The following is a 49535-nucleotide window of genomic DNA, read 5'->3' as shown; positions in this document are numbered from 1 at the left end:
CCGCCGCCGAGCTGAACGCGCTCAGCGGGCGGTTGCAGGCGCTGGTGCAACAGTTCCGCGTATGAGTCGCGGCGCCCCGCGCAACGCGGGGCGCCAGCAGCGCCGGGCGTGAAAGCGCCGCCGTTTACGCCGCTTCGCTTGCCTATCCCTGGGCGTTCCACCGTCGCCACGGCGCCTCTACCTCTCGTCGCCGAACGCTTGGAATTGAGCGTTTTTTGCACAGATATCGCATATAAGCGTGCTGTCACACGGGCGCGTCAGAATCTCCACGCCCGTTCTTTTCCGTTCACCGAGTGATCTTTATGCGAACTCAGCTGCGACAGTTCTTCCTGACGTCCTTTCTCTTCGTCACCGCCGTTTTCGGCCAGGCCCAGGCCGGGGAGCCGCTGCAGGTGCTCTTCGTCGGCAACAGCTACACCTTCTACAACCAGCTGCCGCTGATGGTCCGGCAGATGTCGGTGGAGGCCAGGCAGCCGCGCGCGCTGGAGGTCAAGGACGTCACCGTCGCCGGTTCCAGCCTGAAGCAGCACTGGGCCCGCGGCGAGGTGCAGAAGGTGCTCGCCAGCCAGCACTGGGATTACGTGGTGATCCAGGATTTCAGCCTGATGCCGCTGCAGGACGCCGAATCCACCCGCAAGTACGCCGGCCTGGTCGCCCAGGCCGCGCGCCAGGCCGGCGCCCAGCCGATCTTCTACCTGACTTGGGCGCGGCAGAACGACCCCTCGATGCAGTCCACGCTGGACGCCGTCTACACCCAGGTGGCGAAGGAGAACCACGGCCTGCTGGCGCCGGTCGGCGATGCCTGGAAAGTCGCCCTGGCCAGCCAGCCGCAGCCGACGCTGTTCATCGCCGACGGTAGCCATCCGACCTACACCGGCTCCTACCTCGCCGCTTCGGTGTTCTACTCGCTGATCTACGGCAACCCGCCGCCGGCGCCGCAGGCCGCGCAGAGCAGCCGTTTCGAGCACGCCACCGCCGCCGAGCTGCAGCAGGACGCCTGGACCGCGCTGCAATCGGTGGACATCGCCCTGCGCACCGTGCCCGCCGGGCTCGGCGGCGCGACGGTGCAGGCGACGCGCTGAGTCGCGCGCCCGGGATCGGCACGCCGGTCCCGTGTTCGTTGCGGGGTGCGGAAATCTGCGACAATCCGCCCTCTGCCGTAGATGCCAGCCAAGCGCCTGATGACCGATTCGAACGCCACCGCCGATGCCCTGCTGAAAAACCTCGACCAGACCCTGATCGCCGACCGTCACCGCCTGCGCCGGCAGTTGCACGAACTGCGCAAGGACGGCGGGGGCGACGACGCCAGGCTGGCGCAGTGGATCGAGCGTTTCCAGGCGTCGGTGGCCAAGGTCGAGGCGCGGCGCGCCAGCGTGCCGACCATGCGCTACGACGACCAGTTGCCGATCGCCGCCAAGCGCGACGAGATCAAGGCGGCGCTGGAGAAACACCAGGTTCTGGTGATCGCCGGCGAAACCGGCTCGGGCAAGACCACCCAGTTGCCGAAGATCTGCCTGGAGATCGGGCGGGGCGTGCACGGCCTGATCGGTCACACCCAGCCGCGCCGCCTGGCCGCGCGCAGCGTCGCTACGCGGGTCGCCGAGGAGATCGGCACGCCGCTCGGCGAACGGGTCGGCTACCAGGTGCGCTTCGAGGACCAGAGCACGGACGGCACGCTGATCAAGCTGATGACCGACGGCATCCTGCTCGCCGAGACCCAGCACGACCGCTATCTGGAGAAGTACGACACGATCATCGTCGACGAGGCCCACGAGCGTTCGCTGAACATCGACTTCCTCCTCGGCTACCTGAAGATCCTGCTGCCGCGGCGCCCCGACCTGAAGGTCATCATCACCTCGGCGACCATCGACCTGGAGCGCTTCAGTCAGCACTTCAATGGCGCGCCCATCGTCGAGGTGTCCGGGCGCACCTATCCGGTGGAGACCTGGTATCGGCCGCTCGCCGCCGAGAACGACGAGGATGGCAACCGCGTCGAGGAGGACCTCTCGGTAGACCAGGGCATCCTCGCCGCGCTGGACGAGATCGCCGCGCACGAGAAGAACGTCGGCAAGCGCCCCGGCGATGTGCTGGTGTTTCTCCCCGGCGAGCGGGAAATCCGCGATGCCGCCGAGATGCTGCGCAAGGCCAACCTGCGCTTCACCGAGGTGCTGCCGCTGTACGCGCGGCTGACCCCCGCCGAGCAGCAAAAGATCTTCAAGCCGGCGGCCGGGCGCAAGATCGTGCTCGCCACCAACGTCGCGGAAACCTCGCTCACCGTGCCTGGCATCCGCTACGTGATCGACTCCGGTACCGCGCGCATCAGCCGCTACAGCTACCGTGCCAAGGTCCAGCGCCTACCCATCGAGGCGGTCTCGCAGGCCAGCGCCAACCAGCGCAAGGGCCGCTGCGGACGGGTCGAGCCGGGCATCTGCGTGCGCCTGTACAGCGAGGAGGATTTCCTCGCCCGGCCGGCGTTCACCGATCCGGAGATCCTGCGCACCAACCTCGCCGCGGTGATCCTGCAGATGCTTCATCTGCGCCTCGGCCAGATCGAGGATTTCCCCTTCATCGAGCCGCCGGACGGCAAGGCCATCAGCGACGGTTTCAACCTGTTGCAGGAGCTTTCCGCGGTCAACCGCGAGAACCAGCTGACCCCGCTCGGCCGCCAGCTGGCGCGCCTGCCGGTGGACCCGCGGCTGGGCCGCATGCTGCTGGAGGCCGCGCAGCAGGGCAGCCTCGACGAGGTGCTGATCGTCGCCAGCGCGCTGTCCGTGCAGGACGTGCGCGAGCGTCCGGCCGACCGCCAGCAGGCCGCTGACCAGGCGCACGCGCAGTGGAAGGACGTGGATTCCGATTTCGCCGCGCTGATCAACCTCTGGCGTGGCTTCGAGGAAAAGCGCCAGGAGCTGGGCGCCAACCCGCTGCGCACCTGGTGCCGCAAGAACTTCCTCAACTACCTGCGCCTGCGCGAGTGGCGCGACGCCCATCGCCAGCTGACGCTGATCTGCCGCGAACTGCAGCTGTCACCCGATGGGCATCGCTCTGCTCAACGCCATCCTACGAAGAACGTACCGCATCCCGCCCCGCCCGCAGGACGGGTCGAGCGAGGCGACACCCATGCCGCCTCCGCCCTGTCCTCCGTCAATGCCGCGCCAACGCCGACCACCGACACCAGGGTCAACGTCGTCGCCCGCCAGCAGGCCGAAGCCAGCGACGCCGCGCAGCGCGCGCGCAGCTACGCCGCGGTGCACAAGGCGATCCTTTCCGGCCTGCTCAGCCAGATCGGCCAGAAGACCGAGGACGGCGACTATCTCGGCGCGCGCCAGCGACGTTTCTGGGTGCACCCTTCCAGCGTGATCGGGCGCAAGAAGCCGAACTGGATCATGGCTGCCGAACTGGTGGAAACCACCAAGCTGTTCGCCCGCATGGTGGCGAAGATCGAACCGGACTGGATCGAGCCGCTGGCCGCGCACCTGATCAAGACCAACCACTTCGAGCCGCACTGGGAGAAGAAGCGCGGCCAGGTGGTGGCCTACGAGCAGGTCACCCTCTACGGCATGATCGTGGTCGGCCGCCGGCCGGTGCATTACGGCCCCATCGACCCGCCGGTGGCGCGCGAGCTGTTCATCCGCGAAGGCCTGGTGCGCGGCGAGATCAACAGCCGCGCACGCTGCCTGTCGGCGAACCGCGAGTTGCTCGAACGCCTCGACGAACTCGAAGCCAAGGCGCGCCGCCGCGACATCCTCGCCGACGAGGAAACCCTGTTCGGCTACTACGACGCGCGCATCCCGCAGGACATCTACCAGGCCGCCAGTTTCGAGAACTGGTACAAGCGCGAGAGCGCGAAGAACGCCGGGTTGCTGATCATGCGCGAGGAAGACGTGCTGGCCCGCGAGGCCAGCGAGGTCACCGCCGCGCAGTACCCGGACAGCCTGCACATCGGCGAGCTGGAGCTGGCGCTGGAATACCACTTCGAGCCCAATCACCCGCGCGACGGCGTGACCCTGCGCGTGCCGGCGCCGCTGCTGCCGCAACTGCGCAGCGAGCGCCTCGACTGGCTGGTGCCCGGCCTGCTGGAAACCAAGGCGGTGGCGCTGGTGCGCAACCTGCCCAAGGCGATCCGCAAGAACTTCGTGCCGGTGCCGGACTTCGTCAAGGCGGCGCTGGCCAAGGTCGTCTTCGCCGAGGGCTCGCTGCCCGAATCCCTCGGCCGCGAGCTGCAACGCATGACCGGCGCACGGGTGAGCGAGGACGCCTGGGCGGAAGCCGCGGCGCAGCTCGACGGCCACCTGAAGATGAACATCGAGGTGGTCGATGCGCGCGGCAAGTTCCTCGGCGAAGGCCGCGACCTGGCCGAGCTCACCGCGCGTTTCGCCGAAGCCAGCCAGGCCGCCCTGGCGATCCCGCAGACGCAGAAGCAGCAGGGCCCGGTGGAAGCCAGGGCATTCGCCGAAGTCGCCGAGAAAACCCAGCAGAAGGTCGCCGGGCTGTCGATGACCGTCTACCCGGCGCTGGTGGAGGAGGGCGGCACGGTCAAGGAAGGCCGTTTCCCGACCCAGGCCGAAGCCGAGTACCAGCACCGTCGCGCGCTGCAACGGCTGCTGCTTCAGCAACTCGCCGAACCCGCCAAGTTCCTGCGCAACAAGCTGCCGGGGCTGACCGACCTCGGCCTGCTCTACCGCGAAATGGGCCGCGTCGATGCGCTGGTCGAGGACATCCTGCTCGCCAGCCTCGACAGCTGCGTGCTCGACGGCGAAGCCACGCTCCCGCGTGACGGCGCCGCCCTGGCCGCGCTGGCCGAGAAGAAGCGCGGCGCCTGGACCGAACATGCCGAGCGCCTGGCCAGGCTCGTGCTGGACATCCTCAAGCTCTGGCACGCCCTGCAGAAGCGCTTCAAAGGCAAGATCGACCTGGCCCAGGCGGTGGCGCTGAACGACATCAAGGCGCAGCTCGGCCGGCTGATCTACCCCGGCTTTGTTCGCGAAACCCCGGCCGAATGGCTGCGCGAGTACCCGCGCTACCTCAAGGCCGTGGAGCAGCGCTTCGAGAAGATCGGCGCGCAGCTGCAACGCGACCGCGTGTGGTCCGGCGAACTGGCCGGCTATTGGGACCAGTACCAGACGCGCCTGGCCAAGCACGCCCAGGAAGGCAAGCGCGACGCCAACCTGCAGCTCTACCGTTGGATGCTGGAGGAATACCGCGTATCCCTGTTCGCCCAGCAGCTGGGCACGCGGGTGGCGGTGTCGGACAAGCGGCTGAACAAGCAGTGGGCGGCGGTGGAAGGCTGAGGGCGTTGCTTTCGTAGGGTGGAAAACGCTCTGCTTGTCCACCGGCTTTTCCCGCTGGCGCTTTCGGGTATCGGTTCTTCCGATCACTTCGGACGTCGATCTTGTCGGTGGAAAACGCTTCGCGGTTTTCCATCCAACGTGTTTACCGAGTTCGGCAGATGGTGCCAGGCGCGACAGGGCGGACGGGTGAACGCGTCCGCCCTGTTCGCGGGTGCGCATCGTGAAAGGCAACCCGTCGGGCTACCTGAGGCGTTGCACAGTGGCGGTGCCAGCGGGATCACCCGACGGTCCTGCAACGCACCATCACCGGCGGGGCAGTTCGACCAGTTGCTCGGTCTCCGTCCAGAGCCTCGCGGCCACCGCTGTGTCGAGGGCCTGCGGCGGAAGGGCGGCCACAGCGGGATAGCCCCGGGTTTCTCCCAAACGGTTCGGGCCGTAGTACCCACCGCCGCGAGCCATTCGCGCGGTCGCGGCGTAGAGCGTGGGCAGCGCCGCTTGCGCGGCGGGCTGGAACAGGAACCACAGGTAGCGCCGCAACAACCCCGGAACGCTGTTGGCGCCCGCTCCATTTACCAGCAGTTCAGTACGGGCGATGCCGGGGTGAGCGGCAATGCTCTGGATGCCCCAGCTTGCCGCCTCGCTGCGCCGCTGCAACTCGAGGGCAAACATCAGGCAGGCCAGTTTCGACTGGCTGTAAGCCACCATCGGTCGATAGCGGCGGCTGGACTGGAGATCATCGAAGTCGATGGCACCACTTCTGGCAGCGACGCTGGAAAGGCTCACCACTCGAGCCTGCTCGCCGGCATGCAGCAGCGGCAACAGGTGCAGGGTCAGGGCGAAGTGCCCCAGGTAATTGGTGCCGAGCTGCAGCTCGAAGCCCTCTGCCGTCTGTAAGCGCTTTGGCGGCGTCATGACCGCAGCGTTGTTGATCAGCAGGTCCAGGCTGGTCTGTGAGCTACGCAGGCGCTGCGCGAACGCGTCGATCGAATCGAGGCTCGCCAGGTCCAGCACCTCGAAGTGAACGTCAGCGCCAGGGGCGGACTGACGAATCTGTTCGAGGGCCTCCGCCCCTTTGGCGGGGTTTCTTCCCGCGATGACCACGCGGGCACCGGCCTTGGCCAGCGCCAGCGAAACCTGCAGGCCGATGCCGCCGGTACCGGTTACAACGGCCGTTCGGCCGTGTTGAGAAGGAATATCGGACGCTGTCCAGTTAGCCATGATCTTTGCCCTGCGCAAGAGAGGAACGCTATGCTGAGTGCATGATTTTTAACACTCAGTGCTTTATTAAATGCACTGAGTGCAATTTCTTGCAAGGCGCGCAGTCATGTCAAAACGTTTTTTTACGCCGCCCTTCCCCGCCGCGGACGGTTTGCGGGCGCACAAGCGCGTGGAAACCCATCAGCGCATCGTCGATGCCGCGCTGCGCCTGTTCCTGGCCAACGGCTACGTGGCCACCACTCTGGACGCCATCGCCTCTGAAGCCGGAATTTCGCGGCGCACGTTCTTCTCCTACTTCAAATCCAAGGATGACATCGTTATTTCGGTGATGCGCGACGGCTGGGCCAGCCTGTTTGCCGAGCTGCTGAAGACCTCACCCGACGTGCCTCCGCTGGAGGCGGTATGCGATGTGATCGCGCGGCAACTGGCGCGCTATACCACCGATGAAACAGCGGCCCTGGACGAACTGATGCGTTCGAGCGAGTCGCTCCTGGCGCGCAAGCAGAGCTTTTATGCCGAACAGGAACAGGCGTTGTTCGATGTGCTCTGCGAGGTCTGGCGGCAACCCGAACGGCAGATGGGCCTTCGCATGGTCGCCATCCTCTGCATCGGCGCCCTGAAGCTGACGACCCAAACATGGGGCAACCAGCACGGCGGCAAGCAGCCCATGGCACAGATGTTTCGCGAAGCAGTCGCCAGCCTTAAAGCCGAGCTTTGAGCCTGCTGCCCGTCGGAGCGCTGTGCGCACCGGCGCGTCCGCAGGGCGCTGGCCTAGTGGGTTCGCTGCAGGTGAGGGCGCGTTCGCGAGCGGACGGGCTGCCGGTCAGGCCGGCTGATGAGCCGCCGTGGCGCGTGTCGCCCGTCCGCGCACGACCATCCCTGCGTTGAAATAACCCCCGGCCAGGCAGCTAGCTGTGTAACCCCAGTACGTTGTTCAGTAGAAGCAAAGCGCGACTGATCGGTGGTTTGTAGTCGAGGCTGGCATGCGGCCTGTGCCAGTTGTAGTGATGCGGCCAGCCTGGCAAGTCCGCGGCTCTCTGCTCGGAGCTGTCGTAGCTGCGGGCGTAGGCCCACTCACGCAACGTCGTCTGGATGAAGCGCTCGGCCTTGCCGTTGGTGCGGGGCGTATAGGGTCTGGTACGGATATGCCGTAGCCTAAGGCGAGCACATAGGAGGTGGAACGCCCGGGAACAGTGGCAGGCGCCGTTGTCTGTCATGACCCGCCGGAAACCGATGCCCAGACCACGGTAGTAACGCAGGGCTTGCAACAAGGCCTGACAGGCGCTGGTGCCGCGCTCGTCCGGGTGCAGGCTGGTGAAGGCCAGCCGGGACGCGTCGTCGATGGCCACATGCACGAACTCCCAGCCGGCACCATCGGGAGCACTGCTGGCGGTCGCCGGTGACCCGGTGTCCGGGCTTCCAGAAGCGGCCGAGCTTTGATGTCCAGGTGCAGAAGATCGCCGGGATTGGCGTATTCGTAGCGCAGCACGGGTGGCGCTGGCTCCAGCTCTGCCAGCCGATGCAAACCGAGCCTTCTCAGGCAACGCGCTACCGTGCTGACGGCCAAACCCAGGTCGTCAGCAATCTGTCGATAGGTCTTGCGTGCCCGGCGCTGCTCGACAAGGCGATCGAGTAGCCCGTCACGGGTGGCATGCGAGCAGGATCTGGGGCGCGATGAGCGATCGTGCAACAATGCCTCACCTTCCTCGCGGAAACGTCTGAGCCACTTGTAGGCGGTTCGAGCGCTCACGCCCGCAGCCTGAGCCGCCTCTTCGACACGCAAGCCCTGCTCTATGCGCTGGACAAGAAGGGCTCGACCCCGAGGGGTAAGACGGGCATGTTTATGCAGGTTCATCCGGGGCTCCTGGAGTGCTTGGTTGGTCGCACTTCCAGAATTCCGGGAATGCCCCGGATGAACAACCTACTGAGAGATCACAGCTAGCGGCACTAGAGACTGACTTGGTTACGCCCTTTTTGCTTCGCTCGATAGAGCGCGTCATCTGCTTTCTTTAGCAGTTCATCAGGGCTAATCGTGCCTGGAGGCTGACAGTGGGCCACGCCCAAGGAGATGCTAACCCAATCACTCACATCTGACTTGGCATGCGGGACTTTGAGACCCGCTACAGCTTCCCGCATACCTTCTGCGACCTGCCCAGCGCCCGCTAGCGATGTATTAGGCAAGATGCAGGAAAACTCCTCACCTCCGTAACGAGCAACGAAATCGAACGGCCTCCTACAGAATTCCTCAAGCGCATTGGCTACCAGCTTTAGACAGTGATCACCTTCTAAGTGACCATAGTGGTCGTTATAACGCTTGAAATAATCTATATCGAGCATAATTAACGAAACTGGGGTCTTATCTCGGTAGGACTGGGCTAGTGCCTGGGAAAGCATTGAGTCGAAGGCGCGACGATTATGTACTCCAGTCAGCCCGTCCAAGCTTGCTAGGCTACGCAGATGATCAGCCTGACGCTTTAGCGTTATCTGGGTTTTACTCTTGCGAGTGTTATGGCTGAATTAAATGGCTTGCGTATGTAATCGACCGCGCCGGCATCAAGCCCGATCCTTTCGTCTTCCTCTTCATTTTTAGCTGTAATAAATATTATCGGTATGTCTGCGGTTTTTTTATCTGCCTTTAGGTGTCTGCATACTTCATAGCCATTTATATCGCTTAATATAATATCAAGTAAAATTACGTCTGGATTAGTCTTGTTGGCCACTTCAATTGCGTCCACTCCGCTTGCAGCCATATAGACATCATACAACCCTTCAAGCATCTCATGGAGAACCATGACGTTTACAGGCTGGTCATCCACCACTAAAACCTTCGGTAGGCCGCCGTTGCTATGCTTGACTTTATTCATCAAATCCTCGGGTTATTACGCAGCGAGAAAAAAATTCAGCTCGAGTTAGAATTCATTTGCTCTGTATGTAGCAGCTTAAATACATCCTGATAAGTGTTTGGGCGAGAATAGAAATATCCCTGCATAATATGGCAGCCCAGATCTATTAGCTTCGCCGCTTGTTTTTCGTTTTCCACACCTTCGGCAACCAGTTCGAGATTAAGAGCCTGTCCAAGTCTGACTATCGCCTGAACAATATCAGCATCACTTGCGTCGCTGAGCATGTCACGAACAAATCCTTGATCAATCTTTAGTACATCAATTGGTAGTTTTTTGAGATAAGCCAAGCTGGAGTAACCCGTGCCAAAGTCATCAATCGCAACTCGAATACCGTTGTCACGTAATTCACCCAAGATTTTTCGAGTCCAAGACGTGTCTGTCGCCAAGACTCCTTCGGTGATTTCCAACTCAAGCATGTCCGATGGCAAACCCGATTCGGCCAGTATCCTTAGAACCATTTCTAGGAAGTCATCCTCACGAAACTGGACTGCAGAAATATTGACGCAGACGGGAATCCTTAAGCCGGCTTGCAGCAGCCTGCGGGAGTCAACGCAAGCTTGGTGCAACACGTACCTGCCAAGTGGATCGATCAAACCAGTTTCTTCGGCTACCGGAATGAAGTCAGCGGGTGAGACCAGTGAGCCGTCAGATTGACGCCAGCGCAGCAGAGCTTCCATGCGGCAGAATCTTTGCTGGCTGGCGCTGTACATCGGCTGATAAAAAACCTCAAAAACGCCCTGCTCCAGCGCAGCTCGCATATGGCGTTCAAGTAAATGCCGTGCCCTTGTTGCAGTCTCAAGAGATTCGGAGAAAAAGCGATACCTGCCACGCCCTTGCTTTTTAGCTTGGTACATCGCTGCTTCCGCATGGCCAAATAGTTCGGATTCGTTCTTGCTATCATCGGGGTAGACACTGATCCCGGCGCATGCGGACAAATCAAAACGAATGCCTTCCAGCTGCAGGGGGCGAGCCAAGTCTACGAGCATATCCTCTACAAAAGCGTTGATGGCATCGGTCCGCCTGAAGCCAGTAAGCAGAACTGCGAACTCATCACCTGAGGGTCTGGCTACGGTCTCAACATGCCTGCTAGTCAATGCCTCCAGACGGCGGGCAACCTCTTGTAGTGCTCTGTCACCCAACGCGTAACCGGCGTGATTATTGATGCTCTTGAAATCATCCAGATTGAGCAGTACCAGGGCGGTAGAGGTGTTGAGACGCTGCGCCTGCTGAGCAGCCTGCTGTAAGCGATCAATCAAAAGGATTCTATTCGGCAGACCCGTGATGGCGTCGAGGTAAGCCAGGCGCTTGGCTTGGCTGCGGAGGTTTAGGTGCGCGCGAACTCGAGCTTGGACAATGGGGACGTCAATCGGCTTCTGAACGAAGTCTACTCCACCACTCTCCAGTGCTTGGACTTGCATCGTTCGCTGCGAGTGGGCTGTCACAAAGATCACGGCTGCATCACAGAGCTTAGGATCGGCCTTCATCTCTCTGCAGATTGCCAAGCCGTCTTTGTCAGGCATCTGAATGTCCAACAGCACGACATCTGGGCGATATCGCCTGGCAAGGTCAAGGGCTTGAGCGCTTGTGACGGCCACATGGGTATGCCCAAATTTGATCAAGGCTTCACGTAGCACCTCAGCATCACTTTCCTGATCATCTACGACCAAGATGACGTTATCCTTCCTTAGAGAGTTTTGTGGCATGGAGTCGCCTCGGCAGGACCTTTTCTAGAACAACTATAATTCTCTGGCCTCCAGAGTAATGCGGTAGCGCGAAGTGCAGCAAGCCCAGCTACCCCAGCACGCTCGTCCAGCAATACTTCTGCCATAGTGGACGATACTCTCAGGCTAGACCGATCAGGGAGTGAGGAGGAGTAGTGAATCTGAAACGTGCTTTGAAAGGCATTCAAACTGGAGCCTGGTTGACGCTGGCTATCGGCATTTGCTGTTCGATAGGCGCTGCTTGGATGCTGAGCGATGCTAATGATCGTCAGATCAACCAGGAGCTTGAAATCGGGGCCAAGACCTTGGCTGAAGACATCAGCGCACGCTTTGAAAGATACCAATATGGACTTCGAGGCGCTCGCGCTGCGGTCTTGGCTATGGGCTCAGCCAACATCACCCGTAGCGACTTTCACCGGTATGCTCTGACCCGTGACTTGGAAAGAGAATTCCCCGGTTCGAGAGGGTTTGGGTTCATTCGGAGGGTACTCAAGTCTGAAGAGACCCCGTTTCTTCAGCGTGCCCGGGCTGATGGTTGGCCTGACTTTTCTTTGCGCCACCTTTCGCCGAATGACGGTGAGCGCTTTGTTATCCAGTATATCGAGCCGGTTCAGCAAAACCGTCAAGCTGTAGGCTTGGACATAGCATCTGAAAAAAATCGGCGCACGGCGGCCTGGGAGGCGGTACAGACGGGCGAGTGTCGGTTGACCGGGCCAATCACGTTGGTTCAAGCCACGGGAAAACCACTGCAATCCTTTTTAATTCTGTTACCTATCTACGGCGGTTGGCAGACGCCTAATTCCATAGAAGAGCGGGAGGCTAGCGCTATAGGTTGGAGCTACGCGCCGCTGATTACAGAGGAGGTTCTCCGCGGTTTAGTGGATGCTGCTGCCGTAAACTTCACCCTCGCCGATATCACTGACAGCAATAGTCAATCTATCTTCTTTGCTAGTGCTGCAGAAGCTAGCAGCAGCGAAGATAAGCATCACGTTTACGCCACGTTGGAGGTATTTGGCCGGACTTGGCGTCTCGACTACCGTGCAAACGGTCTGTTTGTTAAGCGGTTCAATCAGGTTTCGCCCCGATTTATACTCGTGGGAGGCAGCCTCTTAAGCCTGCTCCTGGCTTACCTAGTCAGCATTCTTCAAGTAAGCCGACAGCGCCGTCGAGACGTCGCCAATGCTCAGGCTTGGATGAGCGCAATCGTAGAAAACTCAGTCGACGCAATTATCGGCCAGAAGATTGACGGAACCATCACCAGCTGGAACCCCGGCGCAGAGCATCTATTTGGATATACCCAAGACGACGTATTGGGATTCAAAGTTGCTGACCTGATCGTTCCTTCTGACCGCGATCAGGGGGAAGCGGACATCTTGGAGCATATCGTCAGCGATCAGCGAGTAGAGAGTTTCGATACTCAGTGTCGGCGCAAGGACGGTAACCTGCGCGACATCTCTGTGACTGTATCGCCCATCCAAAACGGCAAAGGACAAATCATCGGTGTATCAAAAACCGTTCGGGACGTGACAGCGCGCAAGGCTTACGAAGCTCATTTGCAGAGCATTAATCTCCAACTGGAGACCGAAGTAGTTAAGCGAACTCGTGATCTTATGTCCAGCCTGGAGACGACGCGGGGTATCCTCGATACTGCAACCACCCCGATCATTACTGTCGATAGCTTTGGCATCATTCGATCTTGCAATCCCGCCACCGAGAAAACCTTCGGCTACGTGACGGAGGAGCTCATTGGACGTAATGTTTCCATCCTGATGCCCGAGCGGTTTGCGGCCAAACATGACCAGTATTTGGAGAGCTTTCGTCGCGTCGATGATCGTGCGATTGGGATCAATCGCGAAATCGAAGCGATGCGCCGCGATGGGAGTGTGTTTCCAGTACAAATCAGCCTTGGGGTAATGGTACTCGAGGGTGAGCGAATGGTCGTTGGCATTCTGTCGGACTTGACCGAGCAGCAACGACAACGCGATGTGTTGACCCAAATGCGCGACCACTTTGCATTGGCAACTGATGCTGCCGAGTTGGGTATCTGGAGCTTGGAGCTCCCGAGCCGCTCGCTTGAGTGGAATGACCGGATGTTTAAGATATATGGGCACCCATTGTCGCTCAGAGAGCAAGGTCTCAGTTATGAGCACTGGCGTATGCGGGTACACCCGGACGATCTGGCTGAGGTCGAAGCCAAATTTGAAGCGGTGATTGAGGGCGCTGGACTTTACGATCCAATCTTTCGGGTCGTTCACGCCAATGGCCAGATACGCTTCGTTCAGGCTGCTGCCCGGGTGTCATGCGACCCTCAGGGCAACCCTGTCCGTGTGACGGGCATCAATATCGATATCACTCACGAGCGTGAGTTGCAAGCGGACTTGTTGATTGCAAAGGAACTTGCTGATTCTGCAAGTGCCGCAAAGTCGTCCTTCCTGGCCAACATGAGCCATGAGATACGCACCCCGATGAATGCGGTATTGGGGATGCTTCTGCTTGCCCGTCAAACCGAACTCACTGAGCGCCAACGCGACTATCTGGACAAGGCTCAAGGGGCTGCAAAGGCCCTACTTGGGTTGCTCAACGACATACTGGATTATTCAAAAGTCGAGGCGGGCAAACTCGAGTTAGAGCAGCATGCGTTTGCGGTCGAATCGCTCATGCAGGATCTAGCTGCCGTGCTGGCCGGTAATTTGGGTGAGAAGGATGTCGAAGTGGTTTTCGACATCGATACATCCCTACCGGCAGCGCTAGTTGGTGACCGCCTTCGTCTACAGCAGATTCTAATTAACCTGGCAGGCAATGCTCTGAAATTCACTGAGCACGGGCAGGTCATGATTAGTTTGCGCATGCTCGAGCGCCGCGAGGCAAGCGTGAGGATTCGCGTAGAAGTGCGCGACAGCGGTATTGGTATTACTCCGGGGCAGTTGGCTCGCATTTTCGACAGTTTCACCCAAGCGGAAGCCTCGACTACTCGACGCTTTGGCGGTACCGGTCTCGGGTTGTTCATATGCCGCCATCTTGTTGAGCTTATGGGGGGCAAGCTCCACGTCGAAAGTGACCCTGGCCAGGGCAGTAATTTCTGGTTTGAGCTGGAGCTGCCGGTCGACGAAGACCAAACTCTTCGAGATAGTTTTCCTACCCTCCAGCCTCATCTGCGCGTGCTAATTGTAGACGACAATTCGATTTCAGGGCTGTCGCTCAAACAAACAATCGAATCGATAGGTTGGAACGCGGAGCTCGTGGATGGAGCGTTGCGTGCGGTCGGCAAGATTGTGGCGGCGGTGAACGAAGGGAAGCCTTTTGACCTTGTGCTGATGGATTGGCGAATGCCTGAAGTGGATGGGGTTGCCGCCGCAAAGCTGGTTCAGTCTTTGAGCGGAGACCAAAGTTCGCCAGTTATTATCATGATCACGGCCTATGGCCGGGGAACGCTGGCAACCCTAAAGGAAAATCATGCTGCACCGTTCGCCTCGTTTCTAACCAAGCCGCTCACGCCACAACAGCTGATCACGGCTATTGCTGAGGCGCTCAATGGCGAGTCTGGTAACAAGGGATCGGCCTTGGAACTCACATTAGGATCGCGTCTTGTTGGCCTTCGCATCCTGGTAGTTGAGGACAATCCGGTGAACCGTCAAGTGGCCGAGGAATTACTCTCGAAAGAAGGGGCGGCAGTGGAGCTAGCACGAGATGGGGCTGAGGGGGCGCAAGCCGTAGTAACGAAACCCGACCACTTTGACTTAGTCCTGATGGACATGCAGATGCCAGTTGTCGACGGCCCTGAAGCAACGAGGTGGATTCGTGCCACGTCTGGATTTGAAAACTTACCGATCATTGCGATGACTGCAAACGCTTCCGAAATGGATAAGCGTGCTTGCATCGAGGCCGGTATGAACGCTCATGTTCCCAAGCCTTTCGACATGGAAGTGCTGGTAAGCACCATCCTCCAACAACTCCACCATGAGACTGAACGCCGAAAACAGATCGTAAATGAACAAACTACAGACTCTCTTCTCGAAAACCGCAAAGCTATCCTTCGGCGCTTCAGTGGTAATGAGGGGCTGGTGCAGCGACTGCTGGATTCCTTTGGGTCCCAAATGGAGTCTTTGATTGCTCAGCTGCGTGAGCAAGCTAATGACCTCAATGCTACCGCCGAGTTGATGCACACAATAAAGGGAACTGCCGGAACTATGGGGTGCCTCGCCTTAGCGGGCCAGGCCTCACGATACGAGGCCTATTTTTTAGAAACAGAGTCCACTGAGTTTGGGGGAGCTTTGAAAGCTGTCGATCTAGATGCATTGGAACGTCTGGTGGGTGATAGCCTTCAAGGACTCCGGGTTATGTTTGGAAGTAATAACATTAAACCAGATACCACCGTGGGCAGCGTGTCTGATGGCTTTCTGCGGGAGCGATTGGGCGAGCTGGTTGAGTTGCTCGGGGCTCATAATATGAGAGCTATCGCAAAGTTGGAGGAAATCGAACGGTACCAATTGGATATCGATAGCGAACATCTAGATGCACTGCGAAAGGCTATTCAGCGGCTCGACTTTGATACTGCAAATAAGATCGGGCAGGAGCTGCTCAACGGTATGTAAGCCCACAATGCAGGCTGTGATTGTCTTATCGGGAGTGACTGCTAATCGCCGATCCTGGCCCGCCTTATTGGTTTGCCGTGGGTGATGTTAACGAATTGAAATTGGATAGTTGAGTATCAGGCGATTCTCGTCGAACTCGTTTCTGCTAAAATCGCGACGAATGCTTGAGTTGCGCCAGCGCACGTTTAGATTCTTCAGCGCGCCACTCTGAACTACATATACCAACTCAGTTTCCCGCCCCCATTCCTTCCCGTCGGTAGTGGACCCAGTGTGCACGTTGCTGCCACTGGTGTAGCGATTCATCAGAACTAGTCCGGTGATGCCCACACCGGCAAAGTTGTAGTCGTGGCGCACCTGCCAAGAGCGCTCACCAGCGTTGTCGTAGCTGGAATTGAAGTTAAAGTTTGCGAGGGTGCTGCCGCTGGTGCCGTTAACCCGCATCCAGCCTGTGTCGCCGCTAACCTTCTGCATACCGACATAGAAGGTATGGTTGCCGGTCTTGGCCGAGAACAGTCCAGAGTAGGTTTTGTTGTCCAGGTCGCCGGCCATGGCACGGCCGTCTTCGTCGCCGATGAAGTAACCGAGGTTTGCGCCCAGGGCCCAGTTGCCTAGCTGCTGGCTGTGCACCAGTTGTAGGTACTGCTGGCTATAGACGTCCTGCAGTTCGGCATTCCACAGGCCGATTTGGGTGCGATTCTGGTTGAACTTGTATTCTCCTCCGACGAAGTTGAAGCGATCGGACACGCCAGTACGGCCGCCCACGGTGTCTTTGTAGCTCATGTTCTTCATGCTGGCGTCGTCACGTGGACTGTTCTGGCGAAACTGGCCGCCGTATAGGGTCAGTCCGTTGATTTCATTGGAGGTTAACTGGGCCCCCTGAAAGGTCTGTGGCAACGCGCGACCGTCATCGGAGCGCAGAATTGGCAGCACCACCATCCACTCGCCAGCCTTTAACTCGGTTTTCGACAGTTTGGCCTTACCGGCCACGGCAAGGCGTCCGAAGACGTCGGCCGGGCTACCATCGTCATGTACCGGTAGCAGTTGAGTGCCGCTGGTGCCGCGACCGCCATCGAGCTTTACTGCAGTCAAACTCATGATGTCGATACCAAATCCAATAGGGCCTTCAGTAAATCCCGAGCGAACGTCGAGAATAAAACTCTGAGTCCATTCCTCGGCCTTGACCTGTGGGTAAGCTGGATTGACGAAGTTGCGGTTGAGGTAGAAGTTGCGCAGGCCAAGAGTGACCTTGGTGTCCTCAGCAAAGCCGGATGCCTGGCTGATCAGTGGCATGCAGAGAGCCAAGTTACCCACGCCGAGGAGGGTAAAAAAACTGGACGCATAAGGATTCATTGTTATTTTCTCAAATTTTTATTAAGCCGCCCCCCTTGCTGATCACCAGCGACCAGCACTGTATTAGAAGGGAGTTTACGTTCTAGCTTCGAGCCCAGAGAATTACGCTGTAGAGCCGTTAGAGTTCTGAATTTGCATGCTCACTAGAGCAGCCTGAGCCCTGTAATGAGTGCTCCAGCGACATGGACTAAGGGGTTAACCCAACACCGTTCCGATCAGGAAGTAACTGACAAGGGTGACAATCACCAAACCGGCAAGGTTGAGCATGAAACCCGCACAGACCATCGACTTGATGCGCATATGGCCGGCCCCAAAGACAATCGCGTTTGGTGGCGTGGCCACAGGCAACATAAATGCGCAGCTGGCGGCTATTGCGGCAGGCACCACAAGCAGTTCCACTTGAAAGCCCTGGGAAATGGCTAGAGCCCCCAGAAGTGGCAGGAAGGCTGCTGCGGTCGCGGTGTTGGAGGTGACCTCAGTGAGGAAGATGATCACTAGGACTACCACTCCGAGCATGAGCAGTACCGGTAATGTGCCAAAAGTACCCAGGCCTTGAGCTATCCACTCAGCCAAACCAGTGGTCCGAATAACCGCCGCAAGGGACAATCCGCCGCCGAACAGCAGTAGCACGCCCCAAGGAAGTTTAACGGTGTGCTCCCAGCTCATCAGGAAAACCCGTCTTTTCGCATCTACCGGAATAATAAATAGGGATATGGCTGCGGCGAGCGCAATGGTGGTGTCATTCACGCCTGGAAAGTAGTTCGCAATCAGTGGTTGGAATATCCATGAGAGCGCAGTCAAGACGAAGACCAATCCGATCAACTTCTCTCCTTTGGAGAGCGGACCAAGATCAGCGAGCTCTTGATTAAACAAGACTTCACTGCCATGTCCAGATAGATTGAAGCCTTTGCGAGTCAGCCACCACCAAGTAAATGCCAGTAGCAGAATGGACACCGGAAGTCCGATCAGCATCCACTGTCCAAAGCCGATATGAATGTTGTAGTTGTCTTGAAGAAAGGCTGCCAGCAAGGCGTTCGGAGGTGTGCCTATCAGAGTGGCTATGCCCCCGATGCTTGCTGCATAGGCAATACCCAAAAGCAGTGCTGTGGCAAAGCGCTCACGTTCTACGTTGCTCTCACTGTCGCCCCGGCTAAGCATGCCTATGACTGATAGGCCAATGGGCAACATCATAATTGTGGTAGCGGTATTGCTGACCCACATGCTGAGGAACGCAGTAGCGAGCATGAACCCTGCGACCTGATGGGTTGGGCGACTACCAACGGCCAACAACGTGTGCAACGCGATGCGTTTGTGCAGATTCCAGCGCTCCATAGCCAAGCCCAGGAGAAAACCACCGAGAAACAAGAAAATTATCGGATTGGCATATTGACTGGTGGCATTGCCCAGGGTGTCGATACCTAACGCAGGAACCAAAAGGATTGGTAGTAGCGAAGTGATGGGGATTGGAATGGCCTCGGTAGACCACCAGGTGGCCACCAAGAGTGCTAACCCCACGACAGCCCAGGCAGTGACCGACATACCGGAAGGTGGGTCACTCAGCAGGCATAGCAACAGCAATAGTGGGCCTAGGAAAAAGCCTATCTTAGCAGCGGTGTTATTGGAGGCTTCGGGCTCATGACCGGTAACTAACGAATTTGACATGGCGGTGGTCGGCGATAAACGTTCTTCTTTAAGTGGCTTGTTCATAGGCCACCTTCACTCTTGCGGATTACTTCATTAGGGCAGTCGGCTTGCGATGACCGCAGTTGACAAACTACTGGAGAGAGAATTGGACGGATTACAAATGCGCGGAGAATGTGCATAGCGTTATTCCTCTGTTTATTTTTGTGTGAGGACTCGTGGCGTTGCTGGCTTCGCTACAAAGTTCAGCTGCTAGCATGCTATCTTCCACTCCGCGTGTGAAAAACAAGCTAAGTATGGGGTCTATGAACACGATTCGTGATCAACTGCCATTGCCTGAGGATTTGCGGGTGTTCCTTACGGTAATCCGCAAGCAGAGCTTTGCCGGAGCTGCGGATGAGCTAGGACTATCACCTGCCTATGTCAGCAAGCGCATACAGATTCTCGAAGGGGCACTGAAGACCAAGGTGCTGCATCGCACCACTCGTCGCATTGCTCTTACCGAGGATGGTGAGCGTGCGCAGCGCTGGGCGGTACGCATCCTTGGTGATTTGGACGATCTGTTCGATGAGCTTTCGCAGGCGCGACAGACCCCGCGAGGGTTGATACATATCTGCACCAGCTTTGGCTTCGGCCGCAATCATGTGGCACCGGCCATATCGTCGATGGCCGAACATTATCCAGAGCTGGAAGTGCGCCTGGAAGTGTTCGATAGGGTGGTGGACATCGTTGGCGAAGGCTTTGACTTGGAAATCCGTGTCGGAGATGACCTACCTGGCCAACACATAAGCAAGCGTCTTGTCAGCAATACACGGGTGCTCTGCGCCTCGCCCGACTACCTAGCTAGGCGCGGCACACCAGAGAGCATTGACGACCTGCAACGACACGACTGTCTAGTGCTAAAGGAGCGCAATAACGCCTTTGGCGTCTGGCATATAGACCGCAACGGGAAGACATATAGCGCGCGTGTCAGCGGACCGTTGTCGTCTAACAATGGCGAGATCGTACTTCAATGGGCGCTGAGTGGGCGCGGCATTTTATTGCGTTCTATGTGGGATGTGAGGCCGTTGCTGGAGCAAGGCAAGCTAGTTCAGTTGCTGCATGACTACAGCCAGAGCGCCGATGTCTGGGCGGTCTATCCGACACGTCTGTCTAACTCTGCCAAGTTGCGTGTCTGTGTAGAGTTTCTAGCAGACTACTTCAAGCATTTGTCAGAATAGTAAAGCGCTTAACCGCCCCGGTCATGCACGTTTCATGAATTCCAGAACCACGCATTCTGGCTTGCGATCACCCTCCTTCGGCTTAGCATGGTGGACAACACGAGTAAGGGGTTAAGGGTATGTTCGCTGAGTTCCAGAAGTACGAGTGTGACGTCAACGGAGTCCGTATAACCTACCGTAAAGGCGGGTCAGGACCGGGTATTTTGCTGCTCCATGGCCATCCGCAAACCCATGTTATCTGGCACAAGGTAGCTGAACAGTTGGCTCGCCATTTTACAGTAGTTGCCGCCGACCTTAGAGGTTACGGTGACAGCAGCAAGCCTGCCGGCGGCCATGATCATCAGGCCTACTCGAAACGGGAAATGGCTCGCGATGGTCTAGGGTTGATGCGCGCACAGGGCTTCGAGACCTTCGACGTACTGGCTCACGACCGCGGTGCCCGAGTCGCACACCGACTGGCTGTCGACCATAGTGACGCGGTACGCCGTCTAATCCTTTTGGATATTGCACCTACGCTAGCGATGTATTCGCAGACAACCGAGGTCTTTGCACGCGCCTACTGGCATTGGTTTTTTCTGATTCGCCCGACACCCTTCCCTGAAACTTTGATTCAAGCTGATCCGGAATTATATCTGCGCAGCGTAATGGGCTCACGTAGCGCGGGTATGAAACCTTTCACAGAGAAAGCTTTCGCTGAATACCTGCGCTGCCTGAGTCTGCCCGGAACGGCGCATGCAATATGCGAAGATTACCGTGCGAGTGCAGGCGTTGACCTGGAGCATGATCGGCAAGACCGATCAGCTGGTCACCGTTTAGACACGCCGCTACTGGTATTGTGGGGCGCGGAAGGGGTCGTCGGACGCTGCTTCGACCCGCTGTATGAGTGGCAACAAGTCGCGACCAATGTGCAAGGAAAGGCCCTTCCTGCCGGCCATTACTTGCCAGAGGAAGTGCCAGAGTTACTGCTTGATGAAGTGATGAAATTTCTGGCATGAGAGCGATCTAAACGTTTGGTTTGTGGAGCGGCACCGGCAGCTCCGAAAACGCTATCGTAGTAGAGTGATTCGTGGCTTCTGCAATGTTTTGCACTGCCCACTACGTCGATTGCCTGATGCTTTATTACCGCTCCCATCGCTGCAATGGACAACTCTTGGCACGCAAAATCGCGCCCGCGCGCTGCGGATCCAGGATACCTGTTTTGGCTGCGTCGATTATTTGCTGTTCCCGCTTCATTCGTAAAAGCCTTACCCGGATAGCCAGATATCTCTCAGGCGGAGCGAGGATTTCTGCCCGACCAATTTTCCTTTTTCCAAGGGCTGACTGCTGCAGGTAGCGATGAAGTTAATGGTGAGTCCTCCACATGAGAGGACAAGAATGGTCAGCCAGAGCGATGGTAACTAACCGGTCAAATGCAGCCACTGACGATGGGCAACGGGTCGTTCTGTATTTACGAGTCTAATGAACCTGTTTATCAATAATCCACAAATTGTGTATTTAGAAAACTCCTCTCAGGGATTGAGTTGCGTACCGCATTCAATATCCTTGTTTGGCATGCCTAGCGTAGCGCCACCGTGATGTCTCAGGACACTCGCATAACAAGCACCAGCGAGAACCGCCTAATGAACCAGCCTAAAACTCTATACGACAAGCACATCGACTCCCATACGGTCTGCACCCTGGATGACCAGGGCCATGTGCTGCTCTATATCGATCGGCAGGTCGCCAACGAATACACCAGTCCGCAAGCGTTCAGTGGCCTGCGCGAAGCCAAGAGGAAAGTGTGGCGTCCCTCGGCCACGCTATGCGTCGTTGACCACGTAAACCCGACTGCCCCGCAACGTATCGCCGCCATGCCGGATGCGGGCGGTGCGCTGCAAGTGTCGTACTTCGAAGAAAACTGCCGCGACTTCGGTATCGAGCTGTTCGATGTGCTGGACAAGCGCCAGGGTATCGAACACGTGGTCGCGCCCGAGCAGGGCTTCATCCTGCCCGGCATGGTGGTGGCGGCAGGTGATAGCCACACGACCACCTACGGTGCCTTGGGGGCGTTCGGCTTCGGTATCGGCACTTCCGAGATCGAGCACCTTCTGGCTACACAGACGCTGGTCTACAAACGCCTGAAAACGATGCGCGTGACCGTTCAGGGCGAGATGGGGCCGGACGTCACTTCAAAAGACATCATCATGGCGCTGATCCAGCGCATCGGTGCTTCCGGGGCAACGGGGTACGCCATCGAATTCGCCGGCAGCACCATCGAGTCGCTTAGCGTCGAAGCCCGCATGACCATTTGCAACATGGCGGTAGAGGCTGGCGCACGCGGCGCGTTCATGGCACCAGACGAGAAGGTTTACGCCTATCTCAAGGACAAGCCTCGTGTACCCAAGGGCGCGCTGTGGGAACAGGGGCTGGAGAAGTGGAGGGAGCTCTACAGCGATCCTGGCGCGCAGTTCGACAAGGAAGTGGAGCTCGACGCCAGTGAGCTGATCCCCATGGTGACCTGGGGCACCAGCCCCGATCAGGCCGCCCCCATTGGTGCCTGCGTACCTGACCCTGCGGACGAGCCCGATGCGATTCGTCGTATGGATCTACAGCGTGCCCTGCGTTACATGGGACTCGAGCCTGGAACGCCGCTGACTGAAATCGCCATCAGCCACGCCTTCATCGGCTCCTGCACAAATGCCCGCATTGAAGACCTGCGCGACGCAGCGCGTGTAGTGCGAGGGCGCAAGGTCGCGGCAAGTGTGCGCGCGATGATCGTGCCCGGCTCGACGCAGGTCCGCGACCAGGCGGAAGCCGAGGGCCTGGCGCAAATCTTTCAGGAAGCAGGCTTCGAATGGCGCCAGTCCGGTTGCTCCATGTGTCTGGCGATGAACGATGACGTGCTATCGCCCGGTGACCGCTGCGCCTCGAGCACCAACCGTAACTTCGAAGGACGCCAGGGGGCAGGTGCACGCACGCACTTGATGAGCCCTGCCATGGTCGCGGCTGCGGCCGTCAGTGGCCGCCTGACCGATGTTCGTACCCTGTCGCTGGAGGCCTGAGATGCAGCCATTCACTACTGTCAGCGGTGTAGCCGCTCCGTTTCTCGCTGCCAACGTCGACACCGACGTGATCATGCCTAAGCAATTTCTCAAGGGCATCGATCGCAACGGTCTGGATCGCGGTGTGTTCTTCGATCTGCGTTTTTTACAGGAAGGCAACCCCAATCCTGAGTTCGTGCTCAATCAGGCGCCTTGGAGTCAATCCAGCTTTCTGGTTGTAGGCCCGAACTTCGGTTGTGGTTCTAGCCGTGAGCATGCTGTCTGGGGACTCAAGCAACTGGGTATTCGCGCCATCATCGGCACCAGCTTCGCCGGTATCTTTTTCGACAATTGCCAACGAAACGGCGTATTGCTCATACAACTGAGCGAGGCCGAGCTGCAAGCGTTGGGTGCAATGGTCGCCGAACCGCAAAATGCCTCCATTGAAGTCGACCTGGTCGACCAAGCCATCCGCTTGGCGGACGGGCGCAACATCGCGTTCAGTATCGACACGCTGCGTAAGGACGCGCTTATTCGCGGCCTGGACGCCATCGGCAGCACGCTGCAGCGCACCGAGCAGATCAAGGCATTTGAAACTCGACATCTTCAGGCGAACCCCTGGCTCGCCTGAGCTCTCTGAATGGAAATCGGGCAGGCTCCTTCGGTCCCGGCTTAGGCGAAGAGTTCGGCAGAGACTATATGACCCGGTCATGGTGAAGCGTCAAAGCGCAACCTCAAACGTCGGGTGAGGCCATAGACAGGGTCCTGGCAATCCTTGGGACCTTGATCGAGTGGTTTGATGAACACGATCGACAAGGATGTCACGACTACCAACATGCACCGACAAAAGTCGGCGGCCGCCGCCTGTTCGACGCATTTGAATGTCCGTCCGCCTATGACCGACAGAGAGTTCATCCAGCAATTTCCGAGAATCGACGAGGATCTCCAGGCCTGCCGGCCAGTCGCCGTGCCCGCCGCCATCCGGCGCAGATGAGCCGGATCGCCGGGGCGAGCCGGCCGGGTTTCGATGGGCTTGACTGTCTCAGATCGAGCGCTGATTCACGCGGGCGGAAAGCTGCTCGGCGCTTTCCTTGCGTTCCGAATAACGATCCACCAGGAATGCCTGGTGATCGCGCAGCAGTACGGTGAACTTCACCAGTTCCTCCATGACGTCCACCACACGGTCGTAGTACGCCGAGGGCTTCATGCGCCCGGCATCGTCGAATTCCAGGTACGCCTTGGGCAGCGAGGACTGGTTGGGGATGGTGAACATACGCATCCAGCGGCCGAGCACACGCAACTGGTTGACCACGTTGAACGACTGCGACCCGCCACAGACCTGCATCACGGCGAGCGTCTTGCCCTGGGTGGGGCGCACGGCGCCGAGTGCGAGAGGAATCCAGTCGATCTGCGCCTTGAACACCGCGGACAGCGCGCCGTGGCGTTCCGGCGAGCACCACACCTGGCCTTCCGACCACTGCACCAGATCACGCAGCTCCTGCACCTTGGGATGTTCCACCGCGGCGTCGTCAGGCAGAGGCAGACCGGAAGGATTGAAGAGGCGCGTCTCGGCGCCGAAGTGCTCCAGCAGGCGGGCCGCTTCTTCCACCAGCAAGCGGCTGAACGACCGCTCCCGCGTCGATCCGTACAGCAGCAGGATGCGCGGTTTGTGCTGGCGGGTGCGGGCCGTCGCTGGCGGCAGGTCGAACAGGGAAAGGTCGAGGTTGGGCAGTTGCTCGGACATGTTGCCTCCTGCTCAGAGCGCGCCGATGCGATCCAGCTCGCGCTTGAGTTCGTCGCGGCCGAGGCTGTCGAAGGGAAGGGCGAAGAAGGCCCGGCAGCGCTGCTCGATGCGGGCCAGCGTGGCGCGGAAAGCGGCGTCGAGGGTGGTCTCGTCACCGACCACATCCGAAGGGTCTGCCAGCCCCCAGTGGGATTTCAGCGCGGGGCCGAAGTACACCGGGCAGGTCTCGCCGGCGGCCTTGTCGCAGACGGTGATGACAAGGTCCGGCGGGTTGTCTTCGAATGCCTCGTTACCCTTGCTGCTCAGGCCTTCGGTGGAGATGCCGGCCTGCTGCAGGGTGGTGAGACTGCGTGGCAGCACCTGTCCCTTGGGGAAGCTGCCGGAGCTGATTGCCTCGAAGCCTTCCGGCGCCAAGTGGTTGAACAGCGCTTCAGAGAGGATGCTGCGGCAGCTGTTGGCCGTGCACATGAACAGAACTCGCATGTAAGGCTCCTGAGCTAGGGGGCGGACAGGCCTAGGCGCAGTGCCAGGGCCGAAAGGGTGATCAGCAGAACGGGGAGGGTCAGGAGGATGCCGACCTTGAAGTAGTAGCCCCAGGTGATGCGCATGCCTTTGCGTTCCAGCACGTGCAGCCAGAGCAGCGTGGCGAGGCTGCCAATCGGGGTGATCTTCGGGCCGAGGTCGCAGCCGATGACGTTGGCGTAGATCATCGCCTCGCGTACCAGCCCCTCCGTGCCGCTGGCCTGGATCGACAAGGCGCCGACCAGCACGGCGGGCATGTTGTTCATTACGGAGGACAGCAACGCCGAGAGCAGTCCGGTACCGATGGCGGCGCTCCACAGCCCCTGTTCGGCCAGGCGGTCGAGCAGCTGGGTAAGGACGTCCGTGAGGCCGGCGTTCTTCAGGCCGTACACCACCAGGTACATGCCGAGGGAGAAGACCACCACCTGCCAGGGCGCATCACGCAGCACCCTGCGGGTGGAAATGCGATGCCCACGCGCGGCAACGGCCAACAGGAGCGCGGCGCAGACCGAAGCGACGACGCTGACCGGAACGCCCATCGGCTCCAGGGCGAACAGGCCGACCAGCAGCACCAGCAATGTCCACCAGCCGACGATGAAGGTGGCCCGGTCGTGGATCGCCGCCTTCGGCTCCTTCAGCGCATCGAGCGCGTACCGTCGCGGGATATCGCGGCGGAAGAACAGGAACAGCACCAGCAGGGTGGCCGCGACGCTGGCGAGGTTGACCGGCACCATCACCGACGCGTACTCGGCGAAGCCCAGGCCGAAGTAGTCGGCCGAGACAATGTTCACCAGGTTGGAGACCACCAGCGGCAGGCTCGCGGTATCGGCGATAAAGCCGGCAGCCATCACGAAGGCCAGGGTCGTGGCGGGCGAAAAGCGCAGGGCAAGCAACATCGACATGACGATGGGCGTGAGGATCAGGGCTGCACCATCGTTGGCGAACAGCGCCGAAACGGCAGCGCCAAGCAGCACGCAGAAGGCGAACAGGCGATATCCGCTGCCGTTCGCCCAGCGCGCCACGTGTAGCGCCGCCCACTCGAAAAAGCCGGCCTCGTCCAGCAGGAGGCTGATGATGATCACGGCGATGAAGGTGGCGGTGGCATTCCAGACGATGGCCCACACGGTCGGGATGTCGTGGAGCGAAACAGCGCCCGCGGCCAGGGCGATGATCGCCCCCAGCGCGGCACTCCAGCCGACACCCAAGCCCCTGGGCTGCCAGATGACCAGGACGAGGGTAAAGACGAATACGGCAAGGGCGACCAGCATGGAGGACTCGCTCGAAGGGTCAGCAGCAGGCGTCACGGACGGGGCGGCCGTCCATGTTCTGCAGGCGGAGGGTGTTGTCGGTCAGCCACTGTGCATTAGCCTGCAGGGTGACCTGCAGCATCTCCTGCACCCAGGCGGGCAGTTCGGGATTGAGGCGGTAATAGACCCACTGGCCCTGGCGGCGATCCCGCAGCAGGCCGCTGCCGCGTAGCTGCGCCAGGTGGCGGCTGATCTTCGGCTGGCTGTCGTCTAGGGCGCAGACCAGCTCACAGACGCAAAGCTCGCCCTGGCTGGCGATGAGCAACGTGGCGCGAGCACGGGTCTCGTCAGCCAGGTTCCTGAAGACTTCGGGCGGAGTGATCATGGCGTCACCTCACATACGGGAAAACGAATATACGGATTTCCATATGTGAAGGACAGGCTAATCGATCTCGACCTTCAGCGCCCGGCCACTCAGGTTTGCTCGTCATTCGCCCACGCGCTTGCCGTTTCATCTGTAGAAGCTCGACGGCGCGACGCCGAACTGCCGTCGGAACGCGGCGGCGAACGCGCTCTGGCTCTCGTAGCCATGCTGCAAGGCCACGTGCAGCACCGGCTGGCCTTCGGCCAGGGCTTCGAGGGATAGCAAGAGGCGCGCCTGTTGGCGCCAGCGGCCGAAGGTGATGCCGGTGCTGGCCAGAAAGCGGCGGTGAAAGGTCTTCGGGCTCATGGCCAGTCGGTCTGCCCAATGCCCGGCGCCATCGGCCTGCGCCGGGTGTTGCGTCAGGGCCAGGCAGACGCGGGCGATGCGCTCGTCCTCCGGCCAGGGCAGGTGGAAGGGCAGCACCGGCAGGCTACAGAGTTCGTCGAGGAGAAAGCGCATCAGGCGGCCGTCCCGGCTGTCGGCGCTGTACTGCGCCGGCGCCTGGGTGGCCGCCAGGATGAGTTCGCGCAACAGGGGTGACACATCGATCACGCAGTTGCCCGTGGGCAGGCCGTCGATGGCGTCGGGGCTGACGAACAGGCTGCGCATGCAGGCCTTGCCGCGGATGCGCAGGGCGTGCTCGACGCCCGCCTGCACCCATACGGCGCGGGTTGGCGGTATGACCCAGCGACCGGCCGCGGTCTCCACCAGCAACACTCCGGAGGTCGCATAGATCAGCTGCGCGCGCGGATGGCTGTGGGCGGGCACCTGGTGACCGTTGGGGTAGTCGACCGACACGCCGGTGACCGGCATCGCCAGGGCTTCGTGGGGCAGTTGGCTGTGGTCGACCATGGGGCGGGGCCAGGATGCGTGGCCCGCCAGCTTAGCGGCAGGAATGACCATTTGGCGACAACAATGGGCCATTTGTCGTGCGTGGTCATTCTTCCCGCTACTTATGCTGGGCACCTGTCTGACCGGAACCACGCCATGAATCTTCCCCTGCCCTCGCTGACGCTACTTGCCCTGAGCTTCGGCCGGGGTCTGTCGCCGCGTGTGCGGCGCCGACTTGCGATCTCCTCCAGATCCCGGCCTTGAACAGCCCGCCATGGCGGGCAGGGGAGGTCGGCACTGTTCGCTCTCCCGTTCGAGGTTCGCCCATGCTGCGCAATCCGCAAACCAAGTACCGTGCTTCTCCCTCCATCGACCTGCCCAACCGCCGCTGGCCATCGCGCCGTATCGCCCAGGCGCCGGTGTGGCTGTCCACCGACCTGCGCGACGGCAACCAGGCGCTGTTCGAGCCGATGAACCGGCAACGCAAGCTGCACCTGTTCGGCGAGCTGGTGCGCCTCGGTTTCAAGGAGATCGAGATGGGCTTTCCGGCCGCCTCGCGCACCGATTTCGAGATCATCCGCCAGCTGATCGACGAGGGCGGCATCCCCGACGACGTCACGCCCATGGTCATGACCCAGCTTCGCGAGGACCTCATCGACGAGACCGTGCGCGCCGTGGTCGGCGCGCGGCGAGTGATCGTGCACCTGTATAACGCCATCGCACCGGTGTGGCGGCGGGTGGTGTTTGGCCTCTCGGTCGATGAAGTGGAGCAGTTGGTGGTGCGTCACGTGCAACTGCTCAAGGTCAAGGTGGCGGCGCATCCGCAGACCGAATGGGTGCTGCAGTACTCCCCGGAGACCTTCTGCATGGCCGAACTGGAGGTATCACTGCGCATGTGCAACGCCGCCATTCGCACCTGGGATGCCGGCCCCGAGCGGCCCGTCATCATCAACCTGCCGACCACGGTAGAGGTGGCGACGCCGAACGTGTTCGCGGACCAGATCGAATGGATGCACGAGCGCCTGGAGCGCCGTGAGCACGTGGTGCTCTCGGTTCACCCGCACAACGACCGCGGCACCGGCGTGGCCTGCGCCGAGCAGGCGTTGCTGGCCGGCGCCCAGCGGGTGGAAGGCTGCCTGTTTGGCAACGGTGAGCGCAGCGGCAACCTCGATCTGGTCACCCTGGCGTTGAACCTCTACACCCAGGGCGTCGCCCCGCACCTGGACTTCTCCGACATCGCCGGCGTGGCGCGGGTCGCCGAGACCTGCACAGGGCTGCCGATCCATCCACGCCATCCCTATGTCGGCGACCTGGTGTTCACCGCCTTCTCCGGCTCGCACCAGGACGCCATCGCCAAGGGCTTCGCCGCACAGGACCCGAATGGCATCTGGGAAGTGCCTTATTTGCCGATCGACCCGAAAGACCTGGGGCGCACCTACGACAGCATCGTGCGGGTCAACAGCCAGTCGGGCAAAGGCGGCATCGCCTACCTGTTGCAGCGCGACCACGGCGTGTCGATGCCGCGGCGCATGCAGGTCGAGTTCAGCGCCATCGTGCAGAAGATGGCCGACAGCAGCGAGACCGAGCTGACCAGCGCCGAACTGTGGGAGCTGTTCCAGCGCCACTACCTGGCACCCGCGCTCGCCGGTGGAGAGCTCGTCTATTTCGGCCATCAGCTGTTCGAGGCGGAGGCTGGCCAGGGCCTGAGGCTGGAGATCGAGCTGCCAGGCGGCCGCCGGCAGACGCTGCAGGGCATCGGTAACGGCCCCATCGACGCTGCCGTGGCGGCGCTGGGCCTGCCCATCCGGGTCGACAGCTACGAGGAACGCAGCCTGGGGGGCGGTGCCGCCGCCAATGCCCTGGCGCTGGTCGAGGTAGCCTGGCCGGGCGTGGCCGGCTCGCGCTTCGGCGCGGGCAGCCATGCGAACATCGTCGTCGCCTCGATCCAGGCGTTGCTGGTCGCGGTGTCCCGCTTCGACGAAGGCCCGGCGCAGTTGCTCAAGGTTGAAAGGCTGAGCTAGTCGCACGTCAGTGGCCACAAGAGGCCTCGGCAGCACAGGTGGGCACTGCGAAGTGCTCGCCGTCCAATGCCCGCCCTCGGCCGATGGCAATACAAGCCGACGCCTCACCATGGCGGCCACCGCCGTGCTAACAGATAGCCGCGGCTGACCGGCGGAGGCGGCCGCCATGGGCGTAACCTGAGCAAGTCCTGCTAGGCGCGCCCGTTGCGGATCGGGAGATGCTGTCGCCGACCGCATAACCAGGAGCGTCCAGTGCCCGAAATTCCGACTGCCTACGGCAAACGCTTCGACGTCGTGCTCGCCTACATCGATGACCACCTGGGGGGTGACCTTTCGCTGAAGACCCTGAGCGAGGTGGCGCATTTCTCGGCGTTTCACTTCCACCGGCAATTCACCGCCCATGTGGGCGTGCCGGTTGCGCGCTATGTGCAGCTGATGCGTCTCCGGCGCGCGGCGCATCGGCTGGCGTCCGGCGCGGAATACTCGGTGCTGGACGCCTCGCTCGACGCCGCCTTCGACAGCCCCGAGGCATTCAGTCGGGCCTTTCGACGGGACTTCGGCATGGCGCCCAGTGCGTTCCGGCAGGCGCCGAACTGGCAGACCTGGCATGCGGTTTTCTCCATTCCCCATTTTTCCAGGAGCATTAGCATGCAGGTACGTATCGTTGATTTCGCCGAAGTCCGGGTCGCCGCGCTCGATCACTGCGGCCCTCCCGCACAGCTGGACGAGAGCGTGCGCCGATTCATCCAGTGGCGTAAGAGCAGCGGGCAGTCGCCGGTAGGCACCCAGCGCACCTTCGGCATTCCCTACGGCAACCCCGACACGACTCCGGCGGAAGAATTTCGCTTCGCCCTCTGCGGCGAACTCGATGGGGCCGTGCTGCCGAACGATTACGGCGTCCGCGAGATGATCATTCCCGGCGGCCGCTGCGCGGTCGTTCGCCATATCGGCTCGCCCGATCACATCGGCGAGAGCATCTATCCGATCTATCGCGACTGGCTGCCTGGCAGCAACGAAGAGCTCCGCGACCACCCGCTGTTCTTCCACTACCTGAGCGTCTTCCCCGAGACACCGTTAGAGGCGTGCCAGACGGACATCTATGTCCCGCTGCAATAACCTGGAGCGTTCGTACTTTGCCGCCGGGCGTCCGACATCGGCTCCTGGCTGCTTGCTCCAGCGTCTACCTTCGCCCGGCCACCGCTGCCGGAAGTTGCGTAGCACGGAACCGAAAGTGCTTTTCGCCGTCAGCTATCCAGGCAAATCGCGAGCCTGGGAAACGAAGCGAATCACTGGAGAATATGCAGATGCCTGAATTCAAGACGCTGTTGTCGGTCCTTCTTAGCGTCTCTTTGATCGGTGCTACGCCTGCGCTGCTTGCCGATCCGGGGGGCGGTAAAGGCAATAAGCATGGCAAGGGAGCCCACAACGAGCAGGGCGCTGGAGGCGGTTGGCAAGGTAGCCCGGACATCGATTCAGGCGGGGTGCGCGTCATCCTCAATGACAATCGCGACTATTGGAGTCCAGGCGCCTCATTACCCCCGGGAATCCAGAAGAACCTTGCCCGCGGCAAACCTCTTCCTCCTGGAATCGCGAAGAAGCTGGATAGCCGCCTGCTCGGTCGCCTCCCGCACTACGAGGGGTATGAGTGGCAGCAGGTGGGCACGGATCTGCTTCTGGTGACCATCGCTACCGGTGTGATCTACGAAGTCCTGCGTGGCGTTCTGGATTAGCGAATGACGAGGAGCTACCGGGGCGAAGCCATCGTCCATTCGGTCCGCCTCCCGGACCTCACAGCGCCTTGCCGTCATCGCTGAGCCAGGCAGCCTGGAAAGGTCAGGCGCCAGGCTGGACAACGCCCTGTATGCTCAAGTCGCGCGCTGGCAAACAGCCTCCAGATTCACGCCGTCAGGGCCCAATACATAGGCGGCGTAGTAGTCGGTGTGGTAACGGGGCCGGAGCCCGGGCGCACCGTTGTCGCTGCCGCCAGCGGCCATGGCTGCCGCATGGAACGCGTCGACAGCCTCTCGACTGTCGGCGATCAGCGCGATGTGCGCTCCGGAACTGGGGATGGGAGCCTCGTGCAGCCAGAGGAAGGGCTTGCCTGCAGAACCGAACCCCAGCCGCCGAGGCTTCGATTGAGGCGGATCGGCGTCGATGCTCATCATCAAGGTGATCCCCAGTGGTGCGAGCGCCTGATTGTAGAAGAGGCGCGCCAGCAGAATGTCCGAAACACCAATGCCCAGATGATCGATTGCAGATCCAACGAATTGACTCATCAGGTTATTCCTAAAAACGCCGATCATTCGGCAGGTTTGAATTCAGCCGCTACAGCGAGCGGGTCAGGGGCGAACGTGGCCGTGTGAACGTCCCTGGAGTTCAATGAAAACCGCGTGGGTGACGCCGTGTCTCTACACCCGATCAGCCAACTGGTAGCGGTGCAGAGGGGGGCGATGCGCGTGGCTGTCGCGACGTCCAGCCCCTGTGACAGGGGATCGTCGCCCATGCAGCCCACATGGCCGGCTACGCCGTGGATCACTGAGTTCTTCCCTGAGGGTGCTGCCAGTTCTTGTAGACGAACTCCAGGCTGTACCCATCTGGGTCCAGAACATTCGCGGCGTAGTAGTTGGGGTCGTAGTGCAGGCGCGCGCCCGGCGGGCCCTTGTCGAACCCGCCATGGGCCAGTGCGGCCGCGTAGGCGCGTTCAACCTGGGCTTTGCTGCTCGCGACGAACCCGACATGCACCGAGCGACTATCGACCTCACCCGCGCGTAACCAGAAGAACATGCGCCCGTGGGCGCCGAAGCCCTTGAGGTCCGGATGCCCGGGCGGGCCATCCTTGCCGTCGTAGTCCAGGCGCGTGGCAATGCCCAGCGGCGCCAGGGCCGCTTCGTAGAAGCGGATAGAGCGCTCGATATCGCTCACGGACAGAAAAATGTGGTCCAGCATGGCGCGCCTCCCGCTCGTTCAGATGATGTAGCCGCCCGCGACCTCGAGGGTCTGGGCATTGATCCAGGCTCCGTCCTCGGACAGCAACATGGCGATGACGCGGGCGACATCGTCTGGCTCACCGACCCGGCCTAGCGCCGTTTGTGCCGCCAGCATCGCCTCGAACGCCTCATTGAGCCCGCCGCCCAACTCGGTTCGGATCGCCCCGGGAGATACCGCGTTGGCGCGGATACGCCGGTCGCCGAACTCCTTGGCCATGTAACGCGTCAGCACCTCCAATCCACCCTTGAACGCGGCGTAAGGTGCCACTCCTGCAGTGGCCACCCGGGTGGTGGCACTGGTCAGGTTGACGATGCTGGCGCCTTCTTCCAGGTGAGGCAGCAAGGCCTGCGTCAGGAAGAAAGGCCCCTTGAGATGAACGTCGAACAGACTATCGAACTGCGCCTCGCTGACCGACTCCAGCGGGTTGAACAGGCCGTAACCGGCATTGTTCACCAAGCCTGCGAGGGTGGTCGTATCCCAGGTTTGCCGCAGTGCAGCGAGAACGGCTTCACGGAATGCTTCGAAACTGCCGACATCCGCCACGTCGAGCTTGAGTGCAACGGCCTTGCCTCCCGCTTCTGTGATGCGTCGCACCACCTCATCCGCGGCATCCGGATGCTGGTTGTACGTCAGAATGACGCCCATTCCGCGCAGGGCGACCTGTTCCGCTGTACGGGCACCGATCCCTCGACTGCCTCCGGTTATGACGATGACGCCCATGACGTGATCCAGGTGATCGCATGAGCCTCCACATTAGGAGTCCTGGTCATCGCGCTCGCAGCCGTTCCTGCTCGAAACCTGCCTGTTTCTGCTTTTTGCTTGCGTCGTTCCCGCTGCTCCATTCAGCATGGCCGGCATGAACGATCAGTTGAAAGAACTCCGCACCCTGGCTGCCATGGCCGAGAACCGCCGCACGGAAACGGGTATCCCGCGCGTCGCCATGGTTCAGGGCAAGGTTCCCGAGCATATGCTGGCGGCGGTCTATGACCCGATGATCAACCTGATCCTGCAGGGCAGCAAAACCATGAGCGTGGGAGACCGCACGCTGCGCTATGACCCGGCGACCTATTTCGTCATGTCCATCGAGCTACCCGCAGTGGGCACGGTGCACCCCGCGCCCTCGGGCGAACCCTACCTGGCCATCAGCCTGACGCTCGATCCCGCCGTGCTGGCCACACTCCTGGCGGACTTGCCCAAACCTGCCGACCGGCATGAAGGCGACCCGGGCTTCTCGGTAGCGGCCGTCACGCCCGAGCTGATGGATGCCTGGGTGCGCATGATGCGACTGATGGGCAACCCGGACGCCATCGCAGCCCTCGCGCCCGCGTACGAGCGCGAAATACTGTTTCGCGTCCTGCAAGGTCCCCATGGCTGGATGCTTCGGGAAATCGCCGCACCGGATACCGCCATGGCCCGAGTGAACACGGCCATCCAGTGGATTCGTCGGGATTTCGCCGAGCCGATCAGGGTAGAGCGCCTGGCTCAGAGAGCGGCAATGAGCGTTTCGGCCTTTCACCGGCACTTCAAGGCGGTGACGACCTTGAGCCCCTTGCAGTATCAAAAGCGCGTGCGCTTGCTCCAGGCACGGATGCTGATGGTCGCCAGCGGCAGGAACGTCACCCAGGCCGCCTTCGAGGTGGGCTATGAAAGCCCAACGCAATTCAGCCGGGACTATGTGAAGGTGTTCGGCCTCCCGCCTGCCAGGGATGCAGGAAGAATTCTTGGCGAAACCCGCGCACCCAGAAATCCTATCCCCCTCCAGGGTTAGCTGGACCGGGACGGGCAGTCCGCCTGGGCATTCGTGCTGTTCGGTCGTGTGTCGGATCGATCACCCCGCCGTTGAAATCAACCTTCCGGCCAGGCGCCAAGGCGCATTCGATCTGGTGTGAACCACTCAGCGGCCGCGGAGGGAACCTGCTTTCGTAGGGTGGACAACGCCTTGTTTGTCCACCGGCTTTTCCGGCCACGTGAATATCTGGCCCACCAATCACTTCGGGCTTCGATCTTGCCGGTGGAAAAACGCTTCGCGGTTTAGACGCTATTGCGATTTCGGCCAGGAGTGGGTTCGCAGGAAGGTTTCCATCGACCAGAACCCGTCTCTCGCCGAGCCAGCATTCACCCAGCGCTGGCCTGTCGATGAATCCGGTGGACAAAAAAAGTTGTCCACCCTACGGCGGCGCTGGGATGTTGGAGCCGTGGAGAGATAAAGCGCTGTCTACCCTACTTGCTGCCAATCCCCGCTAAGCAGTGGCGTATGCCTGGGCAGTTGCTCGAAGCGCATCTGCGTGGGCGAAGATGTCATCGAGCGTATTGATCGGATGGCGTGTTTCGTTCTTCTCCGCATCGAACAAGCCCAGATACTTCTGGGCTCGATTGAAGTGCAGACGCGCCAGCGGTTTGCGGTTGTTGTCGTCCAGCAAGACACCGAAATAGCTCTGCGTGTCGCGGTGCGCGATGCGTTTCACGTCTATATCGGCCCGGACAATGGCGCGGATGATGTTGTAGCCCTCCATCTCCTCTTCGGTCGTAACCACCCTGTCCTTTTCTTCGGGCTCATCCGATACAACCAGCGGTGGGGCCTGCTCCGCAGGCGCCTGAGTAACAATCACGGGCTGAGAGCTGCCGGTTATGGCCGACTTCAGCCGCTCGTTGATCTGGTCACTTAGAAACTGCACCGTCGCTTTCCGCGTCAGCTGGGCGAACTGGTCACGCACCTTCTGGGTGATCGTGCCCTCGTAAACGCGCGATGCAAAATAGCGAACGAAGTCGTCATCCGGCTGGCTGAACTGGGCGGCCAGGACGCGCTTGATCTGCCCGACATACTTCAGCTCGCCAGCCGCGCTGATGATCGAGTCCACGTCGAAGGCCGACTTCGTCAGCTTCTGCAACTCGGGCACAACATGGTCGTCGATGTCGAGAAGGTCGAACTCCAGGAAGGGCTTTTCATCCATCTTGTTCGGCGCGTCGAGATCGGTGAAAAACCGGTACACCTGGCCGTTGGTGAGGATTGATATACGCGCCGTTGTGACGTGGAAGTATCGGAAAAGCTGGCTGGCGTGGTTGATGTTCAGCGACTCGCCAATCTTCTTGCTCTCGATGAGAATCTGGATTTGCCCACCCTTCAGGATGGCGTAGTCGATCTTCTCGCCTTTCTTGGTTCCAACGTCGCAAACGAATTCCGGAACCACTTCCAGTGGATCGAAAACGTCATAACCCAGTACGTTCTGAATGAACGGCATGATGAAGGCGTTCTTGGTGGCCTCCTCGGTTTGAATTGCAGCCTTCTGTTGGCGGATCTTCGCGGCCATGCTGGCCAGCCTCTCTTCGAACTCCATGTCTCCCTCCCTTGGAAAACTTCCGCAGCTACCGTGGTTGTCTGGTCGGCCTGCGCTCCGATGTTATTCGCCCCAATCCCCGCCGTCGACAGTCAGCCGCGGCGGCCCACTGCCAACCCCAACTTCCTTGTCCTACCCCCACCCCCCGCGCTAGAGTGCGCCGGTCACGGTCAATCCCCGTGGCCTGGGTGTGGTAACCCGGAAATACACGAAGGCGCGGTAGCGCTATAGCCGAGAGCAGGCGCTTTTTTTATGCCTGTTGTTTTCTCGTGCACTTATGGCGGGCCGTGTGAGGCGGGCTTCGGCTCGGCCGGCATTCCTTCGTGAGCCGGTTTACCACCCTTGCACGGTCCGCCTCCATCCGTGTGGTAACGGTTGGAGCGCGGCTCCTTAATTCACGAAGGAGCATAAGGAAAATGCGCTATCCCCCTTTTACGCACGGGCACCTCCCTGCTGTTTGCGTCGTATCGATCACCTTCGTTCTGGAGGTGTGCCGTGGCTGAGTCGAACCACATCGCCTTCCCTTCACTGCAAGCGTCTGCCGCGGGCGCGCGTGAGAAGAACTATCCCTACCGGATCGAAGCCGAGTTGCAGTTGGCGTTGCTGTTGCGCCAGTTCGGCTCCGCCGAGCCGGAAAACGACCAGATGATGTACCTGGACGCGAGGGACATCCGCCAGGTACGGGCGCGTATTCGTGAGTTGGCGGCGCTGCTGGTCAATGCCATCGAGCAGGCCAGGGAGGGCGGTTGATGAGTCGCCGTGGTGTGTGCCGGCTGGCCGCCCACGACGAGCATCCCGGCGTCGAAATCAACCTCCCGGCCAGGCAGCAGGCTGCCTTCGATCTGGGCGCGAACTGCGCGCAGGCCTGGTTGGAGACCCCCAATCCCGGCTGGTTGTGGGCCGGGATGCTGGCCGAGCGTGACCTGCTGAGGAGCGAGGCCGCGCGCCGGGCTTTCGATATCGGTTTTCTCAGCCGCTTGCACCAGCGATTGCGCTCGCCGGGCGCCGGCGGCCGGCCGACGGGCTAGCACGGGGCCGGCGCGGATCGGCCGTTGCTATCTGCGTTCGCCGCTATCGCCGCGCGCTTCGTCCGGCCCTTGGATGTGCGCGGCGAAGCCGGTCCGCTGCGGCGCGATGTCCGGGCGCAGGGTCAGCGCGGGGATCTCGTAGGCGCCGCCGTTCTGCCGGCGGAAGGCGATGGGTGCGGTGCTGAACAGGGTGTCCAGGCGCTCGCCGAGTTGCTCGCACAGCGCGGCGTAGCGGGCCGCGTCGGTGCGGCCGGTGCGGTAGGCGACGAAGGGCGGCAGCACGTCGAAGCCGGGGTAGTAGAGGATGCCGTGCTGGATCGGGAACAGCAGGTCGTCGATCGGCCCGTTGATCCCGCGCGGGCCGTAGTGGCTGTCCCAGCCACCGGTGGTCACCACCAGCATCGCGCGCTTGCCGGCCAGCGTGCCTTCGCCGTAGCGCTCGCCCCAGCGGGCGTCGGAGTGCTCGCCCACGCCATAGGCGAAGCCGCAGGCGTACACGCGGTCCACCCAGCCCTTGAGGATCGCCGGCAGGCTGAACCACCACAGCGGAAACTGCAGGATCACCGCGTCGGCCCAGAGCAGCTTGGCCTGTTCGGCGGCGATGTCCGGGCTTTGCAGGCCGTTGTCGAAGGCGTGTTTCGAGTCCGCGGAGGGGTCGAAGCGTTCCGCACCTCGCGGCGCCAGGCTGTCGTCCGCATCCAGCGTGGGTTTCCAGCGCATGGCATAGAGGTCGGAGACCTGCACGTGGTGCCCGGCGGCTTCGAGGTGGCGGACGGCGAAGTCCTTCAGCGAGCCGTTGAGGGATTGGGGTTCGGGGTGCGCGTATACCAGAAGGATGTTCATCGGAAAGCTCCACGGTCGGATGCGCGCAGGATGATCGTGCGTCCGGTATTGTGGAAATGAATATCCGAAATCCCTGGTATAGCCGTGAACAATCTCAGAAAGCTCGATCTGAACCTGCTGCTCACGCTCGACGTGCTGCTTACCGAGCACAACGTCACCCGCGCGGCGGAGCGGCTCCACCTCGCGCAGCCTTCGGTCAGCGTGCACCTGGCCAAGTTGCGCGAGTTCTTCGGCGATCCATTGCTGATGCCGGGCCCGCGCGGCATGCGCCCCACGGCGAAGGCCGACGAGCTGCGCGAGCCGCTGCGCCAGGCGCTCGAAGCGCTGGGCCGTGCGGTGGCACCCTCGGCGCCGTTCGATCCGTTGACCGCGCAGCAGACCTGGCGTCTCGCCGCGACCGACTACGGCGAGACCACATTGGTCCTGCCGGCGCTGGCGGGGTTCGCCGCGCAGGCGCCGGAGTCGCGCCTGGCGGTGGTCGAGCTGGTGCCGCCACGCATTGCCAAGCAACTGGAGCAGGGGCTAGTCGACCTGGCGTTCCACACCCTGGACGGCGCGCCGCCCGGACTGCACGGGCGCACCTTGTTCGCCGAGCGCTACGTGCTGGCGGGGCGAGCCGGGCATCCGGCGTTGCAGACGGCGCCGTCGCTGGAGCGCTTCTGCCAGCTCGATCAGGTGATCGTCTCCCCGGACGGCGGCGGTTTTCGTGGCGTCACCGACGAGGCGCTGGCCGCGGCCGGGCTGTCGCGCCGGGTGGCGCTGTCCGTCCCGCATTTCCTCTTCGTGATCGCGGCGCTGGGCAGCACCGACCTGGTGGCGATGCTGCCGTGGCGACTGGTGCGCGGTAATCCTGCGTTGCGCGTGGTCGAGGCGCCGGTGGCGGTGCCAGGTTACGAGATGATCATGCTCTGGCACGAACGCTCGCACCGCGACCCGGCGCACCGCTGGCTGCGCGAACACATCGTGGGGAGCATCGAGGCGGACGCCGCCGTGTAGGGGAAAACCGCTGCCTCAGCGGCCGGGCGGTTCGTCCGTCGGGCAGGCATCCTGGCAGCGCCGGCTGGCGTCGGGATGCGGCAACCAGGCCAGGTGCGGGCGGGCGCGGGCAAACAGCCGGTAGCCTGCCAGGAACAGCGGCCGCAGCCGCTTCCAGGCCAGCGGTGCGACCCAGCGGCCAACTCCGGCTGCGCGCCAGCCCCAGAGCGTGGCGTCGATACCGGTCAGCCATTCGCCGCTGGCGCTGCGCGCATGCAGGCATTCGCTCAACTGCTGGAGGCTGCGCCCACTGGCCGCGGCATCGAAGTCCGGCGCGCTGATGTCCCGCATGACCAGCCGTTCGGGGCGGGCATGCCGGGCCAGCCAGCGCACCTCGCGTGCACACAGCGGGCAGGCTAGGTCGACATACAGCGTCAGCGGAAATTCCGGGGTCTTCATCGGCTCTCCAGGTGTGTGCGGTGGATCATGGGCGGTAGACCAAGGGCGCGCGGCGGACGTCGCGACCGTACGGCAGGTCGCGCGCGGCCGGGCGACCTAGACCGCCAGCAGTTCGCGCACCCGGGCGCTGAGCGCGTCGATAGCGAAGGGTTTGGTCAGCACCTGCATCCGCGGCCCGAGCTGGGTGTTGCCGACCGCGGCGTTTTCCGCGTACCCGGTGATGAACAGCGTCTTAAGGTCGGGACGGGTTTCGCGTCCCGCGTCCGCCATCTGCCGGCCGTTCATGCCGCCGGGCAGGCCGACATCGGTGATCAGCAGGTCGATGTGCACATCCGACTGCAGCACCTTGAGCCCGGAAAGGCTGTCCGCCGCCTCGATCAGCGTGTAGCCGAGATCGCCCAGCACTTCGGTCAGCAGCAGGCGCACCGTCGGCTCGTCGTCGACGATCAGGATCGTCTCGCCGGCGTCGGCGAACTCCGCCGGCAGCGCGTCCGTGTCGTCCTCGTCCTCCCCCGCATCGCCGTGGAAGCGCGGCAGGTAGAGGGAGATCGTGGTGCCTTGGCCCACTTCGGAATGCAGGCGCACCTGGCCGCCGGACTGCTTGGCGAAGCCGTAGATCATCGACAGGCCGAGCCCGGTGCCCTGGCCGATGGGCTTGGTGGTGAAGAACGGGTCGAAGGCCTTCGCCATGACATCCGCCGTCATCCCGGTGCCGTTATCGGTGACGGACAGCGCCAGGTACTGGCCGCCGGGCATGTCCAGCACGCCCGCGGACTCGTGATCCAGCCAGCGGTTAGCCGTCTCGATGACGATGCGGCCACCGCCCGGCATGGCATCGCGGGCATTGAGACACAGGTTCAGCAGCGCGTTTTCCAGCTGGCTGGCATCCACCAGCGTCGGCCAGAGGGCCGGCGTGGCCAGCGTATCGACCACGATACCGGGGCCGACCGTGCGCTGGATCAGCTCGGTCATGCCCCGTATCAGGCCGTTCACGTCGGTCGGCCGCGGGTCCAGGGTCTGGCGCCGGGAGAAGGCCAGCAACCGATGCGTCAGGGCGGCGGCGCGCTTGGCCGCGCCCTGGGCGGTGACGATGTACTTGTCGAGGTCGTTCCAGCGGCCCTGGGCGATCCGCGCGCTCATCAGGTCGAGTGCGCCGGAGATGCCTGCCAGCAGGTTGTTGAAATCGTGGGCGAGGCCGCCGGTCAACTGGCCGACCGCTTCCATCTTCTGCGACTGGCGCAGCTTCTCCTCGGCCTGCATCAGCTCGGTGGTGCGTTCGGACACACGCTGCTCGAGGGTGTCGTTGAGCGCGCGCAACGCGGCGTTGGCGCGGTCGCGCTCGGCCTCGACGGAGCGGCGTTCCTCCACATCGATGAGCACCCCGGGGAAGCGCAGCGGGGGGCCATCCTCGGCGAGGTCGACACGGCCGTTCGCCTCGATCCAGTAGTACCGGCCGTCCGCGCGTCGCACCCGGTACTGATGGGCGTAGGCGCCGCCGCTGCAGATGGCCTTGTCGATCGCGGCGATCAAGGCGTTGCGGTCCTCGGGGTGGACGGTCGTGATCACCTGTTCGAGGCTGAGGCCTTCGCGACCGAGAGCCGGGTCGATGCCGAAGCTGCGGGCGAAGCCTTCGTCGATGTTGAACCGGTCGGTGGGCAGGTCCCAGTTCCAGGTGCCGATGATGGCGCCGGCGGCGAGGGCGAGCTGCACGCGTTCGATGTTCTGCCGCGCGATGGCTTCGCTGGCGCGCAGGCGGTCCTCGGCGGCGTGGCGGGCGGTGACGTCGCTGAAGATGATCGCGATCTGCCGGTCGGCGGGGTCGCCCACGCGAACCGCGCGCACGTCGAACCAGCGCTCGAAGGCCCTCGCGTAGCTCTCGAAGGACGCCGGCTCGCCGGTCTTCGCGACGCGCCCGTAGGTCTCGAACCAGAAGCGCTCCAGGTCCGGGGCGAACTCGGTGACCCATTTGCCGCGCAGGTTCACACCGGCCTGGCGCTCGAAGGCGGGGTTGGCTTCGACGAAGCGGTAATCCACCGGCTGGTCGTCGGCATCGAACTTGACCTGGACGATGGCGAACGCCGACTCGATGGTTTCCAGGATCGTCCTGAAACGCTCCTCGCTCTCGCGCAGCGCCGCCTCGGCGGTGCGCAGGCGGGTCAGGTCGAGCATCGCGCCGATCATGCGCACGGCCTGGCCTTCGTCGTTGCGAATCACGTGGCCGCGGTCGAGGATCTCGGCATAGCTGCCGTCGTGGCGGCGGAAACGGTATTCGGCGCTCCAGCTCGTCGTGTCGCCCTCGATCACGGCGTGGATCGAGCCGTCGACGCGTGCGCGGTCGTCGGGGTGGATCTGCGCGATCCACCAGTCGCCGGTCATGTCCTGCGGCGTCAGGCGGTGGCCGTAGGCGTCTTCCAGCGCATCGTTCCAGAGCACGTGGTTGGCGATCAGGTCCCAGTCCCAGATCGCATCGTTGGTGGCCTTGGCCGCCAGGCGATAGCGCTCCTGGGTTTCCTCCATGGCACGGCTGGCCAGATGCTCGGGGGTACGGTCGCGGAGAATCTTGACGTAACCCAGGTGCGTGTTGTCGTCATCGTAGAGCGGCACCGTTTCTCCGGAGGCCCAGAAGCGCTGGCCATCCTTGCGCAGGTGCCAGCCCTCTTCCGGCGCGCGCCGCATCTCGTGGTCGATCCGGCCGCCGGCCCGCCCGGCGGAGAGGAAGAACCGCCGAGCGTCCTGGCCGAGCATTTCCTCGGCGGTCCAGCCCAGCAGGTGCGTGGCGCCCGGATTCCAGTCGGTAATCACGCCGTCCGGGTCGGAAACGATCATCGCGAAGTCGATCGAGCTTTCGAAGATCGCGCGCTGGCGAGCCTTGCAGCCGCCGAGCCCCAGGTGGTCGGCTTCGGGCCGGGAGTCGTCGGGCAGGGCTCCCGGGTCCGGCGCGGCGACGGTGCTCGGCCGATGGTCGTCGACCTGCGCCTTTTCCAGCGCCGCGCGCAGGCGCAGGACCTCGGCTTCGAGCGCTTCGCGGCTCAGGTTTTTCAGGATGCTCCCACTCACGCAACGTCACTCATTCTGGCGGGCTCGTATCCGCGACCTGTTATGGCGGCAATCAGACCAGAAACCCCCGGGCTTTGCACCCGCCGATAACCGGTCGTTTCGGGGCGCCGCGGCGGCGTTGCGCGAGGTGGGCTGGCTAGTCCTCGAAGCGACCGCTGCCTTCGCGATCCTTCGCGTAGTGCCGCGTCAGCGGGAACGGCGGAAGCCAGCCTTCGCGGCGGACCACCCAGCTCTCGTAGGTGGGCGTGAACTGGTCGGTGGCATCCAGGGAGCCGACGTTCACCTCGATTTCATCGGCGCTGCGCGAGAACACCGACGAGCCGCAGCGCGGGCAGAAGACCCGGCCCTGGTAGTCCCGCGTCTCGCCCTCGACGGTCACCGCCGTCTCGGGAAAGATCGCCGACACGTGGAAGAGCGCGCCGTGGTACTTGCGGCAGTCCAGGCAATGGCAAAGGCCGACGCGATAGGGGCGCCCCGACGCCACGAGTCTGACGTTGCCGCACAGGCAACCTCCGGTGAATCGATCCATGCTGCGTGTCCTCTCGCTGTGAAGGTTTGAGAGTGGCCGATCGGTCCGCCGGCCTGGATAGGCTGGCGGGCGTCTCGCCGGATAGTCGATACGCCATATCGACCACGCGGGCATTCGTTTGCGCCCCCGACTCTCCCATCCCTCGTAAAAAGGACTTCACCTGCCAGGTCGCGTCGAGTCGCCTTACTGGAATTCCCACCTCACGCCGACCCAGGCGGTGCGGGGCGCGCCGGGGGCGACGAAGGTTTCGCCGACGCTGGCGCTGCGCCGGCCGTTGACCGCGCCGCTGCCCGACTGGCCGTCGGTGCGCAGGGTGCCGCCCGCGTCGAAGGGGTTGGCGCCGAGCATGCCGGCGGTGGCGTATTCGCGGTCGAAGAGGTTGTTGACGCGGGCGAACACCAGCCACTGCGGGTCGATCCGGTAATCGGTGGTGAGGTTGAACAGCGTGTAGCCGCCGATCTTGCCGCCGCCCTGGTAGAGACCGCCGCGCTGGTGGTCGTTGTTCTCGTTGCCGCGCACGTAGCTGCCGGAGAGGGCGATGGCATCGCCGCCGACGTTCAGGCGTTCGCTGAGCGCGTAGCGGGCCGACAGCTTGAAGAGGTGCCGGGGGATCAGCGGAATGCGGTCGCCGGGCTTCACGCCGAGGGTGCCGTCGTCGGCGCTGCTGTTGGCTTCGCCGAGGAAGGTCTCGCGGGAGCGGTAGGTGGCGTCGAGGAAGGTGTAGTTGGCGCCCAGCGTCCAGTCGCCCCAGGCACCGGCGAAGCCGGTCTCGATGCCGCGACGGCGGGTCTTGCCGAAATTGTCGAAGTAGCCGCTGCCGCTGGTGCTGGAGGAGACGAACATGATGTCGTCGACGTTGATCGAGCTGAACACTCCGGCGTTCCACTGCAGGTGTTCGCCCAGCGTGCCGCGCAGCCCGGCTTCCCAGGTCGTGGTCACTACCTGCTCCAGCGGCGGGTCGCCGGCCATCGAGTTGGGCAGGCGGCAGGGCGCTTCCGGGTTGGCGCAGCCGAGTTCGATGGTGGTCGGTGCGCGGCTGCCTTCGCTGTAGCCAAGGTAGCCGGTCACGCGCGGGGTGAGGGCGTAGGTCAGGCCGATGGCGGGATTGAGGCGGCTGAAACGGTGGGTGCCGCTGAGCGAGGCGTTCTCGTCGATCTCGTCGCCCAGCGCGTCGCCGTCCAGTTCGTAGTGGGTCTGGCGGTCGTGGTTGCGCACCGAGACATGGTTGTAGCGCGCCGAGGCGGTCAGGTTCAGCCGCTCGGTGAGGGTCAGGGTATCGCTGCCGTAGAGGCTCCAGGTGCGGGTGTTGCCGTCGAGGTCGACGCTGCGGTCGTCGAGGTCTCCGTCGAGGTTGAAGGCGTTGCCGGGCTCGGCATACACGCCGCTGCCGAGGATGCCGCGGTCGGCGGTCAGCGCGCCGAACTCGGCGGACTGCCGGAAGCGCACCTGGCTGTAGTCGAAGCCGCCGCCCACGGCGAAGGTGTTTGCCCGGTCGAACAGCCGGTTGCGGAACGACGCCTGGGCGAACAGCCCGGCATTGCGTTGCCGGGTGTCGGTGCGGTTGATCACGCCGGTGCATTTCTCGCCGGGTTCGCCGCCCGGTTCCAGTTCCGCGAGGCAGGCGGCGAGGTTGCCGGCGGTGGTGTAGGCGCCGGGCGTCAGCAGGATGTTCTGGCCGGCTTCGCCGACGCCTTCGGGCAGCGCTTCGTCGTTGATGTCGCCGTTGAAGGTGTCAGTGCGGATGTGCCGGTAATAGGCGTTGCCCGACAGGCTCAAGTCGTCGCTTACGGCGTGGTTCCACTGCAGGTTGAGGAAGCTGGCGGTGTTCTGCGTGTTGTCCGGATGGGTGTAGACGCTGTCGTAGTCGCGGCTCAGGAAGCTCCTGGGGACCATGCCGTTACCGTTGAGGTCGGTGTCGGCGAAGCTGTAGGTCAGCTTCAGGTCGGTGGTTTCGCCCTGCCAGCCGAGCTTGCCGAACAGGTTCTGCGCATCCGAGGCGGAGTGGTCGCGCCAGCCGTCCTCCTCGAACCAGGTGCCGGCGACGAACCAGTCCCAGGCGCCCTGGCTGCCGCCGTATTCCCCTTCACCGATCCGCCGCCCGTAGGAGCCGAGCGTGGCCTGCAGGGCGCCGCCGGGATAGGCGCGGCCGTCCTTGGTCTGCACCGCCAGCGCGCCGCCCAGGGTGTTGAGGCCGAACAGCGGGTTGCTGCCGGGCATCAGCTGCGCGCTGGCGATGGCGTTCTCGGGGATCAGGTCCCAGCTGACCACGTCGCCGAACGGCTGGTTCATGCGCACGCCGTCGACGTACAGCGACAGGCCCTGTGGCGTGCCCAGCAACGGCGAGGCGGTGAAGCCGCGGTAGTTGATGTCCGGCTGCAGCGGGTTGTTCTGGATCTCGTTGAGGTAGACGCCGGCGACCTGCCGGTCGAGGAAGTCGGCCAGCCCCAGCGACTGGCTGCGGGCGAGGTCCTCGGAATCGAACGTCTGCAGCGGCGCGGCGACGCTGTCCGACGGCGTGCCGAAGGACGGCAAGGGCAGGGTGCCGATCACTTCCATGGGTTCGAGGGCGAGGGGCGCGGGAGCGTCCGCGGCCATGGCGAACGGCAACACGCAGGCGTTACCCATGACCAGGGCGAGGGTGATCGAGGTGCGCATGGCGGCTCCGGTGTTTTTATAGGAATGGCGGATGCGTGCCATTAGAGCGGCGGCAGACTCGGGAAAAAATCCTTCGTTGGGTCCGGCGCGGTTGTACCTAAGTACGGGTGGCGCCGCCGGGGCGGGCAGGGCGCGGGGCGGTGTACCATGCGCGTCACGCCCGTTCCGAGTGAGCCTCGATGAGTTGTACCGACCGCAGGATCGACCAACTGCGCCAGCGCATTCCGCGCTTCGACTGCGTGCCCGGTTGTCACGATTGCTGCGGGCCGGTCACCGCGTCGTCCGAGGAAATGGCGCGCCTGCCGGTGCGCAGCGACGCCGACCACGACGCTGCCCTGGCCGAGTTCAACTGCGTGCACCTTGGCCCACAGGGCTGCCAGGTGTACGACCAGCGGCCGCTGATCTGCCGGCTGTTCGGCACCACCGCGAGCCTGCCGTGCCCGCGCGGGCGTGGCCCGGAAACCCCCACCGAGGCGCATGTCGAGCGCCAGGTGCACCGGCTGATCGCGACCACCCGGCAGGTGCTGGTCTAGCCGCCTGCGCGCTGTTAGAAACCTGCCGCCAGTTGCGTCAGCGCGTGCAGCACCAGCCCCACCAGACCGCCCACCAGGGTGCCGTTGATGCGGATGAACTGCAGGTCCTTGCCGACGCTCTGCTCCATTTGCGCCACCAGTTCGCGGCTTTCCCACTGCTCCACGCGGTCGGCGATGTAGTCGCCGATCTGCCCGCGGTGGCGCTCCAGCAGCTCCGGCGCGGCGGCCATGGCCTGCTGGTTGATCCAGGCGCGCATGGCGGCGTCGGCGGCCAGCGATTCGCCGAGGCCCTGGGTCAGGCGGACGATGCGCCGGCCGATGCGCGAGTCGTCGCTGTCCAGGTCATCCTGCAGCCACTGCACCATCGCCTGCCAGAGCTGCTGCAGGTAGGCGGTGGTGGCCGGGTGTTCGAGCAACTGGGCGAGGAGGCGCTCGACCTCCAGGCGATAGTGCGGATCGTGCTTTAGGCGCTCGACATACAGCGCGACATGTTCGTCGAAGCGTTTGCGCAGCAGGTGCTGCGGGTCGTTGGCGACCTCGGCGATCAGCGAGGAGATGCCATCCACCAGCTTGTTCGCCGACCAGTTGCCGACGCTCTTGCCGAGCCCCAGGTAGCGCAGCGTGCGCACTTCCGAGGTGATGGTGCGGGCGATCAGCGCGCGGGTGTCGTCGTCGCGCAGCAGCCCGTGCAGGCGCACCAGGCCCTCGTCGAGCACGGCCTGGTGGCGACCCTGGGCGGTGAGCAGTTCGAGCAGCCTGCCGCACGCCGGCGCGAGGTCGACGGCGCGCAGGCGGTCGACCAGCTTGCGCTGGACGAAGTCGCGCACCGGTTCGTCGCGCAGCGCGGTGACGCCGAAGCGCGCCACGCCGATCAATTGGCGACCGACCATCCCGGCGTTGTCCGGATGACGCAGCCAGTCGGCGAGACGGCCGCCGATGTCGAGTTGTTGCAGCTTGGCCAGCACCATCGGGGTGGCGAGGAAGTGCGTGGTGATGAAGTCCGACAACTTGCGGCCGATGCGCGCCTTGCTGCGCGGGATGATCGCGGTGTGCGGAATCGGCAGCCCGAGCGGGCGGCGGAACAGCGCGGTGACCGCGAACCAGTCGGCGATGGCGCCGACCATCGCCGCCTCGGCGAAGGAAGCCAGATAGCCCCAGGCCGGATGCCTGGCCTGCATCGCGGTGGCCAGCGCGTAGAGCGCGGCGGCGAGCAGCAGGAGAAGCCCAGCCAGCAGCTTCATGCGGGCGACCGGGGATTGCCAGGAGTGCAGCAGACGGCTCATGGATGTCCTCGCTCAAAGGAGGGTTAGGGATAGGAAGGCCGACCGTTTCGCGGTGTTTTCGGCCCTCTCCCCAGCCGCTCTCCCATGAATGGAAGAGGGGAGCCAGTGCGGGCGACCGTGTGAGCCGCATTACGGTGGTCGGCAGCTTGCCTGATAAAAGAGTGCCGCGACCTGCCCTGCGTTCGCCGAGCGTGTGCGCAGGGTAATTTCCTTCAATACCCCGCGGGGGGCGATCCCTAGCCTGCAGCGCTGGTTTCCCTGCTGCAGAGATCGCGATGACTCCCTACCTGTCCATGGCCGCCTTCGCGCTGGCCTCTTCCATCACCCCCGGCCCGGTCAATCTGGTGGCCCTGAACTGCGGCGCCCGGCACGGTTTTGCCGCCAGCCTGCGGCACGTGACCGGCGCCACGGTCGGCTTCACCCTGCTGTTGCTGCTGATCGGTCTCGGGCTCTACCAGGTGCTGCAGCGCGCGCCGCTGCTGATGGTCGGCATCCAGTGGGGCGGCGTCGGCTTCCTGCTGTACATGGCCTGGCGGCTGGCGCGCGACGATGGCCGGCTCGGCACGCAACGGCCGGCGGCGCAGCCGTCGCTGTGGACCGGGGCGTTGATGCAGTGGCTGAATCCCAAGGCCTGGCTGGCGTCTGTGGCGGGCATGGGACTGTTCGCGGCGGACGGCGAGCTGACGCGGGTCTGGCTGTTCGCCGCGCTGTATTTCGTCATCTGCTATGTCTCGCTCGGCGCCTGGGGCCTGGCCGGCAGCCTGCTGCACCAGCACCTGCAGCATCCGGCACGGGTGCGCCTGCTCAACCGGACGATGGCGCTGCTGCTGGCGGGCAGCGCCCTGTATCTGCTGGAGGGCTGAGGGCGCTTCGGGGCACCTCAAAAGCCACCTGCGGTGTCGTCACGTCGTTCGTGAACGGTGCTTTGCGCCTATTTTTTGCCTGGCGCTGACGGCCTCGCCTGCGTTTTTGGCAATCCCTTTCAGTCGCGGTACTGGCCGGGCGTTGCGGCGAGATGGCGCTTGAACGAGCGCTGGAAGTGCGCCTGGTCGGCGAAGCCGGCGTCCAGCGCCACCTCGGCCAGGCCGCGGCCCTGGCGCAACCACTGCTGGCTGCGCTGGATGCGACGGTTGAGCAGGTAAGCGTGGGGCGTCATGCCGTAGCGGCGCTTGAAGCTGCGGATCAGGTAGGACGGCGACAGCCCGGCCGCCGCGCAGATGGCTTCGAGGGTCAGCGCCTCGGTGCAATGGGCGTCGATGAACCGGGCGGCGCATTCCAGTTGCGCGGGTTCCTCGTCCATGGCCGCCGGGCGCGGTGCCAGCGTGCGCTGCAACAGTCCGAAGCATTCGACGATCGCGCCCTGCTTGTGCGACGTGTCGGCCTGCTCGTCGAGCAGCGTGGCGTGCAGCGCGGTCAGGGCGGCGAACAGCGCGGGATCGCGGCTGAGGATCGCCGCGAACGGCGCGAAGGTGCCCTCGGCGCTGGCGCCCAGCTCGCCCTGCAACGCGCCGAGCCAGGCGGCGTCCACGTAGAACATCAGGTACGACCAGGGTTGCCCGTCGACGGGGTTGCAGGCGTGTACCGCCTGCGGATTCATCAACACCACGCAGCCTGCCTCGATGGGCTCGCGCGCGTTGCCGTTGAAATAGGTGCAGCTCCCGGCGGTGACCGCGCCGATGGAGAAAAAAGCGTGCGAGTGCGCCGCGTAGCAGACCTTGCGGCCGTCCTCGACCGAGCGGGCTTCGATGAAGGGCAGAGCATCATCGCGCCAGAAGCGCGGCTGATCGCTGGGAAGGAGGGTGGTCATTGGGGCACCTGCGCGGCGGTTGCCGGGCAGGCACTTTATCAGTGGCGAGAAGGTTGTGCTCCTGCCGTAGGGTGCGCCGTGCGCACCGACGGATGCCCATCAGGTCGCTCGCGGTGCGCATGGCGCACCCTACGATTCAGGCGGCGTCGCTGTCGCCAGCGGCGCCCGCGCGGAGGCTTCGACCGAGGCGGTTGCCGGGCAGGCGCTTTATCAGCGGCGAGAGGGTTGTGCTTCTGCCGTAGGGTGCGCCGTGCGCACCGACGGATGCCCGTCAGGCCACTCGCGGTGCGCATGGCGCACC

The 49535-nt window shown here is 62.5% G+C and carries 40 protein-coding genes and 2 pseudogenes; 18 read left to right on the top strand and 24 right to left on the bottom strand.

Annotated elements, in window-relative coordinates; translation table 11 throughout:
- Positions 1 to 302: 302 nt before the first annotated feature.
- Together QMX85_RS14695 and hrpA are read left to right on the top strand one after the other, a co-directional pair.
- Positions 303 to 1082 (top strand): SGNH/GDSL hydrolase family protein, encoded by a 780-nt coding sequence (locus QMX85_RS14695; protein ID WP_282342051.1) that lies wholly within the window; start codon positions 303 to 305, stop codon positions 1080 to 1082.
- 99 nt (positions 1083 to 1181) lie between these two features.
- Positions 1182 to 5288: an ATP-dependent RNA helicase HrpA gene (gene hrpA, locus QMX85_RS14690; protein ID WP_282342049.1), complete on the top strand. Its 4107-nt coding sequence runs from the start codon at positions 1182 to 1184 to the stop codon at positions 5286 to 5288.
- 303 nt (positions 5289 to 5591) lie between these two features.
- Here the strand turns inward: hrpA and QMX85_RS14685 are convergent, their stop codons facing one another.
- A complete protein-coding gene (locus QMX85_RS14685) occupies positions 5592 to 6506 on the bottom strand; it encodes an SDR family oxidoreductase (protein ID WP_282342047.1) in 915 nt (304 codons plus the stop codon).
- Positions 6507 to 6675: 169 nt separating this feature from the next.
- Here QMX85_RS14685 and QMX85_RS14680 point away from each other — a divergent pair, with 169 nt between their 5' ends.
- Positions 6676 to 7224 (top strand): TetR/AcrR family transcriptional regulator, encoded by a 549-nt coding sequence (locus QMX85_RS14680; protein WP_282342045.1) that lies wholly within the window; start codon positions 6676 to 6678, stop codon positions 7222 to 7224.
- A 190-nt stretch (positions 7225 to 7414) separates the two neighbouring features.
- Here QMX85_RS14680 and QMX85_RS14675 read toward each other — a convergent pair.
- The 4 genes and pseudogenes from QMX85_RS14675 to QMX85_RS14660 form a co-directional block, all read right to left on the bottom strand.
- Positions 7415 to 8361: pseudogene (locus tag QMX85_RS14675) on the bottom strand (IS481 family transposase).
- 92 nt (positions 8362 to 8453) lie between these two features.
- On the bottom strand, positions 8454 to 8900 hold the full coding sequence (locus QMX85_RS14670) for a diguanylate cyclase (protein WP_282342055.1): 447 nt from the start codon (positions 8898 to 8900) through the stop codon (positions 8454 to 8456).
- An 86-nt stretch (positions 8901 to 8986) separates the two neighbouring features.
- Complete coding sequence (locus tag QMX85_RS14665; RefSeq protein WP_282342043.1) at positions 8987 to 9370, bottom strand: response regulator; 384 nt, start codon at positions 9368 to 9370, stop codon at positions 8987 to 8989.
- A gap of 35 nt (positions 9371 to 9405) precedes the next feature.
- Positions 9406 to 11076 (bottom strand): EAL domain-containing response regulator, encoded by a 1671-nt coding sequence (locus QMX85_RS14660; RefSeq protein ID WP_282342041.1) that lies wholly within the window; start codon positions 11074 to 11076, stop codon positions 9406 to 9408.
- A gap of 209 nt (positions 11077 to 11285) precedes the next feature.
- On the opposite strand from QMX85_RS14660, the gene QMX85_RS14655 reads away from it, so the two are divergent.
- A complete protein-coding gene (locus QMX85_RS14655; RefSeq protein ID WP_282342039.1) occupies positions 11286 to 15722 on the top strand; it encodes a hybrid sensor histidine kinase/response regulator in 4437 nt (1478 codons plus the stop codon).
- Positions 15723 to 15809: 87 nt separating this feature from the next.
- Here QMX85_RS14655 and QMX85_RS14650 read toward each other — a convergent pair whose 3' ends face one another.
- The gene (locus tag QMX85_RS14650; RefSeq protein ID WP_282342037.1) at positions 15810 to 17072 is read right to left on the bottom strand and encodes an OprD family porin; all 1263 of its coding nucleotides are present in this window, start codon (positions 17070 to 17072) and stop codon (positions 15810 to 15812) included.
- Positions 17073 to 17267: 195 nt separating this feature from the next.
- A complete protein-coding gene (locus QMX85_RS14645; RefSeq protein WP_282342054.1) occupies positions 17268 to 18734 on the bottom strand; it encodes a DASS family sodium-coupled anion symporter in 1467 nt (488 codons plus the stop codon).
- Between the two features lie 284 nt (positions 18735 to 19018).
- Here QMX85_RS14645 and QMX85_RS14640 point away from each other — a divergent pair, with 284 nt between their 5' ends.
- Complete coding sequence (locus QMX85_RS14640) at positions 19019 to 19933, top strand: LysR substrate-binding domain-containing protein (RefSeq protein WP_282342035.1); 915 nt, start codon at positions 19019 to 19021, stop codon at positions 19931 to 19933.
- A 119-nt stretch (positions 19934 to 20052) separates the two neighbouring features.
- A complete protein-coding gene (locus QMX85_RS14635) occupies positions 20053 to 20928 on the top strand; it encodes an alpha/beta hydrolase (protein WP_282342033.1) in 876 nt (291 codons plus the stop codon).
- A gap of 244 nt (positions 20929 to 21172) precedes the next feature.
- Here QMX85_RS14635 and QMX85_RS14630 read toward each other — a convergent pair.
- Positions 21173 to 21279, bottom strand: a pseudogene (locus QMX85_RS14630) (integrase); the annotation flags it as partial.
- Between the two features lie 273 nt (positions 21280 to 21552).
- Here QMX85_RS14630 and leuC point away from each other — a divergent pair.
- From leuC to QMX85_RS14615, 3 genes are all read left to right on the top strand, one after another.
- A complete protein-coding gene (gene leuC, locus QMX85_RS14625) occupies positions 21553 to 22974 on the top strand; it encodes a 3-isopropylmalate dehydratase large subunit (RefSeq protein ID WP_282342031.1) in 1422 nt (473 codons plus the stop codon).
- A gap of 1 nt (position 22975) precedes the next feature.
- Positions 22976 to 23584 carry a 3-isopropylmalate dehydratase small subunit gene (gene leuD / locus QMX85_RS14620; RefSeq protein WP_282342029.1) on the top strand — a complete coding sequence of 203 codons (609 nt, stop codon included), beginning with the start codon at positions 22976 to 22978 and terminating at the stop codon, positions 23582 to 23584.
- A gap of 168 nt (positions 23585 to 23752) precedes the next feature.
- On the top strand, positions 23753 to 23947 hold the full coding sequence (locus QMX85_RS14615; protein ID WP_282342027.1) for a hypothetical protein: 195 nt from the start codon (positions 23753 to 23755) through the stop codon (positions 23945 to 23947).
- A gap of 48 nt (positions 23948 to 23995) precedes the next feature.
- Here QMX85_RS14615 and arsH read toward each other — a convergent pair whose 3' ends face one another.
- The 5 genes from arsH to QMX85_RS14590 form a co-directional block, all read right to left on the bottom strand.
- Positions 23996 to 24697, bottom strand: coding sequence for an arsenical resistance protein ArsH (arsH, locus tag QMX85_RS14610; RefSeq protein ID WP_282342025.1), 702 nt, complete (start codon positions 24695 to 24697; stop codon positions 23996 to 23998).
- A 12-nt stretch (positions 24698 to 24709) separates the two neighbouring features.
- Positions 24710 to 25180: an arsenate reductase ArsC gene (locus QMX85_RS14605; protein ID WP_282342023.1), complete on the bottom strand. Its 471-nt coding sequence runs from the start codon at positions 25178 to 25180 to the stop codon at positions 24710 to 24712.
- A gap of 14 nt (positions 25181 to 25194) precedes the next feature.
- Complete coding sequence (locus tag QMX85_RS14600; protein WP_282342021.1) at positions 25195 to 26487, bottom strand: arsenic transporter; 1293 nt, start codon at positions 26485 to 26487, stop codon at positions 25195 to 25197.
- Positions 26488 to 26506: 19 nt separating this feature from the next.
- On the bottom strand, positions 26507 to 26851 hold the full coding sequence (locus QMX85_RS14595; protein WP_282342019.1) for a metalloregulator ArsR/SmtB family transcription factor: 345 nt from the start codon (positions 26849 to 26851) through the stop codon (positions 26507 to 26509).
- Between the two features lie 126 nt (positions 26852 to 26977).
- Positions 26978 to 27742, bottom strand: coding sequence for a helix-turn-helix transcriptional regulator (locus QMX85_RS14590; RefSeq protein WP_282342018.1), 765 nt, complete (start codon positions 27740 to 27742; stop codon positions 26978 to 26980).
- A gap of 305 nt (positions 27743 to 28047) precedes the next feature.
- Here QMX85_RS14590 and QMX85_RS14585 point away from each other — a divergent pair, with 305 nt between their 5' ends.
- The 3 genes from QMX85_RS14585 (at position 28048) to QMX85_RS14575 (ending at position 31472) form a co-directional block, all read left to right on the top strand.
- Positions 28048 to 29742, top strand: a complete 1695-nt coding sequence (locus QMX85_RS14585) for a 2-isopropylmalate synthase (protein ID WP_282342017.1) — start codon at positions 28048 to 28050, stop codon at positions 29740 to 29742.
- A 252-nt stretch (positions 29743 to 29994) separates the two neighbouring features.
- Positions 29995 to 30858 carry an AraC family transcriptional regulator gene (locus QMX85_RS14580; RefSeq protein WP_282342016.1) on the top strand — a complete coding sequence of 288 codons (864 nt, stop codon included), beginning with the start codon at positions 29995 to 29997 and terminating at the stop codon, positions 30856 to 30858.
- 188 nt (positions 30859 to 31046) lie between these two features.
- Positions 31047 to 31472, top strand: coding sequence for an anti-virulence regulator CigR family protein (locus QMX85_RS14575; RefSeq protein WP_090229087.1), 426 nt, complete (start codon positions 31047 to 31049; stop codon positions 31470 to 31472).
- A gap of 135 nt (positions 31473 to 31607) precedes the next feature.
- On the opposite strand, the gene QMX85_RS14570 is transcribed toward QMX85_RS14575, so the two are convergent.
- The 3 genes from QMX85_RS14570 to QMX85_RS14560 form a co-directional block, all read right to left on the bottom strand.
- Positions 31608 to 32018, bottom strand: a complete 411-nt coding sequence (locus QMX85_RS14570; protein ID WP_282342006.1) for a VOC family protein — start codon at positions 32016 to 32018, stop codon at positions 31608 to 31610.
- A 256-nt stretch (positions 32019 to 32274) separates the two neighbouring features.
- Complete coding sequence (locus tag QMX85_RS14565) at positions 32275 to 32688, bottom strand: VOC family protein (RefSeq protein ID WP_282342004.1); 414 nt, start codon at positions 32686 to 32688, stop codon at positions 32275 to 32277.
- An 18-nt stretch (positions 32689 to 32706) separates the two neighbouring features.
- A complete protein-coding gene (locus tag QMX85_RS14560; protein ID WP_282342002.1) occupies positions 32707 to 33450 on the bottom strand; it encodes an SDR family oxidoreductase in 744 nt (247 codons plus the stop codon).
- 136 nt (positions 33451 to 33586) lie between these two features.
- On the opposite strand from QMX85_RS14560, the gene QMX85_RS14555 reads away from it, so the two are divergent.
- Positions 33587 to 34498 (top strand): AraC family transcriptional regulator, encoded by a 912-nt coding sequence (locus QMX85_RS14555; protein ID WP_282342001.1) that lies wholly within the window; start codon positions 33587 to 33589, stop codon positions 34496 to 34498.
- Between the two features lie 472 nt (positions 34499 to 34970).
- Here the strand turns inward: QMX85_RS14555 and QMX85_RS14550 are convergent, their stop codons facing one another.
- Positions 34971 to 36065: a type I restriction endonuclease gene (locus tag QMX85_RS14550; protein ID WP_282341998.1), complete on the bottom strand. Its 1095-nt coding sequence runs from the start codon at positions 36063 to 36065 to the stop codon at positions 34971 to 34973.
- Between the two features lie 495 nt (positions 36066 to 36560).
- On the opposite strand from QMX85_RS14550, the gene QMX85_RS14545 reads away from it, so the two are divergent.
- Positions 36561 to 36815: a hypothetical protein gene (locus QMX85_RS14545; protein ID WP_282341996.1), complete on the top strand. Its 255-nt coding sequence runs from the start codon at positions 36561 to 36563 to the stop codon at positions 36813 to 36815.
- Entirely contained in the window at positions 36815 to 37093 is a 279-nt protein-coding gene (locus QMX85_RS14540) for a LasR-specific antiactivator QslA (RefSeq protein ID WP_282341994.1), read from the top strand. Before QMX85_RS14545 ends, QMX85_RS14540 begins: the two co-directional genes overlap by 1 nt.
- 27 nt (positions 37094 to 37120) lie before the next feature.
- Here the strand turns inward: QMX85_RS14540 and QMX85_RS14535 are convergent, their stop codons facing one another.
- Positions 37121 to 37936 carry an NAD(P)H-dependent oxidoreductase gene (locus QMX85_RS14535; RefSeq protein ID WP_282341993.1) on the bottom strand — a complete coding sequence of 272 codons (816 nt, stop codon included), beginning with the start codon at positions 37934 to 37936 and terminating at the stop codon, positions 37121 to 37123.
- 84 nt (positions 37937 to 38020) lie between these two features.
- On the opposite strand from QMX85_RS14535, the gene QMX85_RS14530 reads away from it, so the two are divergent.
- Positions 38021 to 38932 (top strand): LysR family transcriptional regulator, encoded by a 912-nt coding sequence (locus QMX85_RS14530; RefSeq protein WP_282341992.1) that lies wholly within the window; start codon positions 38021 to 38023, stop codon positions 38930 to 38932.
- Positions 38933 to 38947: 15 nt separating this feature from the next.
- On the opposite strand, the gene QMX85_RS14525 is transcribed toward QMX85_RS14530, so the two are convergent.
- From QMX85_RS14525 to QMX85_RS14510, 4 genes are all read right to left on the bottom strand, one after another.
- Complete coding sequence (locus tag QMX85_RS14525; protein ID WP_282341990.1) at positions 38948 to 39370, bottom strand: DUF393 domain-containing protein; 423 nt, start codon at positions 39368 to 39370, stop codon at positions 38948 to 38950.
- A gap of 96 nt (positions 39371 to 39466) precedes the next feature.
- Entirely contained in the window at positions 39467 to 42292 is a 2826-nt protein-coding gene (locus QMX85_RS14520) for a PAS domain S-box protein (RefSeq protein WP_282342053.1), read from the bottom strand.
- Positions 42293 to 42563: 271 nt separating this feature from the next.
- Positions 42564 to 42956: a GFA family protein gene (locus QMX85_RS14515; RefSeq protein WP_282341989.1), complete on the bottom strand. Its 393-nt coding sequence runs from the start codon at positions 42954 to 42956 to the stop codon at positions 42564 to 42566.
- A gap of 183 nt (positions 42957 to 43139) precedes the next feature.
- On the bottom strand, positions 43140 to 45611 hold the full coding sequence (locus tag QMX85_RS14510; protein WP_282341987.1) for a TonB-dependent receptor: 2472 nt from the start codon (positions 45609 to 45611) through the stop codon (positions 43140 to 43142).
- A 179-nt stretch (positions 45612 to 45790) separates the two neighbouring features.
- On the opposite strand from QMX85_RS14510, the gene QMX85_RS14505 reads away from it, so the two are divergent.
- Complete coding sequence (locus QMX85_RS14505) at positions 45791 to 46144, top strand: YkgJ family cysteine cluster protein (protein WP_090228420.1); 354 nt, start codon at positions 45791 to 45793, stop codon at positions 46142 to 46144.
- A gap of 14 nt (positions 46145 to 46158) precedes the next feature.
- On the opposite strand, the gene QMX85_RS14500 is transcribed toward QMX85_RS14505, so the two are convergent.
- On the bottom strand, positions 46159 to 47427 hold the full coding sequence (locus tag QMX85_RS14500) for a DUF445 domain-containing protein (RefSeq protein WP_282341985.1): 1269 nt from the start codon (positions 47425 to 47427) through the stop codon (positions 46159 to 46161).
- A 275-nt stretch (positions 47428 to 47702) separates the two neighbouring features.
- On the opposite strand from QMX85_RS14500, the gene QMX85_RS14495 reads away from it, so the two are divergent.
- On the top strand, positions 47703 to 48290 hold the full coding sequence (locus tag QMX85_RS14495; protein ID WP_282341983.1) for a LysE family translocator: 588 nt from the start codon (positions 47703 to 47705) through the stop codon (positions 48288 to 48290).
- A gap of 119 nt (positions 48291 to 48409) precedes the next feature.
- Here QMX85_RS14495 and QMX85_RS14490 read toward each other — a convergent pair whose 3' ends face one another.
- Positions 48410 to 49234 (bottom strand): AraC family transcriptional regulator, encoded by an 825-nt coding sequence (locus QMX85_RS14490; protein WP_282341982.1) that lies wholly within the window; start codon positions 49232 to 49234, stop codon positions 48410 to 48412.
- Positions 49235 to 49535: the final 301 nt, after the last annotated feature.

Origin of the sequence: Pseudomonas sp. PS02288 (assembly GCF_029959715.1) — a bacterium.
In the GTDB taxonomy this organism is placed as follows: domain Bacteria; phylum Pseudomonadota; class Gammaproteobacteria; order Pseudomonadales; family Pseudomonadaceae; genus Pseudomonas_O; species Pseudomonas_O kuykendallii.
This window is presented reverse-complemented; position numbering and strand designations above follow the sequence as displayed.

What these genes read in the sequence shown, in the direction of transcription:
- QMX85_RS14560 (WP_282342002.1), bottom strand. Translation starts at nt 33,450, where the DNA reads ATGGGCGTCATCGTCATAACCGGAGGCAGTCGAGGGATCGGTGCCCGT.
- QMX85_RS14515 (WP_282341989.1), bottom strand. Translation starts at nt 42,956, where the DNA reads ATGGATCGATTCACCGGAGGTTGCCTGTGCGGCAACGTCAGACTCGTG.
- leuD (WP_282342029.1), top strand. Translation starts at nt 22,976, where the DNA reads ATGCAGCCATTCACTACTGTCAGCGGTGTAGCCGCTCCGTTTCTCGCT.
- hrpA (WP_282342049.1), top strand. Translation starts at nt 1,182, where the DNA reads ATGACCGATTCGAACGCCACCGCCGATGCCCTGCTGAAAAACCTCGAC.
- QMX85_RS14565 (WP_282342004.1), bottom strand. Translation starts at nt 32,688, where the DNA reads ATGCTGGACCACATTTTTCTGTCCGTGAGCGATATCGAGCGCTCTATC.
- QMX85_RS14645 (WP_282342054.1), bottom strand. Translation starts at nt 18,734, where the DNA reads ATGTCAAATTCGTTAGTTACCGGTCATGAGCCCGAAGCCTCCAATAAC.
- QMX85_RS14600 (WP_282342021.1), bottom strand. Translation starts at nt 26,487, where the DNA reads ATGCTGGTCGCCCTTGCCGTATTCGTCTTTACCCTCGTCCTGGTCATC.
- QMX85_RS14615 (WP_282342027.1), top strand. Translation starts at nt 23,753, where the DNA reads ATGAACACGATCGACAAGGATGTCACGACTACCAACATGCACCGACAA.
- QMX85_RS14490 (WP_282341982.1), bottom strand. Translation starts at nt 49,234, where the DNA reads ATGACCACCCTCCTTCCCAGCGATCAGCCGCGCTTCTGGCGCGATGAT.
- QMX85_RS14555 (WP_282342001.1), top strand. Translation starts at nt 33,587, where the DNA reads ATGAACGATCAGTTGAAAGAACTCCGCACCCTGGCTGCCATGGCCGAG.
- QMX85_RS14500 (WP_282341985.1), bottom strand. Translation starts at nt 47,427, where the DNA reads ATGAGCCGTCTGCTGCACTCCTGGCAATCCCCGGTCGCCCGCATGAAG.
- QMX85_RS14665 (WP_282342043.1), bottom strand. Translation starts at nt 9,370, where the DNA reads ATGAATAAAGTCAAGCATAGCAACGGCGGCCTACCGAAGGTTTTAGTG.
- QMX85_RS14640 (WP_282342035.1), top strand. Translation starts at nt 19,019, where the DNA reads ATGAACACGATTCGTGATCAACTGCCATTGCCTGAGGATTTGCGGGTG.
- QMX85_RS14570 (WP_282342006.1), bottom strand. Translation starts at nt 32,018, where the DNA reads ATGAGTCAATTCGTTGGATCTGCAATCGATCATCTGGGCATTGGTGTT.
- QMX85_RS14585 (WP_282342017.1), top strand. Translation starts at nt 28,048, where the DNA reads ATGCTGCGCAATCCGCAAACCAAGTACCGTGCTTCTCCCTCCATCGAC.
- QMX85_RS14535 (WP_282341993.1), bottom strand. Translation starts at nt 37,936, where the DNA reads ATGAACATCCTTCTGGTATACGCGCACCCCGAACCCCAATCCCTCAAC.
- QMX85_RS14650 (WP_282342037.1), bottom strand. Translation starts at nt 17,072, where the DNA reads ATGAATCCTTATGCGTCCAGTTTTTTTACCCTCCTCGGCGTGGGTAAC.
- QMX85_RS14510 (WP_282341987.1), bottom strand. Translation starts at nt 45,611, where the DNA reads ATGCGCACCTCGATCACCCTCGCCCTGGTCATGGGTAACGCCTGCGTG.
- QMX85_RS14685 (WP_282342047.1), bottom strand. Translation starts at nt 6,506, where the DNA reads ATGGCTAACTGGACAGCGTCCGATATTCCTTCTCAACACGGCCGAACG.
- arsH (WP_282342025.1), bottom strand. Translation starts at nt 24,697, where the DNA reads ATGTCCGAGCAACTGCCCAACCTCGACCTTTCCCTGTTCGACCTGCCG.
- QMX85_RS14575 (WP_090229087.1), top strand. Translation starts at nt 31,047, where the DNA reads ATGCCTGAATTCAAGACGCTGTTGTCGGTCCTTCTTAGCGTCTCTTTG.
- QMX85_RS14695 (WP_282342051.1), top strand. Translation starts at nt 303, where the DNA reads ATGCGAACTCAGCTGCGACAGTTCTTCCTGACGTCCTTTCTCTTCGTC.
- leuC (WP_282342031.1), top strand. Translation starts at nt 21,553, where the DNA reads ATGAACCAGCCTAAAACTCTATACGACAAGCACATCGACTCCCATACG.
- QMX85_RS14670 (WP_282342055.1), bottom strand. Translation starts at nt 8,900, where the DNA reads ATGCTTTCCCAGGCACTAGCCCAGTCCTACCGAGATAAGACCCCAGTT.
- QMX85_RS14605 (WP_282342023.1), bottom strand. Translation starts at nt 25,180, where the DNA reads ATGCGAGTTCTGTTCATGTGCACGGCCAACAGCTGCCGCAGCATCCTC.
- QMX85_RS14635 (WP_282342033.1), top strand. Translation starts at nt 20,053, where the DNA reads ATGTTCGCTGAGTTCCAGAAGTACGAGTGTGACGTCAACGGAGTCCGT.
- QMX85_RS14525 (WP_282341990.1), bottom strand. Translation starts at nt 39,370, where the DNA reads ATGAAGACCCCGGAATTTCCGCTGACGCTGTATGTCGACCTAGCCTGC.
- QMX85_RS14540 (WP_282341994.1), top strand. Translation starts at nt 36,815, where the DNA reads ATGAGTCGCCGTGGTGTGTGCCGGCTGGCCGCCCACGACGAGCATCCC.
- QMX85_RS14505 (WP_090228420.1), top strand. Translation starts at nt 45,791, where the DNA reads ATGAGTTGTACCGACCGCAGGATCGACCAACTGCGCCAGCGCATTCCG.
- QMX85_RS14595 (WP_282342019.1), bottom strand. Translation starts at nt 26,851, where the DNA reads ATGATCACTCCGCCCGAAGTCTTCAGGAACCTGGCTGACGAGACCCGT.
- QMX85_RS14590 (WP_282342018.1), bottom strand. Translation starts at nt 27,742, where the DNA reads ATGGTCGACCACAGCCAACTGCCCCACGAAGCCCTGGCGATGCCGGTC.
- QMX85_RS14550 (WP_282341998.1), bottom strand. Translation starts at nt 36,065, where the DNA reads ATGGAGTTCGAAGAGAGGCTGGCCAGCATGGCCGCGAAGATCCGCCAA.
- QMX85_RS14495 (WP_282341983.1), top strand. Translation starts at nt 47,703, where the DNA reads ATGACTCCCTACCTGTCCATGGCCGCCTTCGCGCTGGCCTCTTCCATC.